General features: G+C 60.1%; 42 protein-coding genes (2 of these 42 cut by a window edge). 12 read left to right on the forward strand and 30 right to left on the reverse strand.

What is annotated here, in order from left to right; all coding sequences use genetic code 11:
- The 3 genes from BM062_RS14045 to BM062_RS14055 form a co-directional block, all read left to right on the forward strand.
- On the forward strand, nt 1–854 hold the 3' portion of the coding sequence (locus BM062_RS14045; protein ID WP_092397847.1) for an MBL fold metallo-hydrolase. The gene continues 127 nt to the left of window position 1, outside the view; only the last 854 of its 981 coding nucleotides appear in the window; its start codon lies off the left edge, out of view; it ends in the stop codon at nt 852–854.
- A gap of 116 nt (nt 855–970) precedes the next feature.
- Nucleotides 971–1,414 (forward strand): cyanase, encoded by a 444-nt coding sequence (gene cynS, locus BM062_RS14050; RefSeq protein ID WP_092397849.1) that lies wholly within the window; start codon nt 971–973, stop codon nt 1,412–1,414.
- A 34-nt stretch (nt 1,415–1,448) separates the two neighbouring features.
- The gene (locus tag BM062_RS14055; protein ID WP_092397851.1) at nt 1,449–2,072 is read left to right on the forward strand and encodes a DJ-1/PfpI family protein; all 624 of its coding nucleotides are present in this window, start codon (nt 1,449–1,451) and stop codon (nt 2,070–2,072) included.
- Between the two features lie 43 nt (nt 2,073–2,115).
- Here BM062_RS14055 and BM062_RS14060 read toward each other — a convergent pair whose 3' ends face one another.
- The 9 genes from BM062_RS14060 to BM062_RS14100 all read right to left on the reverse strand — a co-directional run bounded on the left by BM062_RS14060 (nt 2,116) and on the right by BM062_RS14100 (nt 11,835).
- Nucleotides 2,116–3,102 (reverse strand): MBL fold metallo-hydrolase, encoded by a 987-nt coding sequence (locus BM062_RS14060; RefSeq protein WP_092397853.1) that lies wholly within the window; start codon nt 3,100–3,102, stop codon nt 2,116–2,118.
- A 286-nt stretch (nt 3,103–3,388) separates the two neighbouring features.
- On the reverse strand, nt 3,389–3,808 hold the full coding sequence (locus BM062_RS14065) for a DUF1801 domain-containing protein (protein ID WP_092397855.1): 420 nt from the start codon (nt 3,806–3,808) through the stop codon (nt 3,389–3,391).
- A gap of 51 nt (nt 3,809–3,859) precedes the next feature.
- Nucleotides 3,860–4,267 (reverse strand): SRPBCC family protein, encoded by a 408-nt coding sequence (locus tag BM062_RS14070; protein WP_092397857.1) that lies wholly within the window; start codon nt 4,265–4,267, stop codon nt 3,860–3,862.
- Nucleotides 4,264–4,614 carry an ArsR/SmtB family transcription factor gene (locus tag BM062_RS14075; protein ID WP_092397859.1) on the reverse strand — a complete coding sequence of 117 codons (351 nt, stop codon included), beginning with the start codon at nt 4,612–4,614 and terminating at the stop codon, nt 4,264–4,266. Before BM062_RS14075 ends, BM062_RS14070 begins: the two co-directional genes overlap by 4 nt.
- 158 nt (nt 4,615–4,772) lie before the next feature.
- Entirely contained in the window at nt 4,773–5,132 is a 360-nt protein-coding gene (locus BM062_RS14080; RefSeq protein ID WP_092398000.1) for a copper-binding protein, read from the reverse strand.
- 195 nt (nt 5,133–5,327) lie between these two features.
- On the reverse strand, nt 5,328–8,462 hold the full coding sequence (locus tag BM062_RS14085) for an efflux RND transporter permease subunit (protein WP_092397861.1): 3,135 nt from the start codon (nt 8,460–8,462) through the stop codon (nt 5,328–5,330).
- Nucleotides 8,459–10,009: an efflux RND transporter periplasmic adaptor subunit gene (locus BM062_RS14090; RefSeq protein WP_092397863.1), complete on the reverse strand. Its 1,551-nt coding sequence runs from the start codon at nt 10,007–10,009 to the stop codon at nt 8,459–8,461. Before BM062_RS14090 ends, BM062_RS14085 begins: the two co-directional genes overlap by 4 nt.
- Nucleotides 10,006–11,355 (reverse strand): TolC family protein, encoded by a 1,350-nt coding sequence (locus BM062_RS14095; protein ID WP_175501005.1) that lies wholly within the window; start codon nt 11,353–11,355, stop codon nt 10,006–10,008. The genes BM062_RS14090 and BM062_RS14095 overlap by 4 nt, the downstream gene beginning before the upstream one ends.
- 75 nt (nt 11,356–11,430) lie before the next feature.
- Complete coding sequence (locus tag BM062_RS14100; protein WP_092397865.1) at nt 11,431–11,835, reverse strand: hypothetical protein; 405 nt, start codon at nt 11,833–11,835, stop codon at nt 11,431–11,433.
- Between the two features lie 232 nt (nt 11,836–12,067).
- Here BM062_RS14100 and BM062_RS14105 point away from each other — a divergent pair, with 232 nt between their 5' ends.
- Complete coding sequence (locus BM062_RS14105) at nt 12,068–12,604, forward strand: DUF2058 domain-containing protein (RefSeq protein WP_092397867.1); 537 nt, start codon at nt 12,068–12,070, stop codon at nt 12,602–12,604.
- A 55-nt stretch (nt 12,605–12,659) separates the two neighbouring features.
- On the opposite strand, the gene BM062_RS14110 is transcribed toward BM062_RS14105, so the two are convergent.
- Nucleotides 12,660–14,477: an AI-2E family transporter gene (locus BM062_RS14110; protein WP_254785074.1), complete on the reverse strand. Its 1,818-nt coding sequence runs from the start codon at nt 14,475–14,477 to the stop codon at nt 12,660–12,662.
- 124 nt (nt 14,478–14,601) lie between these two features.
- On the opposite strand from BM062_RS14110, the gene BM062_RS25060 reads away from it, so the two are divergent.
- The 4 genes from BM062_RS25060 to BM062_RS14150 all read left to right on the forward strand — a co-directional run bounded on the left by BM062_RS25060 (nt 14,602) and on the right by BM062_RS14150 (nt 26,559).
- Nucleotides 14,602–14,895: a hypothetical protein gene (locus tag BM062_RS25060; RefSeq protein ID WP_139220054.1), complete on the forward strand. Its 294-nt coding sequence runs from the start codon at nt 14,602–14,604 to the stop codon at nt 14,893–14,895.
- Nucleotides 14,896–15,157: 262 nt separating this feature from the next.
- On the forward strand, nt 15,158–17,617 hold the full coding sequence (locus BM062_RS14115) for an AAA family ATPase (protein ID WP_092397871.1): 2,460 nt from the start codon (nt 15,158–15,160) through the stop codon (nt 17,615–17,617).
- Between the two features lie 786 nt (nt 17,618–18,403).
- Nucleotides 18,404–25,693 carry an ESPR-type extended signal peptide-containing protein gene (locus BM062_RS25590; protein WP_175501006.1) on the forward strand — a complete coding sequence of 2,430 codons (7,290 nt, stop codon included), beginning with the start codon at nt 18,404–18,406 and terminating at the stop codon, nt 25,691–25,693.
- A gap of 53 nt (nt 25,694–25,746) precedes the next feature.
- Nucleotides 25,747–26,559 carry an OmpA family protein gene (locus BM062_RS14150; RefSeq protein ID WP_092397873.1) on the forward strand — a complete coding sequence of 271 codons (813 nt, stop codon included), beginning with the start codon at nt 25,747–25,749 and terminating at the stop codon, nt 26,557–26,559.
- A gap of 11 nt (nt 26,560–26,570) precedes the next feature.
- Here BM062_RS14150 and BM062_RS14155 read toward each other — a convergent pair whose 3' ends face one another.
- The 6 genes from BM062_RS14155 to BM062_RS14185 all read right to left on the reverse strand — a co-directional run bounded on the left by BM062_RS14155 (nt 26,571) and on the right by BM062_RS14185 (nt 38,763).
- Nucleotides 26,571–27,476 (reverse strand): sel1 repeat family protein, encoded by a 906-nt coding sequence (locus tag BM062_RS14155; RefSeq protein WP_139220055.1) that lies wholly within the window; start codon nt 27,474–27,476, stop codon nt 26,571–26,573.
- A gap of 45 nt (nt 27,477–27,521) precedes the next feature.
- On the reverse strand, nt 27,522–28,001 hold the full coding sequence (locus tag BM062_RS14160) for a hypothetical protein (RefSeq protein WP_254785075.1): 480 nt from the start codon (nt 27,999–28,001) through the stop codon (nt 27,522–27,524).
- A 350-nt stretch (nt 28,002–28,351) separates the two neighbouring features.
- Nucleotides 28,352–31,570 (reverse strand): di-heme oxidoredictase family protein, encoded by a 3,219-nt coding sequence (locus BM062_RS14165; protein ID WP_092397877.1) that lies wholly within the window; start codon nt 31,568–31,570, stop codon nt 28,352–28,354.
- 666 nt (nt 31,571–32,236) lie between these two features.
- On the reverse strand, nt 32,237–33,289 hold the full coding sequence (locus BM062_RS14170; protein ID WP_254785076.1) for an alginate lyase family protein: 1,053 nt from the start codon (nt 33,287–33,289) through the stop codon (nt 32,237–32,239).
- A gap of 161 nt (nt 33,290–33,450) precedes the next feature.
- Nucleotides 33,451–36,213, reverse strand: coding sequence for an autotransporter family protein (locus BM062_RS14175; protein ID WP_092397879.1), 2,763 nt, complete (start codon nt 36,211–36,213; stop codon nt 33,451–33,453).
- A 432-nt stretch (nt 36,214–36,645) separates the two neighbouring features.
- A complete protein-coding gene (locus tag BM062_RS14185; RefSeq protein ID WP_092397883.1) occupies nt 36,646–38,763 on the reverse strand; it encodes an autotransporter-associated beta strand repeat-containing protein in 2,118 nt (705 codons plus the stop codon).
- A 179-nt stretch (nt 38,764–38,942) separates the two neighbouring features.
- Between BM062_RS14185 and BM062_RS14190 the strand changes: the two genes are divergently transcribed.
- Nucleotides 38,943–40,916, forward strand: coding sequence for a phosphatase PAP2 family protein (locus BM062_RS14190; protein WP_092397885.1), 1,974 nt, complete (start codon nt 38,943–38,945; stop codon nt 40,914–40,916).
- Nucleotides 40,917–41,084: 168 nt separating this feature from the next.
- Here BM062_RS14190 and BM062_RS14195 read toward each other — a convergent pair whose 3' ends face one another.
- Nucleotides 41,085–42,620 (reverse strand): MocR-like pyridoxine biosynthesis transcription factor PdxR, encoded by a 1,536-nt coding sequence (locus tag BM062_RS14195; protein WP_092397887.1) that lies wholly within the window; start codon nt 42,618–42,620, stop codon nt 41,085–41,087.
- A gap of 142 nt (nt 42,621–42,762) precedes the next feature.
- Here BM062_RS14195 and BM062_RS14200 point away from each other — a divergent pair, with 142 nt between their 5' ends.
- Nucleotides 42,763–43,401: an FMN-binding negative transcriptional regulator gene (locus tag BM062_RS14200; protein ID WP_092397889.1), complete on the forward strand. Its 639-nt coding sequence runs from the start codon at nt 42,763–42,765 to the stop codon at nt 43,399–43,401.
- 135 nt (nt 43,402–43,536) lie between these two features.
- Here the strand turns inward: BM062_RS14200 and adk are convergent, their stop codons facing one another.
- The 11 genes from adk to mdcA form a co-directional block, all read right to left on the reverse strand.
- Nucleotides 43,537–44,196, reverse strand: a complete 660-nt coding sequence (gene adk / locus BM062_RS14205) for an adenylate kinase (protein ID WP_092397891.1) — start codon at nt 44,194–44,196, stop codon at nt 43,537–43,539.
- 84 nt (nt 44,197–44,280) lie between these two features.
- Nucleotides 44,281–46,263: an acetate--CoA ligase gene (gene acs, locus BM062_RS14210; RefSeq protein ID WP_092398009.1), complete on the reverse strand. Its 1,983-nt coding sequence runs from the start codon at nt 46,261–46,263 to the stop codon at nt 44,281–44,283.
- Nucleotides 46,264–46,639: 376 nt separating this feature from the next.
- A complete protein-coding gene (gene mdcH, locus BM062_RS14215; RefSeq protein WP_092397893.1) occupies nt 46,640–47,569 on the reverse strand; it encodes a malonate decarboxylase subunit epsilon in 930 nt (309 codons plus the stop codon).
- The gene (locus tag BM062_RS14220) at nt 47,566–48,324 is read right to left on the reverse strand and encodes a malonate decarboxylase holo-ACP synthase (RefSeq protein WP_092398011.1); all 759 of its coding nucleotides are present in this window, start codon (nt 48,322–48,324) and stop codon (nt 47,566–47,568) included. The genes mdcH and BM062_RS14220 overlap by 4 nt, the downstream gene beginning before the upstream one ends.
- 2 nt (nt 48,325–48,326) lie before the next feature.
- Entirely contained in the window at nt 48,327–49,091 is a 765-nt protein-coding gene (madM, locus tag BM062_RS14225; RefSeq protein WP_092397895.1) for a malonate transporter subunit MadM, read from the reverse strand.
- An 8-nt stretch (nt 49,092–49,099) separates the two neighbouring features.
- Nucleotides 49,100–49,501 carry a malonate transporter subunit MadL gene (gene madL / locus BM062_RS14230; protein WP_092397897.1) on the reverse strand — a complete coding sequence of 134 codons (402 nt, stop codon included), beginning with the start codon at nt 49,499–49,501 and terminating at the stop codon, nt 49,100–49,102.
- A gap of 88 nt (nt 49,502–49,589) precedes the next feature.
- Nucleotides 49,590–50,417 carry a biotin-independent malonate decarboxylase subunit gamma gene (mdcE, locus tag BM062_RS14235; RefSeq protein WP_092398013.1) on the reverse strand — a complete coding sequence of 276 codons (828 nt, stop codon included), beginning with the start codon at nt 50,415–50,417 and terminating at the stop codon, nt 49,590–49,592.
- A gap of 8 nt (nt 50,418–50,425) precedes the next feature.
- Nucleotides 50,426–51,277: a biotin-independent malonate decarboxylase subunit beta gene (locus BM062_RS14240; RefSeq protein ID WP_092397899.1), complete on the reverse strand. Its 852-nt coding sequence runs from the start codon at nt 51,275–51,277 to the stop codon at nt 50,426–50,428.
- 7 nt (nt 51,278–51,284) lie between these two features.
- On the reverse strand, nt 51,285–51,593 hold the full coding sequence (locus BM062_RS14245; protein WP_092397901.1) for a malonate decarboxylase subunit delta: 309 nt from the start codon (nt 51,591–51,593) through the stop codon (nt 51,285–51,287).
- 17 nt (nt 51,594–51,610) lie between these two features.
- Entirely contained in the window at nt 51,611–52,468 is an 858-nt protein-coding gene (locus BM062_RS14250) for a triphosphoribosyl-dephospho-CoA synthase (RefSeq protein WP_092397903.1), read from the reverse strand.
- Nucleotides 52,468–54,129 carry a malonate decarboxylase subunit alpha gene (gene mdcA, locus BM062_RS14255; protein ID WP_092397905.1) on the reverse strand — a complete coding sequence of 554 codons (1,662 nt, stop codon included), beginning with the start codon at nt 54,127–54,129 and terminating at the stop codon, nt 52,468–52,470. Before mdcA ends, BM062_RS14250 begins: the two co-directional genes overlap by 1 nt.
- Nucleotides 54,130–54,530: 401 nt before the next feature.
- On the opposite strand from mdcA, the gene BM062_RS14260 reads away from it, so the two are divergent.
- The gene (locus BM062_RS14260) at nt 54,531–55,460 is read left to right on the forward strand and encodes a LysR family transcriptional regulator (protein ID WP_092397907.1); all 930 of its coding nucleotides are present in this window, start codon (nt 54,531–54,533) and stop codon (nt 55,458–55,460) included.
- 331 nt (nt 55,461–55,791) lie between these two features.
- Here the strand turns inward: BM062_RS14260 and BM062_RS14265 are convergent, their stop codons facing one another.
- Together BM062_RS14265 and BM062_RS14270 are read right to left on the reverse strand one after the other, a co-directional pair.
- Entirely contained in the window at nt 55,792–56,214 is a 423-nt protein-coding gene (locus tag BM062_RS14265) for a DoxX family protein (protein ID WP_092397909.1), read from the reverse strand.
- Between the two features lie 42 nt (nt 56,215–56,256).
- Nucleotides 56,257–56,955: a pirin family protein gene (locus BM062_RS14270; RefSeq protein ID WP_092397911.1), complete on the reverse strand. Its 699-nt coding sequence runs from the start codon at nt 56,953–56,955 to the stop codon at nt 56,257–56,259.
- A 152-nt stretch (nt 56,956–57,107) separates the two neighbouring features.
- Between BM062_RS14270 and BM062_RS14275 the strand changes: the two genes are divergently transcribed.
- Nucleotides 57,108–57,671 carry the 5' portion of a LysR substrate-binding domain-containing protein gene (locus BM062_RS14275; RefSeq protein WP_371326588.1) on the forward strand. The gene runs 402 nt beyond the window's last position, so only the first 564 of its 966 coding nucleotides appear in the window; the start codon lies at nt 57,108–57,110; its stop codon lies off the right edge, out of view.

Below are 57,671 nucleotides of genomic sequence, written 5' to 3' on the forward strand. Positions count from 1 at the left end.
TCTGCGCGCAGGACCGTGCGCTGATCTTCGAGGACCCGGATGGAACACGGATTCTGTATGACGCCGGCCGTACGGTGCGCGGCGGCAGCGATCCGCGGCTGGGTAAAATCGATGGTGTATTGCTGAGCCATGTACACAGCGATCACCTGGGCGACATGCACCAGGCCGAGGCAAATGCCGGCACCTGCGCCGCCCCGGATTTTTCGGTAAAGAGCGCGCCGTCTTCGGTGACCGAAGAGGTGGTCCTGGCGAAGAAAGCCAAATTGTTCGTTGGCGGCGAAATGGGGGATTTTTTCTCGCGCAGGATCACGGCTGCCGGCGGTAGCGCCGACCAGGTGCTGCTGGTCCGCTTCGGAGGCCAGCGCAAAATCGGCGGCGTCAGCATTGCCAGCGTCCCGGCGGCGCATTCAAACGGGCTGGACGAAAAATTCCTGAGCGGCGCGCTTGCCGAAGGTCTTGTGGCCAACGGCGTGAAGGCCTATGTTGGTCCCGCAGGCGGTTTTGTGCTGACGTTTTCCAATGGGCTGGCCGTATACCTGTCTGGCGACACCGGCATCATTGCCGACCAGGACCTGGTGGTGCGACGCTTCTATAAACCCAAACTGGCCGTGCTGAACATCGGCGGCATTTTTTCCACCGGCCCGCAGGAAGCCGCGTATGTGATCAACGACCTGGTGCGCCCCAATGCCGTGATAGCTTCGCACGTGAATGAGGCGGCCACCAAGGATGGGAAATTCCTGCCTGGCAGCAAATTCCTGGAATTTAAAACCGCGGTGAAAGTCCCCGTATACGCTCCCCTCAGCGGCAAGACCATGGAATTCAACGTGGACGGGAAATGTGTTGCGGGCTGCTAGCCGCACTGCCATGGACTGATCATGGACTGATTCAATGCAATCCGATTCACGCAAGCAGACGGCAGCATGTTTAACCCTACCCCAATCCCGACCCAGCATTCCTTGAAGGAGCTTTTATGGACCGCCTCGAAGTTACCGAAAAAATCATTGCCGCCAAAGTGTCCTCGGGCATCAAGTGGTCGGAAGTCGCGGCCAAGGTCGGGCTTAGCAAGGAATGGGTCACCGCTGCGTGCCTGGGGCAAATGACGCTGAGCGCGGAACAGGCGGGCGTCCTCGCGGAAATTTTCAGCCTGACCGCGGAAGAGGCCAAGTGGCTGACCGTTACGCCGTACAAAGGCTCGTTGCCGACGTCAGTCCCGACCGATCCGCTGATCTATCGTTTCTACGAGCTGGTCAATGTGTACGGAAGTACATTCAAGGCGCTGATCCACGAAGAATTTGGCGACGGCATCATGAGCGCCATCGATTTCAAGATGGACCTGCAGCGCGAGAACGATCCTAACGGCGACCGCGTGCGCATCCTCATGAGTGGCAAATTCCTCCCTTACAAACAATACTGATTTCTCAACCTCATCTGCAGCGGAAGACGACGCCATGCACATCGCTATCCTTACCTTCGAAGGCTTCAACGAACTCGATTCCTTGATTGCACTCGGTGTCCTCAATCGCATCAAGAAGCCGGACTGGCGCGTGTCGATTGCCAGTCCTACGCCACGCGTCAAGTCGATGAATGGCGTGGTCATCGAATCACATGTCTCCCTTGGCGAGGCAAGCACTGCCGATGCGGTCATCGTCGGCAGCGGCATGTTGACACGGGAAATCGTCGCCGACGCGGCGTTGATGGCGCAGCTGCAGCTCGATCCGTCGCGGCAATTGCTGGCGGCGCAATGCTCCGGCACGCTGGTGCTGGCCAAGCTCGGTCTGCTGGATAGTGTCCCGGCCTGCACCGACCTGACGACCAGACCCTGGGTCCAGGAAGCCGGCGTCGAGGTGCTGAACCAGCCGTTCTTTGCGCGGGATAACGTCGCTACCGCAGGCGGATGCCTGGCGTCGCCTTATCTCGCCGCCTGGATAATTGCCCGGCTGGAAGGTGTCGAGGCGGCGGAAAGTGCGCTGCACTATGTCGCCCCGGTGGGAGAGAAAGAAGAGTATGTATCGCGTGCGATGCGGAATATTGCGCCGTACCTGAAACAGAAGCTGGCAGTTCCCTGCGATTGAACCCGGAATGCATGCCAGGCGCCTGGCATGCATTCCGGCGGCGTTATTTCAGCTCGGTCGTGTAGTTGACCGGGATCCACTGCCACGACTTGCCGGCCGCGCGCAAATGCCCAAGGCCCGGAAACGAGATGTGGGCCGCGCCGATCAGCGCCCCTTCTTTTGCCGCTGCAGTGAAGACCTTGGCGCGCGCCACGGCGGCGGTTTTCTTGTCCGTGTCGAATTCAATCGTGACCGCAGGGTCCGCGAACTGCACGGCGCCAACGTGGATCAGGTCGCCGGTCACGATCAGTTTTTGGCCCTTGCTTTCGACGACATAGCTGGTGTGGCCCGCAGTGTGGCCGTAGCTCGACCAAGCCTTGACGCCCGGCACAATCTCGCCGCTGCCATCGAACGGCTGGAATTTGCCTGCCGCGATGTACGGGTTGAGCGACGCCACTGCGCCCTGGAAGGAGCCCTTCGAGTCGGCGCTCGCTTGCTCCAGTTTTGCCTTGGACAGCCAGAAGTCGGCATCGCGCTTGTCGGCGTGGACAGTGGCGTTGGGGAACGCCAGCGCACCGTTTGCGACCAGGCCGCCGAGGTGGTCAGGATGCATGTGCGTGAGGAAGATGTCATCAACCTGTTCAGGCTTGTAGCCCGCCGCTTGCAGGCTTGCGGTCAGCTTACCCAGCGTCGGGCCGAACAGCGTGCCGGCGCCGGTATCGATCAGCACCAGTTTCGTGCCGGTGTTGATGAGAAAACCGTTGACCGAGGTCTCGGCGGGCACATCCAGGAAGGATTTGCGCAGCGCTGCCGTGGTCTTGGCGGCGGGTTCGTCCAGCAGCTTGTCGACCGGCAGGTCGACGGTGCCGTCGCTCAGTGCGGTGACCTCGAAATCGCCGAGCATCACGCGGTAGAAACCTGGGGCCTGGGTCTTGACCTGCGGCGCGGCAGCGAACACTGCGGTAGGGACGGCGCCGGCGCCCAGCGCCAGGGAGACGGCGAGTGCGGTGCTGGACAGCAGGTGGCGCAACGGGAATGAAGTGTGGTCCATTGATTGGCTTTCTTGTGAAGGTTGGATTGTGTCGGTTGCGAACTACGGAATGCCCTGTCGCTTGCAGGTCAAGGATGGGCAACAACCTTGCGCCCAATGTGGCTTTCCCTGCTTGCTGCAACACAAAATCCTAGCATTTTTCTTGTGAAGGCGTAGCCTGCCAGCAACTATGCAAAGCGGCCGCGGATCGCCTCAGGTAGAAGGCGATCCGCAACGCGATGGCCGGCCGCAGCCGGCAGAGTGAGGCAGCCGCCGCGGCGCCAGACCTGTTCGGGGAAGGAATTCCCTAAGGCTTGGCTTTTTTGGAGGGTTTCGACTTGCCGGCGCTGTTGAGGGCGATTGCCTGGCGGACGAGGGTCTTGAAGGCAGGCTCGTCGATTTCTTCTCCTTCGAGGATGTCGATCGCGCGCCGTGTGTTGCCGTCGAGGCTGGAATTGAAGAGACCGGCCGGATCGTCCAGGGACGCGCCCTTGGCGAAGGTAAGCTTGATTTTATCCTTGTAGGATTCGCCGGTGCAGATGATGCCGCCGTGCGACCAGACCGGCGTGCCCATCCACTTCCATTCCTCGACCACTTCCGGGTCTGTTTCCTTGACCAGCTTGCGCATCCGGCCGAGGATGTCCCCGCGCCAGTCTCCGAGTTCGGCGATTCTTTGCGAGATGAGCTCCGATGCCGACTGGCCTTGGCTCGCGTCCGGTTTTTTCATGTTCTCACCCTAGAAGTTCCAGATATATTGGATGTGCAAGACAGTATTGCGCTAGTCCAGCTTGGCGACAACCGACTCCAGGGCCGTAAAGAATTTCTGCCAGCCGTACTTGGCGCCCTGGTAAGCCTGCTCCTGGTCCGGCCGGAAGCCCGACTGCTCCATGCGCAGGCGGGTCCCGCCGCCGCTGGGAGTGAGAGTCCAGGTGACGACACTCTTGAGGCCAAGGGCTTCCCATGCGTAAGACAGCGTCTGGTTCAGCTCGACCGCCAGCACCTGGCAATCGACAACGCCCCAGTCGGCGCGCAGGTCGAAACGGTGGCCGACAACAGGCTTGAAGTCGTTTTTCATCAGCCATTCCTCGATCAAGGGGGCTTGCGTCAAAGCGCGCCAGATCTTCTCGGCAGGGTGCGGCAATTCACGCTCTACAACCAGGGTTTTGGTATCGTCAGCTTGCGTCATTGGTCCATCCTTTTCAATAGGGTTTCCAAACGGTCAAATCGGTTATTCCAAAAGGTCGAATAAAAACTGATCCAGTCGATCAGCGGCGCCAGCGCTTTCGGTTCGACGCTGTAATACGTCTCGCGTCCATCACGCCGGCCGCGCACCAGGCCGGCCAGCTTGAGCGCCCCGAGGTGCTTCGAAATGGCGGGTTGCGATACCCCCGACGGATCGGTCAAGGCATGCACCGTCATTTCACCTCCCATGCTCAGGCGCTCGAAAATTGCACGCCGGGTTGGATCGGACAAGGTTTTCAGGACGGCTGTCGGTTCGGCGTGCACTGCGATTCCTCTTCTATTGAATTGCATTTCTGTTTCCGCGAACACTGGCAGCTCGCATGAACTAATCATAACCAAACGGTTATGGATGTCAAGGGCTATCTTGGATGAACTTGATTCGACGCCTCCATGCGCTTGTGCCTGGAAAGACAACACGCGCATGCAGGAAGCGCCCGTCCAGGCAATCGTTATTTCACAGCGGTCACGACATAGCCTGCGTCCTGCTTGGCGAAGTCGATGGACACCTTCTTGTCGACGGCGAGCCGGTCGAAGAACGTCTTGTCCTTCACAACGAAGGTCATTGTCATGGCCGGCCAGTTCAAACTTTTGACGGGTCCGTGGGCCAGCGTCACAGTGCCTTTGGCGGTGTCGACGGCCTTCACCACGCCGGTGGCCTTGTGAGTGGCAGTCTTCGCCATGGCGCCGGAATTCATGCTGTCCATCGGCATGTCCTTCATGTCCATGTTTTTCATGTTGCCAGCCTGCGCGAAGACCGCTCCGGATGCGGACAGCGCCAGGACCAGGGACAGGGTTGCGATCGATTTCATGCTTGTTTCCTTTTCAAGTTGAGAGAATGATTTGAATTTGAAACAGATTGCGCCCATCCGTTTGCCAGACATTGGAGGGATGGGCGCCGCGCCTGCTTGCACACGCGTTTGCTGCGACTTCCTTGTGCTTCAATGGCGATTGCGATCTATGTCCTCGCCGGCCGCGCCTAGCCGGCCGCACCTAGCCGGCCGCACCTAGCCGGCCGCGCGCACCTGGCGTCGGCGCAGCAGCAGGTACACCGCCGGCACCACAAACATCGACAGCAGCGGCGCCGTGATCATGCCGCCGACCATCGGCGCCGCAATGCGCTGCATGACTTCCGATCCGGTGCCGGCGCCAAGCATGATCGGCACCAGGCCGGCGATAATCACCGCCACCGTCATCGCCTTCGGACGCACCCGCAGCACCGCGCCTTCGCGGATCGCGTCGAGCAGGTCGGCTTCGCTGTGCTTGCCGGCAGCCAGCCGTTCTTCCCAGGCATGCTTGAGATAGAGCAGCATGATCACGCCGAACTCCGCCGATACGCCCGCTAGCGCAATGAAACCGACGCCGCCGGCGACCGACAGGTGGTAATCGAGCAGCCACAGCAGCCAGATGCCTCCGGCCAGCGCAAACGGCAGCGTGCCCATGATCAATGCCGCCTCGTCGAAACGCTTGAAGGTCAGGTAAAGCAGGACGAAGATGATCAGCAAGGTGGCCGGCACCACGATCTTGAGCTTGGCGGTGGCGCGTTCCAGATACTCGAACTGCCCTGACCAGGCAATCGAATAACCCGCCGGCAATTTGACTTCCTTCGCCACGGCTTGCTGCATGTCGTGCACGGCCGAGCTCAGGTCGCGATCGCGGATATCGACATAGACCCAGCCCGACAGGCGCGCGTTTTCGCTCTTCAGCATCGGCGGGCCGTCGTTGATGCGGATCGCGGCGACATCGCCCAGCCGGATCTGGGCGCCGCGCTCGGTCAGCACCGGCAACTGGCGCAGCTTCTCGACCGAGTCGCGTACTTCGCGCGGGTAACGCACATTGATCGGGAAGCGCTGCAATCCCTCGACAGTTTCGCCAATGTTGTCGCCGCCGATGGCGGCCGACACCACGCTTTGCACGTCTGAGATATTCAAGCCGTAGCGGGCCGCCGCATCGCGGTCGATACGCACATCGATATAGCGGCCGCCATTCAAGCGCTCGGCCAAGGCCGACGAGACGCCGGGAACCTGCTTGACGGCACGTTCTATGTCGCCGGTAATGCGGTCGATTTCCTGCAAGCTGACGCCGGCCACCTTGACGCCGACCGGGCTTTTGATGCCGGTGGCCAGCATGTCGATCCGGTTGCGTATCGGCGGCACCCAGATGTTCGACAGCCCGGGCACCTTGACGATGCGATCCAGCTCTTGCACCAGCTTGTCCGGCGTCATGCCGGGCCGCCATTGGCCGCGCGGCTTGAACTGGATCATGGTTTCAAACATTTCCAGCGGCGCCGGATCGGTGGCGCTCTCGGCGCGGCCGGCCTTGCCGAACACGCTTTCCACCTCCGGCACGGTCTTGATCAGGCGATCGGTCTGCTGCAGCAATTGCGACACCTTGCCCGCCGATAAACCAGGCAGCGCCGACGGCATGTACAGCAGGTCGCCTTCGTCCAGCGGCGGCATGAATTCACCGCCAAGCCGGGCCATGGGCCAGGCCGTCAGCATCGCCACCAACGCTGCCGCCAGCAGGGTCATCCTGGGGAAGCGCAGCACGATATCAAGCAAGGGCCGGTACAGCGCGATCAGGAAGCGATTGAGCGGATTTCTCTGTTCATCGGGAATCCGCCCCCGGATCAGGTAGCCCATCAAGACCGGGATCAGCGTCACCGCCAGGCCGGCGGCGGCCGCCATGGCATAGGTCTTGGTGAAGGCGAGGGGAGCAAACAGGCGTCCCTCCTGGGCCTCCAGCGTGAACACTGGAATGAACGAGAGCACGATGATCAGCAGCGAGAAGAACAAGGCCGGACCTACTTCGGCTGCGGCGTTGCCGATGACGCGCCAATGGTCATCCCCTGCGAGTTTTTCGCCAGGATGGGCGTGGTTCCAGGCTTCGATATGCTTGTGGGCGTTCTCGATCATCACCACGGCGGCGTCGACCATGGCGCCAACAGCGATGGCAATCCCGCCCAGCGACATGATATTGGCATTGACTCCCTGGTAGTACATGACGATGAAGGCAACCAGGATGCCGATCGGCAGCGTGATGATGGCAACCAGCGCCGAGCGCAGGTGGAACAGGAAGAGCGCGCAGACCACGGCGACAACGATGAATTCCTCGACCAGCTTTTCTTTCAGGTTTGCGACGGCGCGCTTGATCAGGCTTGAACGGTCGTAAGTGGTGACGATTTCCACCCCCGGCGGCAGGCTCGCCTTCAGTTTCTCCAGCTTGACCTTCACCGCATCGATGGTCTCCAGCGCGTTTTTGCCGGACCGCATGATGATCACGCCGCCGGCAACTTCGCCTTCGCCATTCAATTCGGCGATGCCGCGCCGCATTTCCGGGCCGACCTGGATGCGGGCGACGTCGCCCAGCCGCACCGAGACCCCGGCGTCGGTCGTCATCAGCGGAATCTTGCGGAAATCGTCCAGCGATTTCAGGTAGCCCGAGGCGCGCACCATGTATTCGGCTTCGCCGAGCTCCAGCACCGAACCGCCGGTCTCCTGGTTGGCTTTCCGCACGGCGTCGATGATCCTGCCTTGCGGAATGTTGTAGGCGCGCATGTTGTCCGGATCGAGCACGATCTGGTACTGCCGCACCATGCCGCCGATGCTGGCCACTTCCGATACATTCGGCACCGCTTTCAGCTCGTACTTGAGGAACCAGTCCTGCAGGGCGCGCAGCTGCGACAAATCCATCTTGCCGCTGCGGTCGACCAGCGCATATTCGTAGACCCAGCCGACGCCGGTCGCGTCCGGACCGAGCGCGGTTTTCGCTTGCGGCGGCAGCCGCGATTGCACCTGGTTCAGGTATTCCAGCACCCGCGAGCGGGCCCAGTACGGATCGGTGCCGTCTTCAAACAGGATGTAGACGAAGGAATCGCCGAAAAACGAATAACCGCGCACTGTCTTTGCCCCCGGCACTGACAGCATGGTGGTGGTCAGCGGATAAGTGACCTGGTTTTCGACGATCTGCGGCGCCTGGCCGGGATAGCTGGTGCGGATGATGACTTGCACATCCGATAAATCCGGAATCGCATCCAGCGGCGTGCGCGCCAGCGACCAGATGCCCCAGGAGGTCACCATCAGCGTCGCCAGCAGCACCAGGAAGCGGTTGGCGACGGACCAGCGGATCAGCTTGGCGATCATTGCGCGGCTCCCTTCGCAGCGCCTGCCGCCGGCGCAATCGTGGAGATCTCGAACGCGCCATCCTTGACAGGATGAATCTCGAAGACGACGTTGCCGCCGACCGCAATGTTGCCTGGCAAGCCGGCGGCGGGCAGCTTGAAGCCCATCGTCATCGCCCCCCATTGCAGGCTGGGGATTGGTCCATGCGAGATGGTGATCTCGTCCCTGGTGATGCTTTCGACCCTGCCTTCGCCGCGGTGCGCCGGCCCGGCGGCCTTGTCGGGCGCCGGCGCGGCCATGCCCGCCATGCGTGTTTCCGTGCCCGTCAGGCTGGCTTCCGAATCGATCAGGAACTGGCCGGAGACGACCACCTTTTGTCCGGCATCCAGTCCTTTGCGGATTTCGGTCTGGCCGTTGGTTTCGCTGCCGGTTTCAACCTCGGCCGGGATGAACTTGCCGTTGCCTTGCGCCACCATGACGACACTGCGGGTGCCGGTCTGGATCACCGCTTCGGTCGGCACCAGCAAGACATCCTTGCGCGCCACCGACGAAAAATCAATCGTCGCAAACATGCCCGGCACCAGCCGGCCGGCCGGATTGGCCAGTTCGATGCGCGCCTTGAGCGTGCGGGTTGCGGGATCCACATCCGGCAGGATCGCGCTGACCCTGCCTTTGAATACCGTTCCTTGCAGCGCCGGCGTGCGCGCTTCGACCATGTTTCCGGGCCGTACCTGCGCCGCCAGGCTCTCCGGCACGTCGGCATTGACCCAGATCGTGCCGAGGCCGTTGATCTTGAACATTGGAGCGCCTGCCATCACGGTCATGCCTTCACGCACGGCCAGTTCCGAGACCACGCCGCCGATAGGCGCGAATATGGTCAGGCGCGCCTGCACCTTGCCGCTCGATTCCACCAGCCGGACCTGGTCGTCGGTCATGCCGGCCAGGCGCATGCGCTGGCGCGCGCCGCCAAGCAGGTTATCCATGCCGCTGCCCTGCATGCGCCGGACCGACAGGTACTCTTCCTGTGCCGCCACCCACTCCGGCACATACAGTTCGGCCAGCGGCTGTCCTTTGCGCACCGGATCGAGCGGCGCGCGTACATGCAGCCGCTCGACGAAGCCATTGCTGCGCGCCTGCACCAGGGCGACATCGCGTTCGTTGTATGCCACGCTGCCTACCGCTACGACTGCCGACGCCAGATTGCCCCTGATGACTTCGGCGGTACGGATGCCGAGATTCTGCTGTACGCGCGGGCTGATATTTACTTTGCCGTCGTCGCCGGCATCGCCGCCATCGTCGGCATATACCGGGACCAGCTGCATATCCATGAACGGCGATTTGCCAGGCTTGTCGAACTTCTGGCCCGGCGCCATCGGATCGTGCCAATACAGCACTTTCTTGCCGGAGCCGTCGGCTTTTGCTGCGCCGATTACCGGAGACGGCGTCTCGTTCGACATCGGCGCCGCCATTTTTTTACCCTGGTTCATGCCGGCCCAATACAGGCCATAACCGGTTCCCGCAAGGAGAACGGCAATAACGGCAGCGAGTAATGGTTTCTTGTTTTTCATTTGGTGTCCTTGTCCATCTCCGAATGCGCCATCTGCTCGCCGGTCGGAAACAGGAAATTGAGTTGTGCCCACAGGCGGTCGGTTTCGGTCGCCAGCTGCAGGGCCTGGATGCGGACGTCGATCACGTTGCGGCGTGCCGCCAGCACGTCGGCCAGGGTCGCCTTGCCGCCGCGATAAGCCGTGATCGCGGCCAGCGTGCGCTGATTGGCCAGCGGGATCAGTTCGTCCTGGTAGCGGGCATAACGCTCGCGGCCGTTTTGCCATTCATCGAGCATGCTGCGGGTTTCCGCAACATGGGCGCGCAGCATGTCCTCGCGCTCGGCCTTGACTTGCTCCACCATCGCCAGCTTGGAGGAAAGCTCACGATCCTGGCGATTCTTCCGGTCCCACTGCAGCGGGATCGACAGGCCGACCGACACCATGTTGGAGAACGCCGCACTGCGCTGCTGGAACGCCATTTCCACGGTCCAATCGGCTTTTTCATTGGCCTTCGCCAGTTTTGCGTCCGTCTCGGCCACCGCGACCTGCTTGCTCAGCACGGCAATTTGCGGATGATGGGCGATCGCGCTATCGAGCGTCGCCGGGTCCAGCCGGATGGTGTCGGTCGCAGGTTTTTCGGCCAGAGCGAGATCGGCTGCATTGCCGATCCAGCGCGCCAGCATGGTATTGGCGTTGCGCACGCGGCGCCGGATGTCGCTGGCGCGGTCGTCAAATGCCGCCAGCGCGCTTTGAGCGGCAAAAACATCCGCTTGGCTGCCGCGGCCGGCACGATAGGCGCCTTCGGCCGATTGCATTTCGAGCCTGGCTTGTTCACCCTGTTCGGCCACGACCGCCGCCATCGCGTCCGCGTAATAGCGGTCGAGCCAGGCCAGCGCGGTATCGCGTTCAATCGCGGCGGTTGCCATGGTCTTTTCGGCCAGGGTCTTTTGCGCTTCCAGCTCGAAGCGCTGGGAGCGCAGGCGGCGCTTGTCTGCGCTTGTGATTTCCTGCATGACGCCGACCCGGCGCATGGTCATGAAATCGTTGCTGAGGCTGCCGCGGTCGCGGCCGGTGACCGGCAGGTTATCGATACCGACCTTCAATACCGGATCGGGCAGCTGGCCGGCGGCAACCGCCATGTCGCGCGACGCGGCAACCGAGAAATCCTGTGCGGCGAGTTGGCGCGAGCGCTCTACGGCGCGGCGCTGGGCTTCGGCCAGCGTCAATGGCGGCTCGGCCGCGTAGACGTTGGCGACAAGTACAAGCGACCCGGCCAGCGCGGCAAAAACGGTTCTTACGGAAAACCGAAGAACCGCATTGCGCACCGGATGGCGGGCGGCAAATGCAGAAAATGCAGGGGATGACATGAAACCTCCAGATAGCAAGAGACAGCATCGGGCGTGCACGCGGCACGGCGATGGCGGACTAGGCGATCTGGGGGATTAAATGCGGAAACAGCAGTTGCGTATGGAGAGCGGCGGCGCGGTGGTCCGCGCCAGGAGAAGGGAGTTGGGCCGGGCATCGGCGGCATGGCCGGCAACCTCGATATGCCGGAATACCAGCGTCAATGCGGCAGCCATGAAAGGCTGCACATGCGGCATGGACGGCTTGTCCAGCGACTGGTTGCCGGCCTGGTCATTGGCGTGGCAGAGGCTGGGCTGGACCTTGTCGGCGCCGGCGCATCCGGCCATCGCCTGGTCGCCATCCATCGGCATCGATACCTGCTCGCCGGCCTGTCCGATGCTGAAACTCGGGCATGCGTATCCCGCTACGGCAAGCTGCATGAACAGCATGCTGGCCAGCACGATGAACGCGGCGATCAGGCGGGATGGGCGGGAGAGTTTCATTGTCCTCGGGTTTTTGCTTTATTTATAGTAAGCAGCGGCGATATTTGTTGTCAAGCAATGGCAATGTTCCAGCGCCTGGCCGGTAAATCAATCTCGATGGTGCATTCTCAGCGTTCCCCCTGTGGGAAAGTCAAGGGATATTTGGAAGCGTTCACAAATTTGCTATGCTAGCGTCTTTCCGCCGGCCGGCGCCACTGCCCGGGCCGGCAGTCTCATTTACGGAGCAGCACATATGGCCTCTTTGCAGGAGCAATTTTTGAAAGCCGGCCTGGTCGACAAGAATAAAGTCAAACTGGTCAACCAGGACAAGAACAAGCAGAAGAAGGCCGAGCGCCGGACCGGCACGGCCAGCGTCGATGAAACACGCCTGGCCGCACTCGAAGCGCAACGCAAGAATGCCGAGCGGGCCCGCGAACTGAATGCCCAGCGCGACGCCGCCGCCGCCGAAAAGGCGATCGCTGCGCAAATCGTCCAGATGGTGCAGAAAAATCGCCAAAGCAAGGGCGCCGGCGACATCGCCTACAATTTCACCTACAACAACAAGATCGAACGGCTGTATGTGTCGGCCGCGGTCCAGGCGCACCTGGTGGCAGGGCGCCTGGTGATCATCTGCCAGGGCGACGCCAGGGAACTGGTGCCGAGGATAATCGCCGACAAGATCGCGGAGCGCGATGCTTCGCTCGTCGTGCGGGTGAACAAGGCCAGCACGGAAATCGACGCCGACGATCCGTATGCAGCCTTCCAGATCCCCGACGACTTGATGTGGTAAGCCTGGCGCTTGCACAAAAAACAGCGCGAGCCAGCCAGGCGACCGCTAATGACATCTAATCCTTATCGCCGGCATGCAGTGTCCCCAGGCAGTCCTGGACGGCTTCTTCAAACGAATGCGTGACGTGGTGCGCGCCCTCGATTTCATTGTCTTGCAGCTGAGGCGGTTCGAATGGGTTGGCAATCAGCAGCACCAGCTGCTTGACGTGCGGCAGACGGGTCGTCAGGTGCGCCAGGGCGGATTCGATCTGTGCCTGTTCCTTGGTGGGTTCGAGGCTGACCAGGCAAAATGCCGAAACGATTTCCGGATTGGCGCCGGGAGGAGGAGCCTCTCTCAGCAACTCGTCAAGTGTCAGGTGGCGGCCGTCCACGCCTTGTTTGCGCAGGATCCGGACCAGGATTTCGGCCGCCAGCTCATCGCCAAGCGAACCGGCGCCGATGCCCAGGACGACGGTGCCGGCCGGTACATCGAAGGAGCCTTGCGTGCTGCCGATCACCGCCTCGCGCCGGCGCCGCAGCTGATGGCCGATGTTGATGTCGTCCAGCATGGAGACGCGGGTATATTGCCGCCACCATTTCGGATTTTCGCCTAGCGCTTCGATGACGGCGGCGATAGCGCTGGCCACCTTCAGCTGCTCGCCTTTGCTGATGGCATCCGCATCCAGGTCGGCCCGCGCCAGGTGCAATGCAGGCACCAGCACGGAGTCGCAATAGGCGGCGAACGATTTTCTTTTCAGTATCCGGCGCGCGCTGGCGATGATTTCCTGGGTATCGCCCGACAGTGCGCGCTGGTAGAAATTCTGCGGCAGCGTGAGCGCCGGTATCTCTCCCAGCAAGATCTCGAACATGTTCAGCGTCCTGAAATAGCGGCCGGCGACCACCAGGCACAAGGTCAGCGGCGTCGACAGCACCAGCCCGACAGGCCCCCAGATCCAGCTCCAGAAAATGGCAGCGATCACGACCGACAGCGGCGACAGCCCGGTCGTGTGGCCGTACAGTTTCGGTTCCACCACCTGGGCGAACACCACCTCGATGACAAGAAACAGGATGAGCGTCATGACGGCCAGCGACCAGCCCGGCGAAATGGCCGCCGCCAGCAAAGTGGCGCAGAATGCGGCAATCCATACACCGACATAGGGAATGAAACGCAGGATGGCCGCCATGGCGCCCCACAGCAGCGCCTGGGACAGGCCAAGGATGCTCAGTCCCAGCCAGATCAGCACGCCCACGCCGATGTTGACGGCGAACTGCGACACAAAAAAGCGCGACAGACGCTCGCCGGCGTCGTTGACCGCGACCGTCGTGGCGCGCAAATCGTTGCCGCCGGCCAGGCGGATAAAGCGGTCGCGCAATGCCTCGTGTTCCAGCAGCACAAAAATCAGCACGACGAAGACAATGCCCGCCGTCTCCAGCGGCGGCCATACGGAAGAGGCGATCCGCGTCAGCAATTGCAGCGGCTGTTGTGGCGGCTCATGGATTTCGACGGCAATCGGCGACTTGCTGCTGCCCGGCGCCGCCGCGTCAGGACCGGCGCCTCGCTGCCGGTCGGACAGATGCTCGATCCAGCGCCCTGCCTCTCCGTTCAGTTCCCCCAGTTTGCCGAGGGTCAGCTGATCGAGCACGGCTACCTTGCTGCGTATCGTGTCGGCGTATTGCGGCAGGCTTGCCCCGATCCGCACGACCTGCGATCCAATCACCAGTCCGACCGCCCCCAGTGCAAGCGCCAGCATCACGACCGCAACGCAGACCGAAATGGTCGGTCCTATGCCGATCTGCCGCAGGCGATGGATAAACGGCGTGATGAGCAGGCTCAGGATGATGGCGAGCGTGATCGGGATGAGGACATCGCGCCCGAAGTACAGCAACGCGAGCACGATTGCCGTTCCCAGGATGCCTGTAATACGGTCAGGCTGCCTCTGTAGGTTTTGCAGTTTCGACAATGGACGCCTCTGAGGTGGTTAAACTTTACATGAGCGGATTGCGCGCCGTTCCTGACCGATGCTGCTTATCCTCACGCAATGCGGCAGGCAAGATCGTGTCTTGGGCGCGGGCCGGCTCCGCGTGCCGATTATGCGGCAAAGCGGGGCATTTCGGATTTCGGCATGGTGTCTGGCGATCATGCCGGTTTCTCTCTTCATCTTCTGCCTGCAAAATCGCCGCTGTTCCGTGCAGTTAAAGCCTCAGACAAATTTCGCCGGAAATTTCCAAAAAACGGCACTTTCCGGCAATGAAATGTCTGAGGCAATCCGCCCGGTCTTGCACATTCCTTTTGCAAAAATTTCCAATCCTTGACACCGGAAAGCGCGAACCTGCCGTCGCGCCGGCATGGTGCCTCTGCCCGCAATGCGGCTCGGCAAGCGGTTTTTCGGCTCTTCGACTTTTTATGCCGAGCCGAATTTCCTCGGAATCCGGGCAGGCCAGATGTCATGGTTTTCACGCGCGATGGATTTCTTGGCATGAAAAATGCTATTAAAAGACGCTGCTGTCAGGCACTTGTATTCAATAACTGCAATCGTTCCACAGGCGCGGCAACACCTGCGCGGAGAATATTTACATGTTTAGCGCTCGTTTGAATTTGCTAGGTACGCTCGAATTCTACAGCGCTGAAACCAGCCAGAAAATAAAACTGGCCTACACCAAGCTTGCCTTGCTGCTGGCATATCTTGCACTGGAACCCCGAGCCCATACGCGCGAATCACTTGCCGATTTGTTGTGGCCGGAATTGGGCGAGCATGATGCCAAGGCTAATCTGCGCCGGGCGCTGTTCAATCTGCAACAAGCGTTTGCGCGGGCCGGACTGGACAAATCGCTGCTCTATGCGGATCGCAGCATTGTCCGTCTTTCAACAGAGCGCTTTTGGATCGATGCGGACGAATTCGAGAATTGGGAAAGGATCGACTGCATAAAATTAACCGATCAGCAACTTGCGCTTTACAGGGGACCGTTGCTGGACGGGATTTTTCCTGCCGGCGAAAGGCTTGCCAACTGGTTGCAGCTCAGGCGGTCCCGGTGCGAACAAAAAAATGTTTCGCTGCTTGAGCACGCCGTCGTTTTGCATTCAAATGCAGGCGAATTCGATGTCATGGAACGGCGCTGCCGACAGCTCATCTCGGCAGATTTCTTGAATGAATTGGCGCACTCCCGCCTCATGCACATGCACCTTGAGATGGGCAACCAGGTTGCGGCGCGACATATATACGATGCCTATTGCAGCATGACCCAGCAGCACTTGGGGACTTCTCCTCCCAAGGAGATCAGCGCGCTCTTCGACAAACCGGCATCTCAACCGCCGGCAGCAATGCAGGCAGCAAGATCAAATCCTGTTTCGGGAAAATTTTCCGTACCCGGCGTCAGGCGAGAGTACCGATTGGTGTCCACCCTCTATGTTGAGCTGTTCCCCCTTGTCCACTGCGATCGGGAGGCATGGCTGCGCATGAGCACTGCAGCCATCGTGCGGCTGCGTGAATTGCTGTCGAAATATTGCGGCACCTTCCGGCAGCAATCGAATTCTGTCGTCATTGCCTATTTCGGTTATCCGGTTTCAAACGAATTCATAACCGAATGGTCCCTGGCCGCCGGGCTGTCCATCCGCCGATGCATCGCGGAAGAGTTCCATCATGTCGGGATCCGAAGCGCGGTCCATGCCGACATCATGATGACAGGCCCGGGATATACCTTGCCTGACATACTGGGGGAATGCACCACGATTGCGCGCAACCTGGCGGAGTCGGCGCCGGTGGGGGTGCTGATTGCATCAGAGGAGACCCGGCATGGAATTGCGTCGCTGTTTGACTTGAAATCCCTTGATGGCGCTCCGCATAAGGTAGTCGAGGTGCATGCGCTGCGCGAGCCTTGCAACGAAATGCGCGATGTCGCGTCATCGCATCACTGTACTTTCGTGGGACGCGTGGACGAACTCAAGGCGCTGGACCTGGCGTGGACAAAGGCTACCGTCGACGGCGGGATATGTGTGCAGCTGAGCGGCGAAGCGGGAGTTGGCAAGTCTCGTTTGATATGGGAATTCCTTGCTGCAAAAAGAATACAGTTCGCAAATGTGCATTGCGCTTGTTTTCATATCGAAAACCTGCTGTCGCCGTTACATCCCATCCTTGCATTGGTCCGCTCGCTTGGGGGAGCCTTGGGAAACACCGGGTCCGGCGAGAGTATCGGGCAGGCATCGGCCAATGTGCTTCCGGGGGCCGTCTCCGTGGATGACAATGGATCAAGCCTGCTATCCAATCTCCTGAATGCGCATGAAAACAATATTCACGGATACCCGGTCTTTGAACGGGAAAAGCTGTTTTCTTCGCTCGTCGGCAGCCTGAAAAAAAATCACGAAGGGTCTCTTGCCGTACTGGTGTTTGAAGATATCCAATGGGCGGATAAAGTTTCGCTCGACTTCATCGCCTGGCTCAGGGAGAGGGAAAGGTCGCTGGGCATATTCCTGGTGGTTACGTGCAGGAAGCATCCCAAAATACCTGGGCCAGTCCTGAGACCCGGCATCCTGATGGAGATACAGCCGCTTGGCATGGCCGAGGCGACCAGCATGGCGCTGCAGTTTCCCCAGTTTCTCGAAGCCTCGCCGACATGGCAGTCGCACCTGCTTAAAATGGCCGACGGCATTCCGCTATTCCTTGAAAAGCTGCTGCAGAACGCCAATCCTGAATTTCACTTCACATGTCCCAAGTCGTTGCGCAACCTCTTGATGGAGAGGATAGACATGCTTGGGGAGATGCGCCAGGTGCTGTGCCATGCTGCGTGCATCGGTTTCCAGTTCGGGCTGAATGTCTTGGCCGACATCGAATCGGTCAGTATCCGCAAATGCCAGCAATTGATCCAGACGCTGGTCGCTTCAGGCTTGGTTGAGAAGAAGCCGGAATCGGGCCATTTCCAGTTTCGCTACAGGCTTGTACGAGAGGTAGCGTATAGCATGTTAACGTTTGAAGAACGGCAACAGATACTTGCAAAGATCGCTCAGCCAAATGCGTTGCAAGCCGCGGCTGGCTATCGATGACGGCTTGCGTCATGTACGCGTCATATACGTCTCAATTAATCCCTCCTGGTGAAAAACCGATAGCAGCTGCAAAAAACGGCCACGCTGTTATCGATGAAAAATAGAGTTTCCATCAAGCTCATCCTGCATGACCCTCGTTCAAATGTTGTTTCCTGGCTGCAATTGCGACACAAATTGTTAAGCATTGTTAAAAATATTAAAACGCCATCTGAATTTCCGTATTTTTCTCGGGTTATGGACGTTTTATGGATGATGGGTGGAGACACTGAAGGTAACAATTCGCAACAACTAAAACATTTCGGTTTCGTCCGGCGGCAGCGTTAAAACATCATCGTCAGTGAAATTCTTGCAACCCGATTGACGTATCGAAATCGGGATAACTAGGAGGGAACGATCAATGTATTTCTTTAATCACTGTTTCAAAAAAACGCATTCTTTTGCGTTTAATCGCTGCTCTGACGACAGATTTTTCTCCCCACCAGGCGCTGGTTGAATCGCCCTCGCGTGGTTCTAAGCCGCTTATCTCATCGTCGCAGCGATAGCTAGCCGGCCCCATTTTCAGACAGATTGTTCAGTTTTTCCGTGAGCCCCTGCTGGTTTTCAGCAGAGGAAGGGGACGGCTGTCGAAAAAAAAACATCGGTGCTTCACCACGATAAGCAAGCCGATGCAAGACAAGTTTTTGTAAAAAATGTGCTCAATATACCGATCTCCGCGCCCAGAGCTTTTGCGCGCCAGCATGTCGAGCCCGTTGCTATTTCCCATATTCCCTAAACCAAGGAGATGTTATGAACAAGATTCACAGCAAGGTCTGGAGTCCCGCGCGGAACCAGTTCGTGGTCGCTTCGGAGATTGCCGCTTGCCCTCGTGGCGGCGCACCGGGACAAGGCGGCCGTCGCGCATTGTTGCGCAGCCGGAGCCCGGCAGTGTTCGCCGCGCTGGTGGCGTCCGGCTGGCTCGGATGGGCTTCGCTGGCACAGGCGCAAGCGGTGGATTGCTCCGTGGCGCCTTACAACGTCTATAACAGCACCGCGTCGTGCATGGGTTTTCAGTCCGCGGCCAGCGGTACTGGAGCCACCGCGCTGGGATCGCTTGCGCACGCCAACGTGCTGGGCGCGCTGGCCGTGGGCTACAACTCTCTTTCCACCGGCCAGAACGGCATAGCCATGGGTTTCCAAGCCTATACCAACTCTATCAATGCCATTTATCTGGGGGCGCGTAGCGCTGCCGGCACCGGTGCGACCGCGGGTGGCGCGATTGGCATTGGCACCGATGTCACGGCTTCCGGTGCCAATGCCCTTGCCATGGGATCTCTTTCGGTCAGTGCCAGCACCAATAGCGTTGCTTTTGCCAACAGCAGCTCGGTGGATGCGAACTCGGTCAACAGCATCGCCATGGGTTATGTGACCAAGGTCGTCAACTCCAACAATGCCGTTGCTCTCGGCTCGGGCTCGCTTGTGAGTGGAGGAACCCACGGGACGGCCGTCGGCTGGCAAGCCTATGCGTCGGCCCTCAACGCAGTCTACCTGGGCGCCCGCACTGCCGGGACTGGTGCGTCGGCCGAGTCGGCCGTCGGCATCGGTACGGACGTAAGCGCATCGGGCATCTATTCCATCGGCATGGGTTTGGGAGCCAATGCGTCGGCTGCCGACGCCATAGCGATCGGTCGTGCATCGAAGGCGCAAGCGGCTTCTACCATCGCCTTTGGCAGCAGTACCGTCGCCGCAGCAGCCGGCACAGGCTCCATCGCCGGCGGCCATAATTCGCAGGTAACCGGCGGCACCGGCGCGGTAGCGTTGGGTGAAGGGCAGGTCGCCAATGGCAATGGCGCAGTGGCAATCGGCGATCCGAATGTGTCTTTTGGTACGGGCGCCGTCACGATGGGAGCGAACAACATCGCGGCAGGCAATGCGGCCGGGACTGTTGCGGCCAATGGCGCCGTCGCGATCGGCAACAGCAACAGCGCGATTGGACAGGGTTCTGTCGCCTTGGGCAACGCATCGACCGCCGCGGTTGCCGGCGGCATTGCACTCGGAGATACGGCGAATGCGGTGCTGGGCAACGGCGTGGCAGTCGGCGCCAATTCAAAAGCTAACAACGCCAATGATGTGGCGCTCGGTGCGGGTTCGACTACTGCGGCGCCGCACACGGGCGTCACCGCCCGGTTTGGCGGTGCGGCAGCAGGCATTGCCAATGCCGCCAGTGGCGTGGTGTCGGTCGGTGCTGCGGGTACCGAGCGTCAAATCCAGAACGTCGCGGCAGGCGTGATTTCAGCAACCAGCACCGATGCGATTAACGGTTCGCAGTTGAATACGGTCGTCACCGGCATCAATAACTTGGGGGCGACCACAGCCAGCACCCTGGGCGGCGGGGCTGCCTATAATCCGGCAACCGGCAATATTGCCGGCTTCAGCCAGCCGATCAATAGTGTTAGCGCTACCGGTGCAATCACCGGGCCGACGGCACAGACCACGGTCGCAGGGGCGTTGACGGCATTGAACACCAATGTCGACAACACGGCCAATATCGCGGTCAAGTACGATGCAGTGGGCGGCACCAAGATTACCCTGGGTGCGACCGGCGGCGCCGGCGCCGGTGCGCCGGTAACCATCACCAACCTGGCGCCGGCGGCGTTGAACGCGACCAGCACGGATGCGGTGAACGGTTCGCAACTGTTCGGCACCAACCAGAATGTAGCGAACATCACCAACGGCAAGGCTGGCCCGTTCGTCTCGGACAACAGCGTGACAGCGGTGCAGCCGGTATCGAGCGGCGCCAACGCCAGCGCCGGCGGCTTCGGAGCGACGGCGACGGGGGCGGCATCGACGGTGCTGGGCAACCAGGCCACCGATAACGGCAACGCCAATGCGACGGTATTGGGCCAGGGCGCCAGTATTGCTGCCGGCACCACCGGCAGCAATGTCGCGCTAGGCCAGGGCAGCACGGTGGCGACTGCAGCGGTGCCGACCACCGGTGCGACCATCGGCGGCACAGCCTATACCTTTGCCGGCGGAGCGCCGGCAGGCGTGGTATCGGTAGGCAGCGCAGGCAACGACCGTCAGATCACCAACGTGGCGGCCGGTCAGTTGAGCGGCACCAGTACGGATGCGGTGAACGGCAGCCAGCTGTTTGCGACCGACCAGCAGGTGACGGCGAACAGCACGGCGATCACCAACATCAACAACGGTGGCGGCATCAAGTATTTCCATGCCAATTCGACGTTGGTCGACAGTAACGCAGTTGGCACCGACAGCATTGCCGTCGGGCCGGTCGCGAACGCCTACGGCAACAGTTCGATAGCGCAAGGCTTGAACGCGGTAGCTGGCGTGAGCGGTACGCCAGCGACGGCGAACGACATTGCCTTGGGCAACGCCGCCAAGGCGACGGGCGGCAACTCTATCGCCCAGGGTACAGGAGCGACTGCCAATTCAGCGGGGGCGATCGCCATTGGGCAAACGGCTACGGCAACCGGCGGCAAGGCGGTATCGATTGGCGTTGGCAATACCGCCAGCGGCGACGGTGCAGTGGCGATTGGCGACCCGAATTCGGCCATCGGCACCGGTGCGATAGCGATGGGCGCCAACAATACCTCCAACGGTCAAGGCGCTGTGGCGCTCGGCAACTCCAATACGGCAACCGGCCAGGGTTCGGTAGCGTTGGGCAATGCCAGCAATGCGGCGGCGGCAGGTACAGTGGCGCTGGGCGATACCGCTGTAGCCAACAACACCAACGATGTCGCCTTGGGTTCGCATTCGACTACCGCGGCGCCGCACACAGGCACCACAGCGCAATTTGGCGGTACCGCCGCCGGTGTAGAAGCGGCAGCTTCGACCAACGGCGTTGTTTCTGTGGGTGCCGTAGGTACTGAGCGTCAGATCCAGAACGTGGCGGCAGGCGTGATTTCAGCAACCAGCACCGATGCGATTAACGGTTCCCAGCTGAATTCGGTCGTCACCGGCGTCAATAACTTGGGCACGACCACGGCGAGCACCCTGGGCGGCGGCGCTGTCTATGATCCGGCGACCGGCAACATCGCCGGCTTCAGCCAGCCGATCAGCGCTGTTAGCGCTACCGGTGCAGTGACCGGGCCGACGGCGCAGACCACGGTCGCGGGGGCGTTGACGGCGCTCAATACCAATGTCGACAACACGGCCAATATCGCGGTCAAGTACGATGCAGTGGGCGGCACCAAGATTACCCTGGGTGCGACCGGCGGCGCCGGCGCCGGTGCTCCGGTAACCATCACCAACCTGGCGCCGGCGGCATTGAATGCCACCAGCACCGATGCCGTCAACGGCTCGCAGCTATACGCTCTTACCAGCGGCAAGACCGGTCCATTCGTGTCAGACAACAGCGTGACAGCGGTGCAACCGGTATCGAGCGGCGCTAACGCCAGCGCCGGCGGTTTCGGAGCGACGGCGACAGGCGCTGCCTCGACGGTGCTGGGCAACCAAGCCACCGATAACGGCAACGCCAATGCGACGGTATTGGGCCAGGGCGCCAGCATTGCAGCCGGCACCACCGGCAGCAACGTGGCGCTGGGCCAGGGCAGCACGGTGACGACGGCAGCAGTGCCGACCACTGGTGCGACAATCGGCGGCACGGCTTATACCTTCGCCGGTGGCGCGCCGGCGGGCGTGGTATCGGTAGGCAGCGCTGGCAACGAACGTCAGATCACCAATGTGGCGGCTGGTCAACTGAGCGGCGCAAGCACGGATGCGGTGAACGGCTCGCAGCTGTTCGCGACCAACCAGCAAGTGACGGCCAACACCACCGCGATCACCAATATCAACAATGGCGGCGGCATCAAGTATTTCCACGCTAACTCCACCTTGGCCGATTCGGCGGCGAACGGCACCGACAGTGTAGCGATCGGTCCGGTGTCCACCGCGGGCACCACCAATGCCGTGTCGATCGGCAACGGCGCTACCGCCGGCGCGAACGCGGGCGATGTGGCGTTGGGCGCGGGCAGCACGACGGCAGTGGCAGTGGGCACGCCCAGTACGACTATCGCCGGCACCACCTACAACTTTGTCGGTACCACACCGACCAGCACGGTGAGCGTGGGCGCGGCGGGTGCCGAGCGCACCATCACCAATGTGGCGGCGGGCCGCATCAGTGGCAGCAGCACGGATGCGATCAACGGCTCGCAGTTGTTCGCCACCAACCAGGCAGTGGACAACCTCAGCAGCACGGTCACCGCCAACGCGACGCACTACTACAGTGTGAACGACAACGGCACACACGGCGGCAACTACACCAACAACGGAGCTACCGGCATCAACGCGCTGGCGGCGGGCGTGGGTGCTGTAGCGTCGGCGGACAACAGCACGTCGCTTGGTCTGAACACGAACGTCTCGATACTGGGCGGCGTGGCGCTAGGTTCTGGCGCAGTGTCCGATCGCGCGATTGCGCCGTCCTCGGGTTCGATCCTCGTCGGTACCAATGTCATTCCGTACAACACCACCGATCGCATTCTGCGCGGTGCGGTATCTGTGGGCAACGCCACCGACTTCCGCCAGATCACCAATATGGCGGACGGCACGACGGATCAGGACGCGGTGACATTGCGTCAGTTGAAGGGGGCGATGAGTTCGTTCTCGGTCACGCCGATCAAGTATTTCCACGCTAATTCCACCGCCACCGACTCGGCGGCGATTGGTGCGGAGTCCGTCGCCATCGGTCCCAAGACCACGGTAAACGGCGACAACGGCATCGGCATGGGCAATGGCGCGATCGTGCAGCAGACAGCGCCGGGCGGCACGGCGATCGGCCAGAACGCCACGGTGAATCTTGCCGATGGCGTGGCGCTTGGCACCAACGCCACGTCCAACGGCATCCAGGCGATGGCATTGGGTGCTGGGACGCAGGCAGCCTTTGCAGGCAGCGTGGCGCTAGGTGCGGGATCGAAGACGGACGCGGCAGTAGGCACGGCCAGCGCCATCATCGCCGGCACCACCTACAACTTCGCCGGCACGACACCGGGCTCAACCGTGAGCGTGGGCGCGACGGGTGCGGAACGCACCATTACCAATGTGGCGGCCGGACAGTTGAACGCGAACAGCACAGATGCGGTGAACGGCAGCCAGCTGAACGCAACCAACCTGGCGATTGCTGCGAACAAAAGCCACTACTACAGCGTCAACGACGGCGGCACCCAAGGCGGAAACTACGATAACAACGGCGCCACCGGAGTGGATGCCCTGGCGGCCGGCGTCGGGTCCTCGGCTTCGGCGGCGAGCGATGTCGCCATCGGTAATTCCGCCGCAGCCTCGGGTGGATCATCGATTGCTATCGGCCAGGGCGCGCAGGCATCCGGCGCCAACAGCATCAGCATAGGCACCGGCAATGTAGTCAGCGGCGCCAGCAGCGTGGCGATCGGCGATCCGACCATTATTACCGGGACCGGCAGCTTTTCCGTGGGCAATAACAATAACATCGCTTCCAACAATACCTTCGTGTTCGGCAGCAACGTGACAGTACCCGCGGGGCTGGACGGTTCCGTGGTGCTGGGTAACGGCAGTGCGGCAGCGGCTGCGAATCCCACTTCCAGCGCCACGGTCAACGGCACCACCTATGGCGGCTTTGCCGGGACCACGCCGACTTCCACCGTATCGGTGGGGGCGGTAGGAGCGGAACGCCAGATCACCAACGTCGCGGCGGGGCAGGTCACGGCAAGCTCAACCGACGCCATCAACGGCTCCCAGCTCTATTCGGTAGCAAACGGCCTGGGCACTGCAATCAATAACCTGACCACCGTTGTCAACGCCAACCAGTTCCCGATTGCTTCCAGCGAAGGCAAGGCGTTTACCGGTTCTATCGGCGCGGCCGGCAGCAATTCGCTGGGCATGGGCACCAATGCCGTGGCAACCGGCCAAAATTCGACCGCCGCCGGCCAAGGATCGGTGGCCAGCCAGGCTAACACCACCGCACTCGGCCAAGGCGCCCAGGCAACCGCCGCCAACAGCACCGCGCTGGGCCAGGGCGCGGTAGCCGGCACCGGCAACAGCGTGGCGATCGGCAGTGCTTCGGCCACCACCGCAGCCGTGGCAACGGCCGGCACCACCATCCGCGGAACCAGCTATTCCTTTGCCGGCGGCGCACCGGTGGGGACGGTGAGTGTCGGTTCGGCAGGAAACGAGCGGCAGATCCAGAACGTCGCGGCGGGACAGCTGAGCGCGACCAGTACTGACGCCATCAACGGCAGCCAGCTGTACGCGACCAACAGCGCCATCAACAACCTGTCTAACGTGGTGGCGTCTACCCAGACCAAGTATTACAGCGTCAATTCCAGTGGCGGCGGCAATGTCAACAATGACGGAGCGACCGGAGCCGATGCCATTGCCTCGGGCAAAAACACCACCGCCTCCGGCGCGAATGCAGTCGCCATGGGTGCGGGTGCGAGCGCAACGGCGAACAACGGCGTGGCAATCGGCGCCGGTTCGACGGCTGATCGCGCTGGCCTGGGCGGCGCCAAGGAGTCGTTCTCCAACACGGTGGTGTCGTCGACGCAAGGCGCGGTCTCGGTCGGCAGCGCCGGCAACGAACGCCAGATCACCAATGTCGCAGGCGGAACGCAGGCGACGGACGCTGTCAACGTGCGTCAATTGCAGGCCGTGCAGGCGGGGGGCGTGCATTACGACACCAACACCGACGGTTCAACCAACTACAGCAGCGTCACGATGGGCAACGGCGGCAGCGGACCGGTAGCGATACATAACGTCGAAGCCGGCACCGCCGCCACCGACGCGGTCAACGTTTCCCAGCTCAACACCGGCCTGCAGCAAGCCAACCAATACGCTAGCGGGCTGGCCATGCAGCTGCAGAACAATATCAACGACGTTGCCAAGAAGGCTTATGCAGGTGTCGCGGCGGCCATGTCGATGGAGAGTGCTCCGTATGTGGCGGGCAAGATCACCTACTCGGCAGGATATGGGTACTACCAGAACCAGAATGCGATTGGCGTGTCGTTGCGCCGTACTGCGGATAACGGCCGCTGGAGCCTTAGCGGCGGCGTCTCCGGTACGACCACTGGTGGCGTAGCTGCCCGGCTTGCCGTGTCTGGGGTTCTCAATTGAACGCCAGGGCACAAAGAAAATCCTCCGATTCACATCTTTTCCAGGACTAATGTATGCGACATTCTTCCAGCATCTTCCGTCGGGTTTTATGCATCAGCATGCTGTATTGCATGAGCTTTTCCGCCACCGCGGCCGACTCCGGCGAAGTACATTTTCCGGCGCTTGACAGTTCCTACCTGAAGACCGGGGATTTTGTCGGCCCGGACCATGTAAAACGCGTGACGCCGGGCCAGAACAAAGACCAGGTGCGCCGCGAGCTCGGCAACCCGCATTTCAGCGAAGGCATCTTCAACGTACGCGAGTGGGATTACGCGTTCAATTTTTATACCGGCAAAGGCAACGAGTATGTCACCTGCCAGTTCAAGGTGAAATTCGACTCGGACAACCGGGCTACGTCTACCCATTGGAAGGACCCGGACTGCGAAAAGTACATCAATCCGCCCTCAGCCAAAGATGCGCCGATGATAGAGAAAGTCTTGCCGCGCCGCGTGGAGCTGGGTGCAGACGGCCTGTTTGCATTTGGCAAATCGGACCTCGGCAACCTTGATCAGGCCGGGCGCGGCAAACTCGACGATCTGGCAAACCGTCTCAAACAGGACGGCGTCAAATTGTCGTCGGTAGTTGTGACCGGGCACACGGACCGGATTGGCTCTGAAGAGGCAAACCTCGCATTGTCGCAGGCAAGAGCCGATACGATCCGCGATTATTTGATACAGAAAGGTGTGGACGGCCGTCTGGTGCGGGCATATGGCGCCGGCAAAGCCAAGCCGGTGGTTCAATGCCCTGGCCAGAAACTGACGCCGCAGCTGGTGCAATGCCTGCAACCGAACCGGCGCATCGAGATCGAAATCGTCGGCGAGCAATAAGCCTGACCGGCCTACTCTTGCGGCGAGAGATGGTTTTTCTTGCAACAGGCGGACGCGATTTGCCTGCCTGTCTGCAAGGCGCCGGCAAAATCCGCGTCGGACATGTGCGTGCCGGCATTGCGCCTGAGCTGGTCTTCCGACAAGGCGCTGTTTCTCGCATCTGCTTCGGCGACCTTGTAGGCGAGCGATAATTTTGCATCGCGCGGCAGCAGTTCGCCGGCGTCATACACTTGCGCCAGCAATGCCAGGGCAAATGGCTCTCCCTGTCCGGCGGCGGATTTCAGTTCGGCGACGGCTTCGGTTTTCCACTGCTGTACGACCGGATCGTCCGCGTTTTTTGCCAGGTCGGTATCGTGGCCGTATGGCCCTTCCATGAAGTAATCGATTTGCGCCTCCACTTTTCCTGCGCGCGCGGCCAAGGCCAGGAAGGAGAGACGCTCCTGGAGCTGCGCCGGATTGACGCCTTCGCACAATGCCAGCAATTTCTTTCGTTGATCCAGGAAGCGGTCAAGCTCGGCGGCGCTGTTGTATGCGGGAGCAGGCTCGTCATTGCTGGCGCAAACCGCTGCCGCCTGGTAAACATTGTAGGCTGCGTCTTTGTCGCCGCTTCTTGCCAGGCTATTCCATTTGGCGATGTACTCCTGCGCGGTAAGCCCGCCCAGGTCGACCTGGCGGCCGTTTCGCGCATACACGGCGGTGGAGGGAGGAGGGGCCGTGGCGAAGCTGTTTTCCTGGTATGCCGTTCCTGGCGCAAACGGCGAAATCAGTTCGCGGCTGCGAGGAGACGGACTGGAAACAGGAGCCGGGCCTGCTTTTACGCTCAGCCTTTCTCCGGAACTCCCTGTCGTCGACAGATACATTCCAAGGCAGGCACCGGCCGCTGCGAGCAGCAGTGAATAACGGATAGTCAGGTTCACGGCATCGGGAAACCTAGCGAAATAACTGAGCAGGAACGACGGCGCTCAGTTCCACAAATAGCAATAAGTCTCGCTGGCTTCCAGGTTGGCGCCTTCGCTGCCATTCGCCAGCACTTTCTTGATGAATCCGTTTGGATGCGCCTGGTCCGGCGTGACGTTGCAGTTATCGTGGACCCAATGGATGCCATAGCCGCTGGTATACAGCTGGCCGCACATTTCCACCTTGTCGCCTATGCCGAACGCCGCCAGCGATTTCGGTATCGAAGTAGAATTTTTTTGATAATCCTTCGCGTAGACGTTGTCCATGGCAACGTCATACGTCCTGCCATCCTTGTCCGCCTTTACGCTGATATGCGTATGCGAGAGCTTGACGCCCTTGAGCGCCTTGCCATCCGCAAATGTCGGTTTGGCGTTGACGGTGCCCGTGAGATAACTGCCTGCAGCGGCGTCGCAATCGGTTTGGCCGTCGGCCATGGCGTACATTGCCTGGGTCATCAGGCAAAGGGAAACCAGGAATTTTTTCATTTACCTTTTCTCCTTCATGTTTCTATCAGGTCCATCGGTTTATAAAACAGGGGATGACTGTTGCTTTCACCGTCACGCGGCACGGACTTTCTCCGGCCTGCGCCATGCAAGCCAGGATATCGTCCTGGCAGCTTGCAAAAAATAACAGTTACTTATTACGCAATGATGACTTTAGGAAATATTATTCCGTTGCGCTGTGGAAATAATTAATATTGCCTGTTAATCAACCCGGAGTAAAGGACGCCGCCCAGGCTCCGCTGGCTATAAAAATGCCGAGAACCATGCAAAAGGCCGCTGGGTAGGTCATCTACCCAGCGGCCTGCACCTCATGCAAAACAATCCTTTAGCAACTACAGCGACTTGAGGAACGCCAGCAGGGCGTCGCGGTCCGTCGCGGACAACGCCTGGAAGCGCTGGCGCGCACGATCCGCCTCGCCGCCATGCCAGAGGATGGCCTCGGTCAGGTTACGGGCGCGGCCATCGTGCAAATAACCGACTTTGGCGCTGTTGCCCATGACCTTGTCGGTGTAGCCGATGCCCCACAAAGGCGCGGTACGCCACATGCTGCCTTTGGCCTGGCCCTCGACAAACTTGTCGGCAAGGTCCGCACCCATGTCATGCAGCAGCAAGTCGGTATAAGGATGGATCGTCTGGTTGCGCAATTCGGCAAACAGATGGCCCGGCCCGGTCTTCATCTCGACCGCGTGGCAGGCCGTGCATCGTATGCCCTGGAAGACCTTGGAACCGCTACTTACCTGTGCCGGATCGACGCGATGTTCATCCAGCGGCGCCACGCCTTTGGGGAAACCGCTGGCGATACTGCGCTGGGCCGGCACGCCTACCAGCGAAAGGTAGTTGGAGATCGATTGCAGGTCGGACTCCGAGATGCCCTTCTGGGCCCCGGCGGAAGCGCAGCCGGCAGGGTCGGTGTTGCAGGCGCGGTTGGGGTAGACGGGGGAGGTCACAGCCATGTCCAGCAGCAGCGCGGAAGCGGCCTGCTGGCGCAGCGTCGCCTTGGATGCCTTCCAGCCGAAGCGGCCCAGGCGGACGGCGCCTGTCTCAGGATCGAAGACGAAGTTAGGCAGTCCCTTGACGCCATCGGCGTCCGCTGTCGTGCGGGCGCGCGCAAGGATGTCCGCTTCCGGTACGGCTTCCAGCAAGCCGGCGCCAATCATGGGCTGGGCGGCGCGCAGCGAGACGGCATCCGGCACCGGCCCCTCGAACGCCAGCGTCGGCTTGCGCAATTCGACTGCGGTGCCGTCGGCAAGCTTCACCGAACGGGTCTCGAAGCCGCCGACACTGACGCTGTTGCCCCAGTTCTGCGAGGTTCCGGTGGTCGATGCGCCATTCATCTGGACTGCGGTGCCATACTGCGGATGCGGCAGCTGCTGCCCCGTGGCATCGATCATCGCCACCCGCACCGACATGCTGTCAAGCCGCTGGTTCAATCCGCCCGGCGCTATGCTGCGGCCGTTGTTGACGTGGCAGGCGATGCAGGCGGACTGGTTGAAGCGTTGACCCTGCAGCCCGACTGCCGGCGCGTAGCGGTCGTTGCCCGGTTCGTTGTGGTCGCCGGTGGTGAAGTTGGTATGCACCAGCCGCCGGCCTTCGACGAAGCGCTGGATGTTCTGCATGCCGACATTGTTTTGCGGCTGCTGGAACATGAACAAGCCATTGTCCGAGTAGTTGTAGGATACCGAGCCGACGCCGCCCGACAAGGTCTCGGCCGGCAGCGGCACAGAATTCAGGCGCGGCTGCACGCCGTACCAAGGCCTGAGGCCGGTTCCCACCACGTATATCCATTCGGAAGAGTAGTAGCGGATGCCGCCGTCGTCGCCTTTGGCGAGCATGGCGTCCTTGGTCGAGAAGAACGACGGCGAGACTTCGATGACATCGCCCACCACCAGCGGACGTCCGGGAACGTCTTTGCCGTTGGGGAAGCCGTCGGGGCCAAGGTCAGCATGTCCCGGGTAACCATTGACGGTCAGGCTGCAGCCGTTGTTGTACATGCCGGCGTTGGCCAGCTTGCCGTTCGGCGGGTACGGTACAGGAGGGCAGATGGCGAGGTTGCGATCCACCAGTTCGCCGGGGTTCATCCAGCCATATCCGGTAACGCCAGGCCGGTCGAAAGCGCGGAACCAGGCGACGCCGCCGGGCAGCTGGGCTTGCTGGAAGTACTCGTTGACTTTCAGCGTCGGCTTGGTCACGCCTGCCACGCGGCTATTGTCGATGACCTCGAAACCCCAGGTGCGGTTCTTGAAGTACTGCGGCACGAACGTCAGGTAATTGCCTGGCCCTTTGTCCACCGGCAAGCCGGTGGCCTGGTCGACGGTATCGTTCGGGCCATAACCGATCTCATTCCATTCCTCGCCGCGCTCGCGGCCGTGGCGCGCCAGGCCGCGCGCACCGAAGCGGGTGACCAGCGTGCCGTCGGGCAGCGTGAACTGCAGCGTTTCCAGCGGTTCGGCCGATGTCGGCAATGGCGTCCAGCCGTTGCCGCTGGCGGGGAATTTCAGGGCCGACGTGGTGTTGTTGGGCAGCGTGTTGTCGCTGCCCGGTGTCTTGAACTGCGCCTCGAATAGCGAGTAGCCATACTGCGTGGCTCGGGCTATGCCTTGCAACCGGATGTAGCGGGCATTGACGCCGAGATTGAAAAATTCCTCGGTGCCGCCCTGGCCATTGCTCACGTAGCGCAGCTGCGACCAGGTCTGGCCGTCATCCGACACGCGCAACGCGTATTGCTTGCCGTAGGAGTTTTCCCAAAGCAGTTTCATATAGCCGACCTGCGTCTTGGCGCCAAAGTCGAATTGAATCCAGGCGCCGTCCTCGGACGCGCTGGACCAGCGCGTAGTCATCTTGCCGTCGATTGCCATGGCTGCCGACAAGCCCGGGTTTTCCAGGGCTGACGAGGTTGCCGCGACCGGCGTGATGGTCACGCCCGGCTTGCTGGTATCGACCGGCACAGGCACCGGATTAGATACGGGCGGCGCAACCGGGGTGCCTGAGAAGGCCTGGATCTCGAAGATCGAATAGCCGTACTGCGTCGAGCGTTTGATGCCCTTCATGCGCAGATAGCGGCCCTGGCCTGAGAGCCCGGTCCAGTCCTCGGAGCCGCCCTGGCTATTGTCCACGGTCTTGATCGTGGTCCAGTTGGCGTTGTCGTCGGAGACCTGCAGCAGGTATTGGAGAGCGTGCGCGTTTTCCCAGTCGATGTGTACGCGATTGATGACTTGGGATGTGCCGAAATCCAGCGTCAGGTATTCATCGTCGGAGAAACCGCTGCCCCAGCGCGTGCTCTCGTTGTGGTCGATGGCGGCAGCGGCAGACAGGTCGCCGCGTTCCGCCGAACTGGCGCTGGCGCTCACGGGCGTCAGTACGGTTTCCGCAGCCGCGCTTGCCGCCGCCAGGGCCTTGGAGGATTTGGCCGCGGCATCCTGGGCTGCCGGATCGTCGCTGCCTCCGCCGCCGCAGGCGGCAAGCAGCAATGCCAAGGCGAGAGGCAGTACTTGTGTCGACAGATGGCGCAATGGGTCCAATTTCAGCCGACGTCGATATGGCACTTTATTCATGGTGCGTTCCTTTGTTTTTGTTATTGCGTTCAGGTCAAAAAAAGTTGGTTCGGTTGGTTTATAAGCGGTCAAAATAAGCGGTCAAAACGTTGCCATGCGTTGTTTCCATGTGAGGCATTGGAACGTTGAATCCGGTGTTCATGTGAAGCTTGCTTGCTGATTCTGGCCAGGCTCGATGCCTGTGCAAATTATTTGCATTTGCCAATTCGTGTGTTGCGGCATGCGCCCAATGCTGCATCCCGTGGACTACGGGTTCGTATGAAATGTTCGATGACTGAATCGCCCGCGTGAGCTGTGCGGGAACTTGCTTAGGAGCAAGTGTTGTACCAGCAGGATTGTGGGTATTTTTTTTGACGTTTAGCGGCAATGAAGAATTTATTGCCCGTCATTTGTCAGAGACTGACATTTTTTGTCGGCGGGACTGATGCCTGCGGCGAGCAGGTGCCCTGCTTGTTTAGCGTGCCTGCAATTTGTTTAGTGCATCTTCGGTGTCGGCATTGTCTCGGACACGCAAAGAAGATATCGGGCCGCGCAGGAATGCGCCGCTCCTGCCGATCATCGAGGCCTTGTTTTTGCCGCCGCCCAAGAGTGGCATGTCATGCTTTGCTTATGCAGCAGCGGCATCCGGATCATCCAATCGCATCTTGGTCCCGAACTTCGAGCAATTCATCGCAACGTATAAGTCAACGTGCCATAGCCGAGTTGATCGAAGCCACCACTGTTTGGACCGTAGTTGCCCCCACCGCCTTCGGGACGCACTTTCTCTGCGAACGCCTTTGTATACGGTGCGTCCTGTCCCTTGAGAACCACGTAGTGGTTGTAGAACAATTCCCAGACCGGACGGCTATCACCGCGACCGGCGCTGGAAATGACTTCCTGGGTCACATCGCTGTTGCGGTACGGTGTGTAAGGGACATCCTGTCCCAGATTGTATTTGGCGATGTATTCGACCCCCTTCAGGACGCGATTGTCGTCATAACCGAACATGTCGTCGTGCTGGTTCCACGCCATCTGGCAAAACGCACCAAGCAATGCAACGTTCAGCGTATTGTGGCCTTGGTCGCGCCCGCTCTCCTGCGTCTGCCCTAGTCCGTCCGGATATATTTTCCATACCAGGTGATTGATAGCGCCATTGCCCCCGCCATGCTTGAAGTATTCGATCGCCTCGTCATAGATGTCTCGACGGTCAGCGAGTATGCCGATAGCAATCAAGGAATCTATGTTGGCGAGGTCCCAGTTGGCCCAGTAGTGGTCTATTTTTGCGCCGTTATGCCGCGTCAGGAAATCATGGTTCATCGGATAGAAAACGTTGAGCATCATCGTTTTGAAGCGATTGAAATTACCCTCAGGCCATTTCTTGTATGTGCGCAGGATCTCTGCCGCATTGGCGAGCTGATAACCATAGATTCCGGACGCCAGGAATTTATCCGAACTCCCGCTTATCCCGGTCAGCGTTGCCGACCAGGCGTCCAGGATGGAAGCAGCCTTGTCGGCATAGGCATCGTCGCCACTTATCTTCCAGCGCAAGGCAAGCGCATAGGCTGCCGCAGCATCGTTGAACAGCGCGCTGTAATTCTCTGGATGACCGGCACCGTCTTTGCCCCGGTAAACCACAACAACGGGACGCGGCGCCCAGTTCAACGATGCATGAGGATTCTTGACAAGAATATTCCATCCATCAAGCCAAGGCTGTGCACTTTGCGCGACTTTGGTTTTCATCCGCTCCAGGTCGGCTTGGGTATGCAAGGCGCCAGGATGTGTAAAGGAATCTGCCCTTGCGGACGCAGCACCCAACGTGGTTATCATGGCTGCACAAACAAGGCTACATATTCTGCGTAATGAAAAAGTCATTTCTTCCAACTCCGTGAGAGTAAATCGGCTTACCAACTCCACCGCATGCCGGCATCCACCATCGCCATGCGCTGTTGCGCTCCGCCGAGGTTGGTCGTGTAAGTTGCGGTCACAAACGCACTGGCCGACTTGTTGATCGTGGCAACCAGACCCGCGTTCAGCTGGCCCGCTGTCTGATTCGTACCACTGGAAATCACGGTAGTACCGTCAAAAGTGGTGGTGTCATGGGAGCCGGAACTGCGCAGCAGGTTCAGCCGCAGATATGGCTGCCAGATCGCGGCAGCTGTGTCAAAACGGCTTTGCAACCGTACTCCGAGGCGAGCGAGGAAGGTATTGCCGTTGTTGAAGCTCACAGTCGAGACACCGTCATTCAAGTTATTGAAGGATTGATTCTGCCAGATCACTTGCGCCTGAGGTTCGATGGTCACATCCGCGCCGAGTGGAATGGGAAGGCCGCCCTCGATCGATCCGATGAGTGCGCTGCCGTGGGTATGCGCGCCCACGCCATCATGTGAACGCGGATCCGCCGACAGTGAACTTCCCATCAGGACTGCATCCGTGTACCAGCCGCTTGGGCCGACGTGAGTCCAGTAGCCGCCAAGACTATATGCGTCGATAGCAAGATTGCCGACATCAAGATTCTGCACGGCCATCGCAAAACCGTTGACGTTGCCGGTGGCATGCGCATAGCCAAGAAACAGACCGTAATGATTACGTCGGCCACTGGCGCTAGTGTCGGCGTAGATGTCGTGACCGACCTGCATTCCCGTCATTGAGCCATCGAACTGGGGCGAGACAGTACCATCCTGACGTTGCTTGGTATGGCTGCCCCAGACACGCCCCCAAGCCGCCGGCAGTTCGCCGTTCTCGGTCAACAGCGATTGCTCTCCTTGCCTATCATGGAAATTATCGAGTTGCTGGATATTGACCTGCCGAGCGATGCTGGCAACTTCCGCATAGATAGGTACTTCAGGGCGATACAGCGGGATTGCTACGGAGCTTGTCGATGGCGTAGCTGGAGGTGCACCTAAGGTCGTGGTTGGAGGCACAACTACGGGCGGTGCTGGAGTTTGCGTCACGGTGTTGCGCAGATACCAGTTTTCAGATGTGCCGCTGGTCACCCCGCCTTTGGCAAGGTAGTAGGCATAAGCGCCGGCCTTGACCGGTGCCGCAAGTGCAAATGCACTTGCGGTAGTCGTCGCGCCATTCACGCTCTGCACCACCTCAATGCCATCGGCGACGATGGCCGCCCCAGGGCCGCCTACATTCGTGATGCGTAAGCTGGACGATCCGCTAGCGGTGCCACCGCTGATCACTAACCGGTCCGACGCCGCGCCGTCACCTGCGAGGTAGGTGTTCAGGGCGATGCTGCCATTTTGGCCAACATAGTTGCCGACAACATTGAGCCGGTTGCCAACTCCTTGACCGCCGATTTGCACCACGCCGGCATTCACCAATGTGCCGTTGATCGTAAAGGCGCCGTTGCCCGAATTGGCAAACGCGGACAAGGCATTGGCTACCGCGACGGTGCCGCCGTTGGTCACCGGTCCCGTGACGCTGCCATAGCCGGCTAACGTGGCGCCGGATGAGATGACCGTGCTGCCGCCGCCGGACAATGCTGCATTCGCGTGGGAGGCGTCGCCCACCGCGAGTATTCCGGCGGCGATGATCGTGCCGCCGGAATAGGTATTGCCGCCAGCAGCTGCCGGCGCCAGCACTAACGTGCCGCCCAGGGTCTTTTCGAGCGCACCGGCGCCGGAAATGAAACCGGTATAGGTTCCGTTGTCGGGCTGCGCGAAGCGCACCAGACCATTGTTCACAACGGCAAGCGGCAGGGTTTGTGCGCGTGCTTCAAGCGTGCCGGCCGCATCGACGGTCATCTTTCCGGCATACGCGCTGTTGTTAGCCGTCAATGCCAGCGTGCCTTGCTGAACTTCGGCAATCCTGACTCCGGTGATAGGGGTGGTCAGCGTCCAGGTTCCCGCATCGTTTTTGATGAATGACGAGAAATTGATCATATCGCCGGAAAGGGATGCGCTTCCGGTCCCACTCAGGAAAAGGGTGTTATTGCCTTTGCCGCCATCGAATTTTCCCGTAATGACCGATCCCGTATAGAGTCGCAGTGTGTCATCGCCCCCGGAAAAAACCAGGTCGCCGATGATCCGTCCCTTGTTGGTAAAGTCGACCGCACCGTTGCCGGATGCGCCGATCACGTTGCCTGGCGCCTGGATGACGCCTGTTTCATTGTTGATAATCGTGTTCAGTCCGCTCGTATTCTGAAACCAGACGGCAACGGCATGATCTGCCCTGATCGTGCCATTGTTGATAATGAAGTTGCCGCTGCCCTGCGGATTGACAGCTTCGGCAGTGATTTCGGTGCCGGTCGCCAGGACCTGGCCTCCTTGATCGACAGTCAATGTGCTGTTATTGCGAAACTCGATCGTATTGGCGCCGTTCTTATATAGTCCAGCATTGCGGACCCCGTTGGCGCTTACCGTGCCGCCGTTCTGGAGCGTTATGTCTGCATTGTCGCGCAGGCTGATGGCATTCGTATCGCCGACCGCGATCCGGCTTCCCGCGCCGACCGTGACTGTCCTGCCGTCTTCGGCAGCCAGATTGCCTCTGCCAACCGATGTTGTCCAGGGATTCGCCGCGCTGGCATCGCAGATTGTTGATTGTCCAGAGGTGCTGCAGGCGGCATAGGCAGTCCCGGGTTTCATGCTCAGCACGGGTATCAGCAAAAGGGATGATGCGGCAGAAAGTGCAAAGCGATAGCGGACGGGATGGGACATGGTTGTTTTAATTTATGCCTTCAGTGTGCTCCAAGACTAGTCAGCGGAAAGGAAGCGAGGTATCAGGAAGCCTTGATTCTTCTACGGGATTCAGGCATTTCATCGTAGGGATTTCCCTAGGGCCTGTTAACACTTAATTTGGGAGATGCGTTCAAGCCAAAACGTGTGGTGGCAAGGCGCGTGGCGCAGCTGGGGCTGGTGCCCCAGCAAGCCATGCAACGCCGCCAGCGCACGTTTTGGCTTGAACCCTCCGGGAACGGCTGCAGGCGTCGCATGCCGTTGTTGCGGCTCCTTGCCGTAGCACCGCTACGTCGCGTCGCCGCGCCTAGGCCTGCAACGCCTGCCGCGCGTTCGCACTCCCAAATTAAGTGTTAACAGGCCCTAAGAGGCGAGCTGCGCTGACGGCAGCCCGCGTCTTTCTTCATTGCGCCATCATTGCACCGTCACGTAGTAACTCGTAGCGTCCTGCCCGCCTACCAAAGAAACGCCGTTGCCGCTGACGCTGGTGAACGCGCCGCTGACGCCGCCCGCAGCTTGCACTACCACGAACCTGCTCCCCGGCGCCGGCGCCGAGGCGAAGTTGAGGACCAGGCTGCCGGCCAGAAGCGCCTGTCCGCCGGCCTTGAGCTGATCGGACACGCTGCCGATCGATAATGCAAGACTGCCGCCCGCTGTCTGTGTGTAGTTGCCGCTGACGTTGATCGCATGCTGGCTGCCAGCGGTTGCCAAGGTCGCGCTGTTGATGGTGCTGCCGCTACCCAATGCGGTGTCGCTAGCCACGCTCAGCGTGCCGCCGCTGATCGTGGTGCCGCCACTGTAGCTGCTGGCGCCCGACAGGGTCGTGGTTGCGGCTCCGGCCTGCTTGATCGTACCGCTGCCGCTGATGTTGGACAGGGTGATGGCGGTCGATGTGTTGGCGATAATCAGCGTGCCGTTGTCGACGATGGCATTGCTGAGGCTGCCGTTGGCCGATTCGGCTGTAAGCAGGCTGCTGTCTCCGGTGTAGGTAGCCACGGTGGTCTGGCGTGTGATAGCGCCATACGGCGCAGCCGCGGTCGGCGCACCCACCGTCGCCTGCACCGCGCGGACCGGCGCGCCGTTGCCGATCTGCAGCGTGGCGCCGGCGCCGATGGTGGTGATGCCGTTGTAGTTTTGCGGCATGGTCAGTATCGCGTAGTTGCCGGCGGTGGCGGCGATGGTGAGATTGCCGGTTCCGGTCGAACCGTCGGCATCCGGTCCGCCGCCGCCCCCTGTAATGCCTACGTTGCAGCTGTACTTGCCGTTGTAGTCGAACACCAGGGTCGCGCCTCTGTGCAGATTGATATAGGCATTTTTAACCGCGGAATTAGGCGCAGCGGGCGACGGCGCCGAAGGCAGGAAGAACTGATTGGTTGTGCCATCGCCCCACTGGGTCGTGCCGCCTTCGATGTTGATGCCGCGGAAGCTGGAGTGATCGCCGCCGGTGAGGCTGCCGGAGACATTTTGCACCAGCATGGTATTCAAGCTGGGATCGCTTAAGGCCGGCTTAAGCTGGTCGCCGCTGTTGCTATAGCTGTAGATGCCCGAAAAAATCACCAGGCCGGAGTTGGTGTTGATATCGTCGCCGTAATGGCTTTCCCAAATGGTTTTCGGATACTTCAGCTGGTGGAGTGCGGTATCGCCGAACAAGCCTTCCGGGGCCGCCGTGATGAAAGACTCGTTGCTGAAAATGGTCGCATTCGGCATCGAAAAAATGACATGGTCGACGCCGAAATAACCACCGTAGAGCTGAGAGTAGACACCGCTGAATGGATTGTCGCCGACGAAACGGACGGTGCCGCCGGTAGTGCCGATGGGCGGACGCCGGATGACGCCGCTGCCGCTCAGGATGCCCATGTTGAGTGGCGGACCGGATTCCAGGACCAGGGTGCCGTCGATCTGGAAATTGTCGAGATTGATCGTGGTGCCGGCCGTGTTGGGAATATAACTGCCAATGCTGCCGCCGGTGGATGAAGGCGTGCCCAGCTGCAATGTGGCGTCTGCATTGACGATCACCGCCGGCGGATTGGGATTGTGGATGACCCAGTAATGCACATGGTTGGGATCGGTGGGGCTCTTGGTCTGCGTGGCGGTCTCGGTTTGTTGCGAGGCCGGCAGCGTGAAGTTGCTGTCGGCGGTGAGCACCAGGGTGCCCGACCCGCTCGGCGCGCGGACCGTGAGCGTACCGCTTCCGGAAATGATTCCGCCGTAAGTTGTCGTCCCGGAGGGGACATCGACGACGGAATCGCCATTGAGGACGACGTTCTGGTTTGCCAGGATCGCGGCGCTGATGTCGATCAGCGCCACCGTTGTCGCTGGCGTGGTAGTCGATCCGGTGGTCGTGGTATTGGTGCTGGTGCTGCCAGTGGCAGTCGTTGAGCTGTTGCCGTTTACGGTACCGGTCGTGGCCGGCGTCGCCGGACTGGCGGTGTTCGCAGCGCTGTTGCTGGCGCCGTCACCGCCCCCGCAGGCGGCGAGCGTCGAGAGCAAGGCAGCGACGATGGCCAGCGGAACGTGGTTTTTTATTCTCATGACTTAGAGTGGGAAAGTAAACAATACCTCGCTCTAAGCATGGATTGTGCCTGACAAAAAATGACATGCATCCCGATGAGCGCCATTGCCGTTCAAATGCGGGTTGCAACGTCATGCTGCCGTAGCATTTGGCAACTATCATCCCTTCGTTTTGTTTCCGATAAATGAAGGCATAGAAAATGCGACTACGACAATCCTTCCTGCGCCGCCCGCTGGCGCTCGCCATCAGTGCATCCATGGCATTGACAGCTTGCGGTGGAGGATCAGATCAACTTGAGACTCCGCAATCGACGCCATCAGCATTGGTCATTCCGCCGGCGCCGGCGGATCCGGGCTATGTCGACACCGCGCCAGTTGCCGCATCGATCCCTGCTTTTGTCGATAATGTGGCGAGCAACCAGCGCGGTGATGCACGCTATGCGACTCTGGAAACGAATGCTGGCGTACGTGTTTTAGCGGGCTTCAAGGAAATATGGCAACCGCTCACCGATATTGTCGACGCTGGCGTCACCGCGCCTGCCGTCGGCAATTTCCCCGCCATTTCTCCGTCGGCCTGGACAGGTATTCCGAACGATGGCACCCCGGGCGGCACGATACTCAACGCAGCCGTGCACAACGCGAACATCCAGTATGTCGTCGCAGCGACGTCCAATCGCACTTCAGCTCAGGCAGCGGCCGCTTATCTGGACGATCGTCGCGGCAAAGGATATAGCGTCACTGATGGCATGGGTCCGCTGACGGCCGCATGGCGCCAAGCGGCGCAACAGGCTACCAGCATTACGACGGTCCCGGCCGACGCCACCACTGTTTTATACAATGACAGCGGTAACAATACCGGTGTCGGCGGCAGCGCCAATCCGGCATTTGGTGGAGTGGTCGATTTTATCAACGCCATGGGCAACAACGGATCAACAGAACCAGCCAAACGTTTTTACAAGTATGCTCGGCCATTTCGCTGGAGCAGCAGCGTGGTTGTGGTGCCTGCCCTGGTGCCGGCGAAGAGCCCGACACCCGCAACGGATGGCGGTTTTACCAGCGGTCATTCGGCGGAGGCTACCCGCGACGCAGTGGCGATGGCCTATGCCGTTCCTGAACGGTTCCAAGAGATTATCAGCCGCGGCCTGGAATTGGGAGAAAACCGGATTTTGGCTGGCATGCACTCGCCATTGGATGTGATGAGCGGACGCGTACTTGGTCAAGCCGTGGTTGCCGCCAATCTGGCCGATCCGGCTAATGCGGCTGCAAAAGCTGCTGCTGTTGCACAGGCCCATGCCGCGCTTATGGCGCAAACCAATACAACTCCCGACACCTTTAATGCTTTTTCTCACTCTGCTAACGCTACCACAGACCGGTTTGCAGATTATGCGAGCAACAAGGCAAATTATTCGCGCCGCACGACTTATGGTTTTGCACAAATAGGCGCAACTGCCGCGCCCGCCAACGTACCCAAAGGCGCCGAGGTGCTATTGGAGACACGCTTGCCTTACCTCAGCGATGTCCAGCGCCGGGTAGTGTTGAAAACCACGGCGATTGCCTCCGGATATCCGGTTCTGGATGACGCCGAAGGCTGGGGACGCCTCAATCTTTTCGCCGCGGCAGACGGATATGCGGCCTTCAATGGCAATGTCGTGGTATCGATGGACGCCAGCAAGGGAGGCTTTTACGCCGTTGATAACTGGCGTAACGATATATCAGGTGCGGGGAAGTTAACCAAGCAGGGTAGCGGTGTCCTCAAGTTAAGTGGCAACAATACCTGGAGCGGCGGCGCGCAGCTGGAGGCGGGGACGCTGGAAGGGGATTCCGTGTCAGCCTTTGGTGCGAGCGATGTGTACGTCAGCGGCGGTACGCTGGCAAGCAATGCACCTGGCGCACTGACAATTCAGGGGAAATATACGCAACTGGCGAACAGCACATTGGAACTGAATTTAGGGACCGGTCAGCAGGGAACACTTGCCGTCGCAGGAAACATGACCATTGCCGGCGGCACTCTTCATATCAAGTTCCAGGGAGGCTATAAACCTGCCGTTGGCGACACGATCAGCATCATTGCCGCGACGAGTCTTAAAGGGAAATTCGACACGATTTCCGTGGACGGTTTTTCTGCGACGCCGTTATACAGCAATACGGGATTGCAATTGCGTATTGGCGCCTAAAGTGCTCTTATTGATTTCGGATGCGCATTGCTTGGTTCCTCTCTCTGTCCCGTTCCGCAAAGGAGGTCTTCGTCGGTGTCAAAGAAAGAAGAAAACATCTGGATCAAGCTTTTTCTTTCTTGCATCGTCATTTTCCAATTCGTGAAGCTCAAAAATTGCACGAGCAATTCAGGAAATACGCGCTGCAAGAGCTGATGGCGATATGCACGGCGTGGTCTTTCTCATCGACACAATGATTGCAGCAAGGATCCGCACTGCTGTCTCCATCTGCTCGTTGCTGTATCCGCCCAAACCCAGGACGAGCCCTGGGCGGCCATTGCCCTCCGAATACATTGGGGACACTGCACGCACGGCGACTCCAGCCTCAACGGCGCGCGACGCCAGCAGGACGTCATCGATGCCGCGCGCTAGCCAGAGTACCAGGTGCATGCCCTGATCGCTTGGCTGCAGCCATCCATGATCCTTCGGAATCCATCGCTCGAGCATGCCTGCCAGCTGGCTTCGGCGCTCAGCGTATACGCCGCGGATGCGTCGGATATGCCGGTCCAGATGACCTTCGGTGATGAACGCGGCGAGGACGTGCTGGTCGGCGCTTGGCGTATGCCGGTCCATCAGCACACGCGCACCGCAGAAGGCGGGCACCAAAGCTTCGGGAACGATGGCGTAGCCAAGGCGCAGCGACGGAAACAGGATCTTGCTGAAGGTGCCCAGGTAGACGACGCGATCCGGCGCAAGCCCCTGCAGTGACGGAAACGGATGGCCGGCATAGCGCAGTTCACTGTCGTAGTCGTCCTCTACGATCCACGCGCCGCTCTTCCTTGCCCAAGCCAGCAATGCATTCCTGCGCCCCATGCTCATCGGCATTCCCAGCGGATATTGGTGCGAAGGGGTGACGAATGCAGCACGCGCATCCTTTGCCATTGCCATGCCGGCGTCAACGTCGATGCCGGCATCGTCAACTGGAACGCGCACCATGCGATCCTGCCGCCCTGTGCTTTCGAGAATTCCCGTAATGCCCCGATAGGCGGGGTCTTCCACCCACGCGATGTCGGTGGCGCCCAGCAGCACCTGGCAGGCAAGGTACAACCCTTGCTGGGTTCCCGCCGTGATGATGACTTGTTCAGCACGGCACTGTACCGAGCGCGACCTCCGCACATACTCTGCCACGGCTTCCCGCAGGGCCTTGACACCCTGAGGATCGTCATAGCCTGAGGGCGCGCCTGGTCCTTGGGCGCGGATGCGGTTGCCGAGCCGTCGCCACGCTGCATCGGGTGCTGCCGGGCCGATGGGAACGGAAACGGCAAAGGGCACCGGCGGGAGCGGCTTAAATTGCTCCGCGACTTTGGCGAAGGCGGCTGCAGGCGCCGGAAGTGAAGTGGGCGTCGTGCTTGCCGCCGGCTTTTGCGAACCGCTGGCAGCTGGCCGCGATTGGGCCAGCGCGGAAGCGACTCGCGTGCCCGCCCTTGGTTGTGCATCGAGAAATCCCTCGGCGATCAGTTGTTCATACGCTTCCATGACGGTGCCGCGAGCAATATCGAGCGCGGCGGCTAGCTGGCGGGTCGAAGGAAGAAGATCGCCAGGTTTCAAGTTGCCGGTGCGTATTGCCTCGCGCAGAGCGTGCGTCAATTGGCGGCCAAGATGGCCGCTTGTCCGGTCCAAGCCGCTGATGGGCGGCAAATCAACAGCTTGGGGACGTCGCGGCATACGATTCTGGCCTGCTGGAATTGATCAATTGTGGATCTATATAGTAATCCAGAAAATAGCCATAATCCAGGTTGGATAACCAGCCATTACTGCCTGCAAAGGCATGAGCGTTTCAATCAGGGTTAAAACCGGGAGAACTGACATGTATGTACCCACCCATTTCGATGAGCCTCGCATAGAAGTGCTGCATGACCTCATCAAGCAACATCCCTTTGGAATACTGTTCACGCATGGCGCGAGTGGACTGGATGCCAACCATATTCCTTTTGAACTCGATCCCCAGCGGGGCGGTATGGGCGTATTGAATGCCCATGTGGCGCGCGCCAATCCGGTATGGAAGGACGTATCCGACGGCGACGAGGTACTGGTGGTGTTTCGGGTCGCCGATGCGTATGTTTCGCCCACTTGGTATCCGTCCAAACATGAGTTCCACAAGCAGGTACCCACCTGGAATTACGTGGTGGCCCATGCCTACGGACGCATCACCATCCGCGACGATGAGCGCTTCGTGCGCGGCCTGGTTGCCCGCCTGACCCGAACCCATGAAGCGTCACAGCCGGCGCCGTGGAAGATGACGGACAGCCCCCAGGAGTACATTGACACGATGCTCAAGGCCATCGTGGGCCTGGAGATTGAAATCACGCGTCTTGTCGGCAAGTCAAAACTGAGCCAGAACAAGGAAGTGCGTGACATCCGCGGCGCCGGCGAGACGCTCAAGGCCCAAGGTGATCGCATGATTGGCGACGCCATGCTGGCTTGTGCTGACGCCAAGCCGGCATGAATTTTCTACCTGTTTGTAATTAGTGCTCACGGTTCGGTCGACGCCGGCTCTCACCTGAAAGACATCAATGCCATGTCATTCCTTGAAAACGAGGACTCGAAGGAATTCGTCGTACTGGTCATAGTCAGTGATACGTCAATCCGGCGCCATGACAGAAAATGCATTGTCTCGAATGGCGTCTACTGGGCCGATACCATTTATCTTTCGATATTTTGCGGCCCCGGATTGTCCGGATTGGGCCCATTGAGCGTAATAGGCAATAAGCGTTTTCGTTTGACCGTGATAAATCTTTAAACGTTTTTTAACCGTATCTTCTCTATCGTCCTCGCGCAGAATCAGGTCCTCGCCGGTGATATCGTCCGTTCCTTCGACCTTTGGCGGATTGAATTTCACATGATAGGTGCGACCGGATGGCGAGTGAACCCGGCGCCCGCTCATGCGTTCCAGAATGACCTCATCCGGCACATCGATCTCCAGCACGAAATCAATTGCGATGCCGGCTTCCTTCATCATCTCCGCCTGTGGAAGCGTGCGCGGAAAACCATCGAACAGATAACCGTTGGCGCAATCGGCTTGCTTCAAGCGATCTTTAACAAGACGAATAATGATTTCATCGGATACCAGGCCGCCCGCATCCATTATCTTTTTCACTTCCGTCCCCAGAGGCGTCTTGTCTTTTACTGCAGCCCGCAGCATGTCTCCGGTGGAGATATGCGGGATATTGAAACGTTCCTTAATAAAATTGGCTTGTGTGCCTTTTCCGGCGCCGGGTGGTCCTAAGAGTATGAGACGCATGATATTTCCGTAAAGTGAGATTCAATTCTCGGGCGATGACAATTCCCTGCTGCTTCCATGCAGGGCATGTCTTCATTTCATTGATTAAACCGGCTGCTTGAGCTGTTCCAGGATCGCCGGATTTTCCAAAGTGGAAACATCCTGGGTGATTTCCTCGCCTTTTGCCAGCACCCGCAGCAAACGCCGCATGATCTTGCCGGAACGGGTTTTCGGCAGATTGTCGCCGAAGCGGATTTCGCGCGGCTTGGCGATCGGGCCGATTTCCTTGGCGACCCAGTCGCGCAGTTCCTTGGCGATCTGCTTGGCTTCTTCTCCGGTCGGACGGCTACGTTTGAGGACCACAAAAGCGCAGATCGCTTCGCCGGTGGTTTCATCCGGCTTGCCCACCACGGCGGCTTCGGCCACCATCGGATTGGCCACCAGCGCCGATTCGATTTCCATGGTGCCCATGCGGTGGCCGGAGACGTTCAGCACGTCGTCGATGCGGCCGGTGATGGTGAAATAGCCGGTGTCCTTGTTGCGGATCGCGCCGTCGCCGGCGAGGTAGAGCTTGCCGCCGAACTCAGGCGGGAAGTAGGCGCTCTTGAAACGCTCGGGATTGTTCCAGATGGCGCGGATCATCGACGGCCACGGGCGCTTGACGACCAGGATGCCGCCGTTGCCGTCCGGCAGTTCATGCCCGGCTTCGTCGACGATCACCGCCTGGATGCCCGGCAGCGGCAAGGTGCAGGAACCCGGCACCAGCGGCGTGGCGCCCGGCAGCGGCGAGATCATGTGGCCGCCGGTTTCGGTTTGCCAGAAGGTATCGACAATCGGGCAGCGCTCGCGGCCGATGTTCTTGTGGTACCACATCCAGGCTTCCGGATTGATCGGCTCGCCGACCGTGCCCAGCAGGCGCAGCGACGACAGGTCGTATCTGGAAGGATGGATGTTCGGGTCGGCGTCGGCGGCCTTGATCAAGGAACGGATCGCCGTCGGCGCAGTGTAGAAAATGGTGGCCTTGTGCCTTTGCACCATATCCCAGAAACGGCCGGCGTTGGGGAAGGTCGGCACGCCTTCGAAAATGATCTGGGTGGCGCCGACCGCGGTCGGGCCGTAGGCGATGTAGGTGTGGCCGGTGATCCAGCCGATGTCGGCGGTGCACCAGTAGACATCGTCCGGCTTGATGTCGAACACCCATTTCATGGTCAGCGCCGCCCACAGCAGGTAGCCGCCGGATGCGTGCTGCACGCCCTTCGGCGTGCCGGTGGAGCCGGAGGTGTACAAGATGAACAGCGGATGCTCGGCATCGACCCATTCCGGTTCGCAGGTGTCGGCCTGCGCCGCGACCAGTTCATGCAGCCAGAGATCGCGGCCCGCCACGAAATTGATGTCGCCGCCGGTGCGCTTGTAGACCACCACGTTCTTGATGCTGTCGCAGCCGCCCAGCGCCAGCGCTTCGTCGACGATGGACTTGAGCGGCAGGCGCTTGCCGCCGCGCGCTTGCTCATCGGCGGTCAGCACGGCGACGGCGCCGGCGTCGATGATGCGTTCCTGCAGCGACTTGGCGGAAAAGCCGCCGAACACCACCGAATGGGTGGCGCCGATACGGGCGCAAGCCTGCATCGCGACCACGCCTTCAACCGACATCGGCATATAGATGACGACGCGGTCGCCCTTCTTGATGCCCAGCGATTTCAAGCCATTGGCGAACTGGCAGACTTTCTTGTGCAGCTCGCGGTAGGTGATCTTGCTGACATCGCCGCTGTCGGTTTCAAAGATGACCGCGACCTTGTCGGCATTGCCATTCTGCAAATGCACGTCGAGGCAGTTGTAGGAGACGTTCAGCTTGCCGTCGTCGAACCATTTGTAGAACGGCGCATCGGATTCGTCCAGCACCTTGGTGAAGGGCTTGTGCCATTGCAGGTTCTCGCGGGCCAGGCGGCCCCAGAATCCTTCGTAATCCTGTTCGGCTTCGGCAACCAGGGCGCGGTAGGCGTCCATGCCGGAAATCGCTGCCGTCTTCACGAAGCTGGCCGCCGGCTCGAAAATCCGGTCTTCTTGCTTGAAGGTCTCTATGTCTGCCATGGTTTTGTATTCCAATATGATGTGATTAATGATTTGTTGAGATTTTCATAAAACATGACAATGCCCTTGCCCGGACGCGCTTAACAAACGCAGCTAACTGGGGTCAGAGTGAACTTTCTGCGCGCTTTTTGCAGAAACTTCACTCTGACCCCACTTAGCGGGCCACGGAGTAGCTGCCTCATCGCTAACAAGAACAAAACCACCTGGTGCGCCCTGTCTTTCTCCGAATCCGTCATGTGGGGTCAGAGTCAAGTTTCGCGATGAAGCTCTGCGAAAGTTGACTCTGACCCCACATGACTCCGACCCCAGGTGACTCCTACTCCACATGACTCTGTCTTTCTCCGAATCTGTGGCGATGTCATGAATTACGAAACTCTCATAGTTGCGCCTGCTCGCGTGATAGCAAAGCGAGCAGCGTATCGATTCGGTTGTTGTCGCAGCAGAGCGCCTGGCCATCGGTGAATATCGACGCTGTCAGATTGGTCAATACCGAACCGCTCGGCATTTCCAGCGCCAGGCGTGCACCGCGTTCCCAGGCAAGACGAGCGGTATCAAACCAATGCACCTGTCGCGCCATATTATTGGCGAGGTCATCGCGAATGCTCCTCGGTTCGAAAACAGCGCGTGCGATGCTGCTGCTCAGGTAAGTCAACTGCGGACGCTGTATTGCCACTCTCGAAAAAGCCGCTCTCATTTCCACTGCCGCCGCATCGAACAGTTCGCAATGGGACGGCACGCCGACAGCCAGGCGTTCCACCTTGACCGCGCCATGTCCAAGCGCGAGTCGCATGACCAGGAGCATCGCGTCGTCAGCCCCGGCAATCACCAGTTGCCTGTCCGCGTTCAAGTTGGCCAGGTAGACCGGTGCGGCAGGAGTATGAATGCGTGCTATCAGCGGTTCCAGCTGATAGCGGTCGAGGCCGACTATAGCTGTCATGCCGTAACCGCGCGGATACGCACTCTCCATCAGTTTCCCTCGCTGCGCCACCAGCCGTACCGCATCGGAATACCCAAGGGCGCCGGCGATCACCGCGGCCGGGTAGGCTCCTATGGACAGGCCTGCAACCATATGCGGGCCGGCATTGTGTGCCAGGAAGAACCTGGCCATGGCGACGCCAGCTATCAGCAGGCACAGTTGCACGGCAACAGTGGATTCCAGTGCTTTGGCGGTATCCAGAGTGAAAGGGTCATCGTGGAGTGCGTCGCAGGTCTGCTCGAGCGTACGCGTAACCGCGGGATGGTCCGGAAGCGAGTGCAGCATGCCTGGCCGCTGCGCGCCTTGGCCTGGAAAGGTAAACAGGATCATGGCGCCTTCACGCTTTCTGCGTTTTGCCAGTTGTTCTGGCGCCACGGATCGGCAGTCAAAACCGGGCCGGCGTCAGTTTTTAGCAGCACTCGCCCGTTTTGGCGGTTGGCCCATTGCGCATTGATGCTGGCCCATTCGGAAAATGAAAATGCACCATTGCCGGTGTCTATCTGCATATCAATACGGCATATTCGAGATGACGATATCATCCTGAGCGCCAGCATCTGCGCAGCACTGAGAGGTGCGCGCGCGCGCAGCAGGATATCGAGATCGCTGTCTTCACGGACCACCGGCAGCCGCGATGCGAGCTGAAACCCGACGCCGCCGGTTGGCCCCCAGGCCAAGCCGGTTGCATCAAGCGACGGCGCCAGGACCGCAAGTGCTTCGAAAGCCGGCAGCCGGCCTCGATGCTCTTCGATGTAAGCCGATGCGCAGCCAGTCAGCATCTCCGGTTTGATGCAACGCGCCACTGCAGCGCGCTCCAGGTAACCGGCACAGCGCTCGCTCCGCGTCTCGCCGCGCAGACCAACGGGGACCAAACAGGGATCGCCTACTTTCTCGCGCCGCACGACGACCGGGGCGCGCAAGAATTGCCCAGCGCCCGCCCAAGGCGGAAGCGGCGTGACCGTCGTCAGTGCTCTGGTGTCTTTGATCCAGAGCAAGTCGTGCGGGCAAAGAATGCCTGCGCCGGCGCTCTCAGGCGTGGATGTGCCCAGGGTTTCGTCCTCTGGTGTCTTGAGCGATACGGCTTCCATGATCAACCCACGATTGCTTTCGTGGCAAAGAAGAGCAGGGATGGCCCTAGCAGGCAACCGATACCGGTATGGAATGTCGCCACCAATGCGCCGTACGGCACCAGTTTGCGGTCGGTCGCGGCGAGGCCGGCCGAAACGCCGCTGACGGTGCCCGCGAGACCACCGAACACCATTGCGGAGCGAGGTGTTTTCAGGCCGAGAAAGCGCGCCGCGATGGGAGTGCCGACCATGACGATAATCGCCTTTACCAGGCCGGTGGCGATGCTCAGCGCCATCACATCGGAGCTGGCGCCAATCGCTGCGCCGGTGACCGGGCCGACGATATAGGTGATCGCGCCGGCGCCGATGGTGGTCATGCTGACCGCATCGGAATAGCCAAAGGCCCGGGCGATGCTGGCGCCGACAATGAACGGCAATACCGTCCCCAGCAGCAACGATACGACGCCGATCAGTCCAGCTTTGCGCGCCTCGGTCGCTTGCACCTCGAAAGCAGTGGCGACGATGGCAAAATCGCGCAGCATGGCGCCACCCATCAGGCCAATCCCGCTGAACAGCGAAACGTCGGCCAGTCCCTTGGTCCCGCCGCTCACTATGCCGCCCCAATATGCCAGCGCCAGGCCGATCACGATGGCGATTGCGGAGCCATGGACGCGGCCGAAGGTGAGTTTGCGCGAGATGACTCCCGACAGCAAGATAATGATCCCGATCACAGCAAAGGCGGTGACAAGTCCATTCTGATGAACCGCTTTTTGAAATATTTCTGACATGATGTCTCCTACTCGGCCAAAGGCGCAAGATCGGCCACGGCTGCGTCAATCTCAGCCTGGCTTTCCGTGCGATTGATCAACGCGATGCAGCAGGCGCAGACGGCAACCGCCCCCAATGCCGACAGCAACGCCACAGGTCCGCCGCGCAGCGCCGCAACCACGTCCTGCTGGGCCGCCATGGCAACCACCACCGGGATATACATCGCAGCCCAGAAGCCGACGCCTGCTTCGGTCGGTTTGGGCAAGAATCCTCTCGGCTGCATGTACAGGCGGGCGAAAATCAATAGCAGCATGGCGATGCCGACACCGCCGACGTTGGTCTTGACGCCGATCAGCTGGCCGAGAAGGTCGCCAAGGAAAATCCCTAGCAGGTGGCAGCAGGCGAGTAAGGCGGTTCCGTAAATAATCATGGTTTTGTCTCCTATATTGATGACATCAGCGGCTTGTCAGATTTTGTTTTTATGCACTACAGAAAAATAATGACTGCTCCTTCCTGGGTTAGGGTTGGCTGGCGCTCCATTGGACGCGCAGCATGTCCCGTACCCTGCTTGACGCGCGACGGTGTTCTGCCCCCAGCCGATTACCCAGGCCGCGGCTGCTGTCTGCCAGGATGTCTGCGAGCGCGGCTTGCAGGCTGCTTTCTACGGTATCGATGTCGGCGGCGGATGGCGCATCCGGGTGCGCCACTTGCAGGCATCGCCATAACAGGCCCAGCGATGCATAACTTTCAATGTCGTAGGCCATCGGCGGCACAGTCGAAGCAAGGGATTCCAGCGCCTCGACCGAACGCATCGTGATACGCGCCGCGGACGCCTTTCCCATTGCATGCACCATGACCCCAGGATCGCTGATTGCTATCAGGCGGTTGGCCTGGTAGCCGTGGGCAAGGAAAGCGCCGGACATGGCTTTGCCGACGATCAGCCCGATCACGGGATGGCCCGCCAGCCGCGCCTCTGCATAGGCGCCGGCGGCGCCGGCCAGCGCCAGGTGGATGCCAAAACCTTCCTCGCGCCGGCCATAAGCCTGGCTGGTGACATCGATCACCGCGACGATCGGCGTCTTGGTTTTGCTGTCGCGGTCGGCGGCCACCAGCTCTTGTACCGCGCGCGCAAGCTGCCAGCCTTCTACCAGGCCGACCTCGCCGTTGCGGACGCGCGGGAAGCGGTTGCCTGGATCCGGCGCCACTGCAATGTAGCGCGCCATTTTTCCGGCAAGGTCGGCGTCGGCTACCAGCACCGAAGCGGGATATCCGGCAGCCGGCGCGGCTCCACCGGTCAGCCTGGAGAACCAGGCCGCGCCACGGCTTTGCTGATCAGCTGAATTCATGGTTATGCTCATGATGCGAATCCTTTCTGATAAATCGCGCGAACCAGTTCAGGCGTTGCCTGTACGCTGGCGTCCACTTCGGCCAGGCGCTCCAGAAAACCCTGGGCCATATCGCTGCGGTGCTGTCCAGGCAAGCCGCGCTGGAGCAGGTCGCGGACCACGCTTCTGATCTGAGCGGCGTCGTCCTCGACGTAAGCATCAGCCAGTCCGCAGCGGTAACGCTGCTCGCCGCCGGTAAAGCTCCAGATGAACGGCTTGTCGCGCGAATCGTATTCGGCGATGCCGGCTTCCTGTTCAATCACCGCCGGACCGTTCAAGCCGAGCCGCGCTTCGCGGGTCACGATCAGATAGCTGCACAGGGCCGCCGCGATCGACATCCCGCCAAAACAGCCCACAGTGCCGGCGATAATGCCGATCACCGGCTGGTAGCGGCGCAGGTCGACGATGGCAGAATGGATCTCGGCAATCGCAGCTAATCCTAGATTGGCTTCCTGCAGCCGCACGCCGCCGGTTTCAAACAAGATGATCGCCCGGGTTGGAATGCCGTTGCGATTGTCTTGCGCCGCCAGCTCCAGCGCGCCGGCAATCTTGGCGCCGCCGACCTCTCCCAGGCTGCCGCCTTGAAATGCGCCTTCGATGGCAAGGATCACGGCCGGCTGGCCGTCGCATGTGCCCTTGGCGACGACCACGCCGTCGTCCGATTGCGTGATCACGCCCTGCTGCGCCAGCCAGGGTGATGTCACGCGGTCGAAGGGGCCGATCAGTTCGCGCATGGACCCGGCGTCGAGCAAGGCACCGGCCCGGCTGCGCGCATTGAGTTCGATAAAGCTGTCGCGTTGCAGCAGTTGTTCGGTATTCATGGCTTCCTTACTTTGTGCTTGCATACTGCAATTCTTCGAACGCCTGCTCGATCCGCATGCGCACCACGCCCGGCGTTGCGCCGAAATCATTGATCTCGATTTTTGCGGCCGGCAGCGACGGCGCGGCAAAGATGCGCGTCAACAGCGCTTCCCACACGTGGCGCATGCCATCGACCGAGGTGTTGATGGCGATGCTGGTGACGCCGGCGGCATGCGGCTCAAGCAATACTTCCAGATCGCCGGAGCCGACCACGCCGGTCAACACGCGTGCTTTGGCAGGCGAACCCGCCGGATATTCATAGAAAATCTTTTCCATGGTTTCCCTCCTTCGATTCAAGTCTTGATCCTGTCCAGGAACAACGCCGCAGCCAGCAGATCCGCGGCGCCGCCCGGTGAGACGTGCAGCGCCAGCAGCTCCTGTTCGAATTGTTGCAATGCGCTCCTGCCATGGCTGCTAGCGGCACCGCCGGCGATGAGCACTCGCAGTGCGCCGGATTGCACAGCCGTCAATGCCGCCTGGCCGCCTCGCGACAGGACGCAGGTGTCATCGAGATTGGCGATCACCGCAAGCAGCGCGTTGAGCCGCGCGTCATTTTCATCGTCGCCGCGGGTGCGGCAGTATTCCAGCCAAGGGAGCGCGACCCAGATTACATGCGGGAATCCAGCTCGCGCCTGTGCCCGTGCTCCGCCGACGCTGTATTGCTGGCAGGCGAGCTCGCCTTTGTTGCCGGTCATGGCTGGCGCAAGGCGGTCGTGACGGCATGCCAGTGCGGCGGCGCGCGCAGCCACCGCTGCCGGAGTCGATGCGTTGCGGTCTTGCGCTGCAGCCGTGACCAGCAAACCGAGCGCCCAGATCGCGCCGCGGTGGGTGTTGATGCCGCCGGTGGCGGCCATCATGGCGGCTTCACCCTGGCGGCCGATGAGTCCGATCTGTTCGCGCAATTGCTGCGGATCGGCGATGTGTTGCCCGGCAACCGCCATGGCATGGAAAGTCGGATGCAAGGCCCAGGCCGAATGACACATCAAATCCCAGCTCAAATCCCGATGAGCGCCGCGACCGCGCATATCGACCAGGCCCGGCTTGGGCGTCAGCGTGACCTCATCGATCAGTGCTGCCACGACGACATCGGCCAGATAGCCGGCGAATGCGGCGGACGCAAGCGGTTGGCGTTGCTCAAGAACGGCTGCCATCACCAGCTCCGGAACTTGGCAGGCGGCTCATACAGGCCATCGGACCAGGTCACCAGGTCGGCGACACTCTTGGCTGCCAGCAGCGAACGGGTCGCTTCGCTGCGATTGACGCCCATGTCCTCGGGCAGTGCAATCAGGCCTTCTTGCCGCAAGTGCGCGGTGTTCACCGGATCATGGGTCATGCCGATTGGCGTGACGCCCGCGACGGCAGCCAGCATGGCTTTGCGCTCCTCCAACGAGCGCGCTTTGTAGAGATAGGCAATGCCTTCCTCGGTAAGGACATGCGTCACGTCATCGCCATAAATCATCACCGGAGCGATGGGCATGCCGGATTCGCGCCCGACCTCCACTGCGTCGAGGGTTTCGACGATGGTCGGCTGGCCACCGCCTTGAAAGGTTTCCACCATCTGCACCACCAGTTTTTTGCCGCGCGCCAGCGGATCGTCGGTCTCGATCAAGTCAAGCCAGGCTGGACTGGCGTGACGGCGTCCGCGCGGATCGTGTCCCATATTGGGCGCGCCGCCAAAACCTGCCAGGCGCCCGCGCGTCACCGTGGATGAATTGCCGAGCCCGTCCATTTGCAACGTGGATCCGATGAACAGGTCAACCGCGTACTGCCCCGCCAATTGGCAAAAAGCGCGATTGGAACGCATGGAGCCGTCTTTGCCGGTGAAGAACACATCGGGGCGTGCGGCAACGTAATTCTCCATACCCAGTTCGCCGCCGAAACAGTGGACGCTTTCGACCCAGCCGGTCTCGATTGCCGGAATCAATGTCGGATGCGGATTGAGCGTCCAGTTCTTGCAGATCTTGCCCTTGAGCCCCAGCTTTTCGCCATAGGTCGGCAGGATAAGTTCTATCGCCGCGGTATTGAAGCCGATGCCGTGATTGAGCGACTGCACCTGATGGCGTTCGTACACGCCACGGATCGCCATCATCGCCATCAGCACATGTACCGGCTTGATCAGCCGTGGATCGCGGGTAAACAGCGGTTCAAGGAAAAACGGCTTGTCGGCCTGCACCACAAAGTCGATCCACGAGCCGGGAATGTCTACCCGCGGCAGATCGGCCGGATCGTCAACGATCTCATTGACCTGGGCAATCACGATACCGTCGCGGAAAGCCGCAGCCTCCACCAGCGCCGGCGTATCTTCGGTGCTGGAGCCGGTATACAGGTTACCTTGGCGATCTGCCTTGAAACCGGCCACCAGCACCACGTTCGGCGTCAGGTCGACGTAAAGCCGGGCATACAGTTCGATGTAGGTGTGAATCGCACCGACTTCCAGCAGGCCGTCTTTCAGAAACTGGGAAATACGCAGGCTTTGGGCGCCGGCATACGCAAAATCGAGCTTGCGGGCGATGCCGCGCTCAAACAGGTCGAGATGCTCAGGCCGGCTGACGCTCGGCATGATCAGGTGCAGCTGGTTCACCTTGGCAGGATTGACCTGCGCCAGCGAACGGGACAGAAAATCGGCCTGCTTCTGGTTATTGCCTTCAAGTACGACACGGTCGCCAGGCGCGATCAGCGCTTCCAGCACGGCGACGATATCACCGGTAGGCAGTACCGCGCCATGGGCCATGTGGCGGACAAGATCCAGGCGGCGGTTTTTTTCCGTCCGGCGTTTGCTCCATTGCGCGTCAAGTTGAGGTCTGGCTTGCATCGTTACTCCGGAAATCGATCGTCACGGAGCCACAATAGAATTTTAAAAAACCATCTTCAATCAACCTTATGCATAGTTCATTACTGTAAGGTTAATGAATTTGGCGTAATACGCTACGAATCGCCGCCGGTTCCCTTGACGCCTGCCGGCTGTTGACGATGCCGCCAAAGATGCCGTGTCGGGTACGGATCCGGATACAGGGCATGCCGGCGCCACACGCGATTTGGGCCGGCCGGTGCAAACTGCCTTTGCAAATGATCCGGCGCATGGATCGAAACCGGTCCGCTGTATGCGCGGCTGGGGATGGCGGGGATATCCACTGCATGCTTTATGCTGATGCGTTTGTGGCAGACTACTACGTGAATTGCAATTTTGTATTCGAATGATTTTCCGGAGGTAAAGTGGCAATTGACGATGCAATCACGTTGAAAAAAATGGAAGTCTTTCTGGCCTTCATGACGCTTAACAATATGGCGCGGGTATCGGAAAGCCTTGGGCAAAGCACGGTGAGCGTACACCGTTCCTTGCATTCGCTTGAAGAGGCGCTGGGCTGTCCGCTTTTCAAGCACGAAGGACGCAACCTGATTCCTCTCCAGACAGCCTATACGTTCGCCGAATACGCGAAGCGGGTAATCAATGAGTGCGAGGAAGGTGTGCGCAAGGTACGTGATGCAGGCGGATTTAATGCCCCCAGGCTCAAGATAGGCACTCTCTATTCCTTAACGTTGAGGTGCATCCCGCAACTGGTGATCGGGCTGAAGTTACGCAAGCCTGAACTCGATATCGACCTGACCATGGGCTCAAATCGGGAGTTGCTGAAAAGCCTGGTGGATGGGCAGCTTGACGCCATTGTCATCGGCCTGCATGGAGACAATGAAAATACCGGACTGATTTCTGTGCCGCTATTTTATGACGATATTTTTTTGGCGGCCCCGACCGGTTCTCCATATGCCGGCAACAAGCACATTGACCTCCAGGATTTTCGCGCAGAAAAATTTGTCACGCTGAGTGACGGCTTTGCAACTACCAAAGACTTTCAGCATTGCTTTGAACTAGCGGGTTTTCTTCCGGATATTGCCATGCGGGTGCAAGACATTTTTTCGTTGATTAACCTGATTAGCGGAGGAATCGGATACAGCCTGCTGCCTGGACGTGTCGGCGAATTCAGTCCTCGCATTGAGTTAATGCCGCTTCAAGAAAAATATGCGTCTCGACAACAGATTACTCTGCTGCTGCCGAAGAACCGGGAACGAGATCCTAACCTGTTGGCGCTGGCTGCAGAATGCCGGATGTATGGCCGGCGCGATTACAGACATGAACCCGTCCGGTAGGAAACCGTTGTTACTATGCATATCGATATTTTCAACTGAAAGCGAACAATAAAGTCTGTCGGGGCAACCTCGATTTTTAAATTGTCAGTCAGAACGGACAACATAGTCTGTCGAGTCCTTTGTAGGCGCGGCATTGCTAGGGTAAGCCGGCGAGGTGACAAGACAGGTGCCTCCCTGCGTTTCACTCCTGGCCGGCAAAAATTCTCTATGCTGGGGGGAGCAGGCAAGCATATCTGGCAAAAAAATCATGGACACGGATCAGAGCATGATCCATGTCCCTTCGTATTTGCGGGCCCGCGTTGAACAGGTCCGTAGTCCGGTTGCGCAGTTGTCAGGCGTGTTTCCCCTGCGGCCCCAAGGCTTGCCTGCCCGCCGCGCTGTCGAGACTGACCGGGCCGGCGCCGAAGTAGGCGATGTTGAGCAAGCCTCCCACCAGCATGATGTTCTTGAGGAAGTGGATCATCTGGTTCTGATCCGCAAAATTGTGGTGGAAGAAAATCGCTGTCGCCAGCGTGAACAAGGCCATCAAGGGGGCAACCAGGCGCGTGCGGTATCCCAGCAGGAGCAGGGCGCCGCCGCCGGCTTCCATCAGCACCGCGATGGCCGCACCCAATCCTGCCAGCGGCAAGCCGACGCTGGCGATGTAGCCGACGGTAGCGCCATAGGAAGTCAGTTTTCCGAGGCCGCTCATGATGAAGGGGGCGCCGATGAGGATACGGCCAATCAAAGGCAGGTATTTGTTAGGTGTGGACACGATGTGCTCCTTGAAGAAAATTAAAAATAAAAAATGGAAAAATCAAGCTGCATCGACAAGAACAACTTCCGCATCGTCGATTGCTGCGACGACGATCTTTGAAACATCCTTGGCCGCGATGCCGTCGCGTGCATCGAGGCGCAATCCGTTGACCGAAACCGCGCCGCGCGCGACCACCAGGTAGCCGTAGCGGGAAGCGCCGATTTCATACCCGATGGACTGGCCGCGTGTGAGCGTCGCGCCAAGCACGCGTGCGTCCGCTTCGATAGCAATCGCGTCCTTGTCGCCGGGCAGGCCGCTCGCCAGCACTACCCAGCGATTGGCCCGTTCGGCCTTGGGAAACGGTTTGGTCGACCAGCGCGGCGCGATGCCGAGGCGGCGCGGACGCAGCCAGATCTGGAAAAGCTTCAGCGGCCCGCTGCCGGGATTGGTTTCCGAGTGGCGGATGCCGCTGCCCGCGGAAAATGCCTGGACATTGCCCGCGGCAATCTGGCCGCGTCCGCCGGTCGTGTCTGTGTGTTCGAGCAGACCCTCCCTGACATAGGTCACGATTTCCATGTCGCGATGGCCATGCATGGGAAATCCTGTGCCGGGCGCGACTTCGTCGTCGTTCAAGACCACCAGGCTCCCCAACGGCTCGTGAGCCGCATTGTCGTACCCGTGCAGCGCGAAATGGTGTTTGGCCTTCAGCCAGGTGAAGTCGCTGCCGGCGAGTGAATCCAGATTTCGAATTTGCAGCATGTTGCTCTCCAAGAATCGCCAAGTAGGTGTGCTCTTATTGCCAAGTGCCGTTGCACCTTGCCTTGCGAGTTGATGAAGCCATCATAGTCCAGCAACAAACCGGGATTAATGGGTTGAAATAGAATGGATATTTGTCGAAAATAGAAAAATAAATGGCATCAACCAATGGGGTGGGTATGACACCGATCAATGACCTGAATAACCTTGTCTTTTTCGCTAAAGTCGTCGATGCCGGCAGCTATTCCGCCGCAGCCGAGGCGCTCGGCATGCAGACCTCCAAGCTGAGCCGGCGCGTCAGCGCGCTGGAAGCGGAGCTGGGGGTGCGCTTGCTCAACCGCACCACGCGCAAGCTTTCCCTGACCGAGATCGGCAAGACTTTTTATGGCCATTGCGTAGCCTTGATCGCGGAAGCGCAGTCGGCAAAAGACGCCGTGCACCAGACGCTATCGTCGCCGCAGGGATTAATACGCATGAGCTGCCCGGTCGGCTTGCTTCAGGGCGGCCTGGCCGACATCCTCGCCAAGTTCCTGGCTGCCGAACCGCAGGTACGCATCGCGCTCGACGCCACCAATCGCCGCGTCGATGTCGTCGACGAAGGAATCGACATCGCCATTCGTGTCAGGGTGCCGCCGCTGGAAGATTCGGAGCTCGCCATGCGCGCCTTCGGCCCATCGAAAATGATCCTGGTCGCCAGCCCCAAGCTGGTGCTCCGGTAT

The organism is Collimonas sp. OK412 (assembly GCF_900112135.1).
GTDB lineage: Bacteria > Pseudomonadota > Gammaproteobacteria > Burkholderiales > Burkholderiaceae_D > Collimonas > Collimonas rhizosphaerae.

Coding starts and splice junctions, on each gene's coding strand:
- cynS (WP_092397849.1), top strand. CDS start 971: ATGGACCGCCTCGAAGTTACCGAAAAAATCATTGCCGCCAAAGTGTCC.
- BM062_RS14055 (WP_092397851.1), top strand. CDS start 1,449: ATGCACATCGCTATCCTTACCTTCGAAGGCTTCAACGAACTCGATTCC.
- BM062_RS14060 (WP_092397853.1), bottom strand. CDS start 3,102: ATGGACCACACTTCATTCCCGTTGCGCCACCTGCTGTCCAGCACCGCA.
- BM062_RS14065 (WP_092397855.1), bottom strand. CDS start 3,808: ATGAAAAAACCGGACGCGAGCCAAGGCCAGTCGGCATCGGAGCTCATC.
- BM062_RS14070 (WP_092397857.1), bottom strand. CDS start 4,267: ATGACGCAAGCTGACGATACCAAAACCCTGGTTGTAGAGCGTGAATTG.
- BM062_RS14075 (WP_092397859.1), bottom strand. CDS start 4,614: ATGCAATTCAATAGAAGAGGAATCGCAGTGCACGCCGAACCGACAGCC.
- BM062_RS14080 (WP_092398000.1), bottom strand. CDS start 5,132: ATGAAATCGATCGCAACCCTGTCCCTGGTCCTGGCGCTGTCCGCATCC.
- BM062_RS14085 (WP_092397861.1), bottom strand. CDS start 8,462: ATGATCGCCAAGCTGATCCGCTGGTCCGTCGCCAACCGCTTCCTGGTG.
- BM062_RS14090 (WP_092397863.1), bottom strand. CDS start 10,009: ATGAAAAACAAGAAACCATTACTCGCTGCCGTTATTGCCGTTCTCCTT.
- BM062_RS14095 (WP_175501005.1), bottom strand. CDS start 11,355: ATGTCATCCCCTGCATTTTCTGCATTTGCCGCCCGCCATCCGGTGCGC.
- BM062_RS14100 (WP_092397865.1), bottom strand. CDS start 11,835: ATGAAACTCTCCCGCCCATCCCGCCTGATCGCCGCGTTCATCGTGCTG.
- BM062_RS14105 (WP_092397867.1), top strand. CDS start 12,068: ATGGCCTCTTTGCAGGAGCAATTTTTGAAAGCCGGCCTGGTCGACAAG.
- BM062_RS25060 (WP_139220054.1), top strand. CDS start 14,602: ATGCTGCTTATCCTCACGCAATGCGGCAGGCAAGATCGTGTCTTGGGC.
- BM062_RS14115 (WP_092397871.1), top strand. CDS start 15,158: ATGTTTAGCGCTCGTTTGAATTTGCTAGGTACGCTCGAATTCTACAGC.
- BM062_RS25590 (WP_175501006.1), top strand. CDS start 18,404: ATGAACAAGATTCACAGCAAGGTCTGGAGTCCCGCGCGGAACCAGTTC.
- BM062_RS14150 (WP_092397873.1), top strand. CDS start 25,747: ATGCGACATTCTTCCAGCATCTTCCGTCGGGTTTTATGCATCAGCATG.
- BM062_RS14160 (WP_254785075.1), bottom strand. CDS start 28,001: ATGAAAAAATTCCTGGTTTCCCTTTGCCTGATGACCCAGGCAATGTAC.
- BM062_RS14165 (WP_092397877.1), bottom strand. CDS start 31,570: ATGAATAAAGTGCCATATCGACGTCGGCTGAAATTGGACCCATTGCGC.
- BM062_RS14170 (WP_254785076.1), bottom strand. CDS start 33,289: ATGAAAACCAAAGTCGCGCAAAGTGCACAGCCTTGGCTTGATGGATGG.
- BM062_RS14175 (WP_092397879.1), bottom strand. CDS start 36,213: ATGTCCCATCCCGTCCGCTATCGCTTTGCACTTTCTGCCGCATCATCC.
- BM062_RS14185 (WP_092397883.1), bottom strand. CDS start 38,763: ATGAGAATAAAAAACCACGTTCCGCTGGCCATCGTCGCTGCCTTGCTC.
- BM062_RS14190 (WP_092397885.1), top strand. CDS start 38,943: ATGCGACTACGACAATCCTTCCTGCGCCGCCCGCTGGCGCTCGCCATC.
- BM062_RS14195 (WP_092397887.1), bottom strand. CDS start 42,620: ATGCCGCGACGTCCCCAAGCTGTTGATTTGCCGCCCATCAGCGGCTTG.
- BM062_RS14200 (WP_092397889.1), top strand. CDS start 42,763: ATGTATGTACCCACCCATTTCGATGAGCCTCGCATAGAAGTGCTGCAT.
- adk (WP_092397891.1), bottom strand. CDS start 44,196: ATGCGTCTCATACTCTTAGGACCACCCGGCGCCGGAAAAGGCACACAA.
- acs (WP_092398009.1), bottom strand. CDS start 46,263: ATGGCAGACATAGAGACCTTCAAGCAAGAAGACCGGATTTTCGAGCCG.
- mdcH (WP_092397893.1), bottom strand. CDS start 47,569: ATGATCCTGTTTACCTTTCCAGGCCAAGGCGCGCAGCGGCCAGGCATG.
- BM062_RS14220 (WP_092398011.1), bottom strand. CDS start 48,324: ATGGAAGCCGTATCGCTCAAGACACCAGAGGACGAAACCCTGGGCACA.
- madM (WP_092397895.1), bottom strand. CDS start 49,091: ATGTCAGAAATATTTCAAAAAGCGGTTCATCAGAATGGACTTGTCACC.
- madL (WP_092397897.1), bottom strand. CDS start 49,501: ATGATTATTTACGGAACCGCCTTACTCGCCTGCTGCCACCTGCTAGGG.
- mdcE (WP_092398013.1), bottom strand. CDS start 50,417: ATGAATTCAGCTGATCAGCAAAGCCGTGGCGCGGCCTGGTTCTCCAGG.
- BM062_RS14240 (WP_092397899.1), bottom strand. CDS start 51,277: ATGAATACCGAACAACTGCTGCAACGCGACAGCTTTATCGAACTCAAT.
- BM062_RS14245 (WP_092397901.1), bottom strand. CDS start 51,593: ATGGAAAAGATTTTCTATGAATATCCGGCGGGTTCGCCTGCCAAAGCA.
- BM062_RS14250 (WP_092397903.1), bottom strand. CDS start 52,468: ATGGCAGCCGTTCTTGAGCAACGCCAACCGCTTGCGTCCGCCGCATTC.
- mdcA (WP_092397905.1), bottom strand. CDS start 54,129: ATGCAAGCCAGACCTCAACTTGACGCGCAATGGAGCAAACGCCGGACG.
- BM062_RS14270 (WP_092397911.1), bottom strand. CDS start 56,955: ATGCTGCAAATTCGAAATCTGGATTCACTCGCCGGCAGCGACTTCACC.